This window comes from Pseudofrankia saprophytica (genome assembly GCF_000235425.2).
GTDB classification, from domain to species: domain Bacteria; phylum Actinomycetota; class Actinomycetes; order Frankiales; family Frankiaceae; genus Pseudofrankia; species Pseudofrankia saprophytica.
The window spans coordinates 1,983,264-2,040,065 of sequence record NZ_KI912266.1; the positions used below are offsets into that span (position 1 = coordinate 1,983,264).

Annotated in this window: 47 protein-coding genes, 5 pseudogenes and 1 other annotated feature (2 of these 53 running past the window's edge); of the genes and pseudogenes, 31 read left to right on the forward strand and 21 right to left on the reverse strand. The window is 70.0% G+C overall.

Features of this window, described 5'->3' with window-relative positions:
* A protein-coding gene (locus FRCN3DRAFT_RS0208300) for an AAA family ATPase (protein ID WP_007512249.1) crosses the window boundary here: on the forward strand, positions 1-388 show its 3' end. The gene continues 902 nt to the left of window position 1, outside the view; 388 of the gene's 1,290 nt are visible here — the last part of the coding sequence; its start codon lies beyond the left edge, outside the window; its stop codon occupies positions 386-388.
* Between the two features lie 97 nt (positions 389-485).
* Positions 486-2,399: a hypothetical protein gene (locus FRCN3DRAFT_RS52800; protein ID WP_007512247.1), complete on the forward strand. Its 1,914-nt coding sequence runs from the start codon at positions 486-488 to the stop codon at positions 2,397-2,399.
* A gap of 31 nt (positions 2,400-2,430) precedes the next feature.
* Here the strand turns inward: FRCN3DRAFT_RS52800 and FRCN3DRAFT_RS0208310 are convergent, their stop codons facing one another.
* Complete coding sequence (locus tag FRCN3DRAFT_RS0208310) at positions 2,431-3,690, reverse strand: IS110 family RNA-guided transposase (protein ID WP_007517014.1); 1,260 nt, start codon at positions 3,688-3,690, stop codon at positions 2,431-2,433.
* A gap of 369 nt (positions 3,691-4,059) precedes the next feature.
* On the opposite strand from FRCN3DRAFT_RS0208310, the gene FRCN3DRAFT_RS0208315 reads away from it, so the two are divergent.
* Both FRCN3DRAFT_RS0208315 and FRCN3DRAFT_RS0208320 read left to right on the forward strand, forming a co-directional pair.
* Positions 4,060-4,689, forward strand: a complete 630-nt coding sequence (locus tag FRCN3DRAFT_RS0208315) for a hypothetical protein (protein WP_007507568.1) — start codon at positions 4,060-4,062, stop codon at positions 4,687-4,689.
* A gap of 65 nt (positions 4,690-4,754) precedes the next feature.
* Positions 4,755-5,561, forward strand: a complete 807-nt coding sequence (locus tag FRCN3DRAFT_RS0208320; RefSeq protein ID WP_007507570.1) for a hypothetical protein — start codon at positions 4,755-4,757, stop codon at positions 5,559-5,561.
* A 123-nt stretch (positions 5,562-5,684) separates the two neighbouring features.
* On the opposite strand, the gene FRCN3DRAFT_RS43315 is transcribed toward FRCN3DRAFT_RS0208320, so the two are convergent.
* The 4 genes from FRCN3DRAFT_RS43315 to FRCN3DRAFT_RS53930 form a co-directional block, all read right to left on the reverse strand.
* The gene (locus FRCN3DRAFT_RS43315) at positions 5,685-6,059 is read right to left on the reverse strand and encodes a hypothetical protein (protein WP_007507571.1); all 375 of its coding nucleotides are present in this window, start codon (positions 6,057-6,059) and stop codon (positions 5,685-5,687) included.
* A 243-nt stretch (positions 6,060-6,302) separates the two neighbouring features.
* On the reverse strand, positions 6,303-7,232 hold the full coding sequence (locus tag FRCN3DRAFT_RS43320; protein WP_007507573.1) for a DNA-processing protein DprA: 930 nt from the start codon (positions 7,230-7,232) through the stop codon (positions 6,303-6,305).
* Positions 7,233-7,328: 96 nt separating this feature from the next.
* On the reverse strand, positions 7,329-7,835 hold the full coding sequence (locus FRCN3DRAFT_RS53925; RefSeq protein WP_007507575.1) for a DUF3846 domain-containing protein: 507 nt from the start codon (positions 7,833-7,835) through the stop codon (positions 7,329-7,331).
* Positions 7,832-8,194 carry a hypothetical protein gene (locus FRCN3DRAFT_RS53930; protein ID WP_007507577.1) on the reverse strand — a complete coding sequence of 121 codons (363 nt, stop codon included), beginning with the start codon at positions 8,192-8,194 and terminating at the stop codon, positions 7,832-7,834. The genes FRCN3DRAFT_RS53925 and FRCN3DRAFT_RS53930 overlap by 4 nt, the downstream gene beginning before the upstream one ends.
* A gap of 331 nt (positions 8,195-8,525) precedes the next feature.
* Between FRCN3DRAFT_RS53930 and FRCN3DRAFT_RS0208345 the strand changes: the two genes are divergently transcribed.
* From FRCN3DRAFT_RS0208345 to FRCN3DRAFT_RS0208355, 3 genes are all read left to right on the forward strand, one after another.
* On the forward strand, positions 8,526-9,566 hold the full coding sequence (locus FRCN3DRAFT_RS0208345; protein WP_007507579.1) for a winged helix-turn-helix domain-containing protein: 1,041 nt from the start codon (positions 8,526-8,528) through the stop codon (positions 9,564-9,566).
* A 113-nt stretch (positions 9,567-9,679) separates the two neighbouring features.
* On the forward strand, positions 9,680-9,925 hold the full coding sequence (locus FRCN3DRAFT_RS0208350; RefSeq protein WP_007507580.1) for a hypothetical protein: 246 nt from the start codon (positions 9,680-9,682) through the stop codon (positions 9,923-9,925).
* A gap of 78 nt (positions 9,926-10,003) precedes the next feature.
* The gene (locus FRCN3DRAFT_RS0208355; protein WP_007507582.1) at positions 10,004-10,942 is read left to right on the forward strand and encodes a helix-turn-helix domain-containing protein; all 939 of its coding nucleotides are present in this window, start codon (positions 10,004-10,006) and stop codon (positions 10,940-10,942) included.
* 47 nt (positions 10,943-10,989) lie between these two features.
* Here the strand turns inward: FRCN3DRAFT_RS0208355 and FRCN3DRAFT_RS0208360 are convergent, their stop codons facing one another.
* Positions 10,990-11,883, reverse strand: coding sequence for an IS982 family transposase (locus tag FRCN3DRAFT_RS0208360; protein ID WP_007507587.1), 894 nt, complete (start codon positions 11,881-11,883; stop codon positions 10,990-10,992).
* 163 nt (positions 11,884-12,046) lie between these two features.
* Here FRCN3DRAFT_RS0208360 and FRCN3DRAFT_RS0208365 point away from each other — a divergent pair, with 163 nt between their 5' ends.
* On the forward strand, positions 12,047-12,562 hold the full coding sequence (locus FRCN3DRAFT_RS0208365) for a transcriptional regulator (RefSeq protein ID WP_007507589.1): 516 nt from the start codon (positions 12,047-12,049) through the stop codon (positions 12,560-12,562).
* Between the two features lie 275 nt (positions 12,563-12,837).
* Positions 12,838-13,704, forward strand: coding sequence for an SAM-dependent methyltransferase (locus FRCN3DRAFT_RS0208370; protein WP_007507591.1), 867 nt, complete (start codon positions 12,838-12,840; stop codon positions 13,702-13,704).
* Between the two features lie 440 nt (positions 13,705-14,144).
* On the opposite strand, the gene FRCN3DRAFT_RS0208375 is transcribed toward FRCN3DRAFT_RS0208370, so the two are convergent.
* Entirely contained in the window at positions 14,145-15,296 is a 1,152-nt protein-coding gene (locus FRCN3DRAFT_RS0208375) for an AfsR/SARP family transcriptional regulator (protein ID WP_007507593.1), read from the reverse strand.
* A gap of 399 nt (positions 15,297-15,695) precedes the next feature.
* Here FRCN3DRAFT_RS0208375 and FRCN3DRAFT_RS49300 point away from each other — a divergent pair, with 399 nt between their 5' ends.
* The 3 genes and pseudogenes from FRCN3DRAFT_RS49300 to FRCN3DRAFT_RS0208395 form a co-directional block, all read left to right on the forward strand.
* Positions 15,696-16,253, forward strand: coding sequence for a hypothetical protein (locus FRCN3DRAFT_RS49300; RefSeq protein WP_007507595.1), 558 nt, complete (start codon positions 15,696-15,698; stop codon positions 16,251-16,253).
* A 60-nt stretch (positions 16,254-16,313) separates the two neighbouring features.
* Complete coding sequence (locus FRCN3DRAFT_RS43330) at positions 16,314-18,254, forward strand: WD40 repeat domain-containing serine/threonine protein kinase (RefSeq protein ID WP_269799852.1); 1,941 nt, start codon at positions 16,314-16,316, stop codon at positions 18,252-18,254.
* 313 nt (positions 18,255-18,567) lie between these two features.
* Positions 18,568-19,095, forward strand: a pseudogene (locus FRCN3DRAFT_RS0208395) (IS1634 family transposase); the annotation flags it as partial.
* Positions 19,096-19,151: 56 nt separating this feature from the next.
* Here FRCN3DRAFT_RS0208395 and FRCN3DRAFT_RS0208400 read toward each other — a convergent pair.
* Both FRCN3DRAFT_RS0208400 and FRCN3DRAFT_RS49305 read right to left on the reverse strand, forming a co-directional pair.
* On the reverse strand, positions 19,152-19,991 hold the full coding sequence (locus tag FRCN3DRAFT_RS0208400; protein WP_035924512.1) for an SAM-dependent methyltransferase: 840 nt from the start codon (positions 19,989-19,991) through the stop codon (positions 19,152-19,154).
* Positions 19,992-20,258: 267 nt separating this feature from the next.
* Positions 20,259-21,158, reverse strand: coding sequence for an ATP-binding protein (locus FRCN3DRAFT_RS49305; RefSeq protein ID WP_157845191.1), 900 nt, complete (start codon positions 21,156-21,158; stop codon positions 20,259-20,261).
* Between the two features lie 214 nt (positions 21,159-21,372).
* Here FRCN3DRAFT_RS49305 and FRCN3DRAFT_RS0208410 point away from each other — a divergent pair, with 214 nt between their 5' ends.
* On the forward strand, positions 21,373-22,029 hold the full coding sequence (locus tag FRCN3DRAFT_RS0208410) for an HAD family hydrolase (RefSeq protein ID WP_007507606.1): 657 nt from the start codon (positions 21,373-21,375) through the stop codon (positions 22,027-22,029).
* A 17-nt stretch (positions 22,030-22,046) separates the two neighbouring features.
* On the opposite strand, the gene FRCN3DRAFT_RS0208415 is transcribed toward FRCN3DRAFT_RS0208410, so the two are convergent.
* On the reverse strand, positions 22,047-23,402 hold the full coding sequence (locus FRCN3DRAFT_RS0208415) for a helix-turn-helix domain-containing protein (RefSeq protein WP_232793969.1): 1,356 nt from the start codon (positions 23,400-23,402) through the stop codon (positions 22,047-22,049).
* Positions 23,403-23,585: 183 nt separating this feature from the next.
* Here FRCN3DRAFT_RS0208415 and FRCN3DRAFT_RS57600 point away from each other — a divergent pair, with 183 nt between their 5' ends.
* The 8 genes from FRCN3DRAFT_RS57600 (at position 23,586) to FRCN3DRAFT_RS0208455 (ending at position 33,757) form a co-directional block, all read left to right on the forward strand.
* Positions 23,586-24,137, forward strand: a complete 552-nt coding sequence (locus FRCN3DRAFT_RS57600; RefSeq protein ID WP_425343336.1) for an NAD-dependent epimerase/dehydratase family protein — start codon at positions 23,586-23,588, stop codon at positions 24,135-24,137.
* 172 nt (positions 24,138-24,309) lie between these two features.
* Positions 24,310-25,644 (forward strand): methyltransferase, FxLD system, encoded by a 1,335-nt coding sequence (gene fxlM, locus FRCN3DRAFT_RS0208425; RefSeq protein WP_232793970.1) that lies wholly within the window; start codon positions 24,310-24,312, stop codon positions 25,642-25,644.
* 60 nt (positions 25,645-25,704) lie between these two features.
* On the forward strand, positions 25,705-25,905 hold the full coding sequence (locus tag FRCN3DRAFT_RS0208430) for an FxLD family lanthipeptide (protein ID WP_007507611.1): 201 nt from the start codon (positions 25,705-25,707) through the stop codon (positions 25,903-25,905).
* A gap of 94 nt (positions 25,906-25,999) precedes the next feature.
* Positions 26,000-29,149: a lantibiotic dehydratase gene (locus FRCN3DRAFT_RS43340; protein ID WP_007507613.1), complete on the forward strand. Its 3,150-nt coding sequence runs from the start codon at positions 26,000-26,002 to the stop codon at positions 29,147-29,149.
* Positions 29,150-29,193: 44 nt separating this feature from the next.
* Positions 29,194-30,324, forward strand: coding sequence for a lanthionine synthetase C family protein (locus FRCN3DRAFT_RS0208440; RefSeq protein WP_232793971.1), 1,131 nt, complete (start codon positions 29,194-29,196; stop codon positions 30,322-30,324).
* Entirely contained in the window at positions 30,306-31,286 is a 981-nt protein-coding gene (locus FRCN3DRAFT_RS0208445) for a thiopeptide-type bacteriocin biosynthesis protein (protein WP_007507616.1), read from the forward strand. The genes FRCN3DRAFT_RS0208440 and FRCN3DRAFT_RS0208445 overlap by 19 nt, the downstream gene beginning before the upstream one ends.
* Positions 31,283-32,410: a hypothetical protein gene (locus FRCN3DRAFT_RS49310; protein ID WP_007507618.1), complete on the forward strand. Its 1,128-nt coding sequence runs from the start codon at positions 31,283-31,285 to the stop codon at positions 32,408-32,410. The genes FRCN3DRAFT_RS0208445 and FRCN3DRAFT_RS49310 overlap by 4 nt, the downstream gene beginning before the upstream one ends.
* A gap of 36 nt (positions 32,411-32,446) precedes the next feature.
* Positions 32,447-33,757: an IS256 family transposase gene (locus FRCN3DRAFT_RS0208455; RefSeq protein WP_007507620.1), complete on the forward strand. Its 1,311-nt coding sequence runs from the start codon at positions 32,447-32,449 to the stop codon at positions 33,755-33,757.
* 286 nt (positions 33,758-34,043) lie between these two features.
* Here FRCN3DRAFT_RS0208455 and FRCN3DRAFT_RS0208460 read toward each other — a convergent pair whose 3' ends face one another.
* Positions 34,044-34,235, reverse strand: a complete 192-nt coding sequence (locus FRCN3DRAFT_RS0208460; RefSeq protein WP_063630227.1) for a helix-turn-helix transcriptional regulator — start codon at positions 34,233-34,235, stop codon at positions 34,044-34,046.
* Positions 34,236-34,370: 135 nt separating this feature from the next.
* Here FRCN3DRAFT_RS0208460 and FRCN3DRAFT_RS0208465 point away from each other — a divergent pair, with 135 nt between their 5' ends.
* On the forward strand, positions 34,371-34,859 hold the full coding sequence (locus FRCN3DRAFT_RS0208465; RefSeq protein WP_027140376.1) for a tetratricopeptide repeat protein: 489 nt from the start codon (positions 34,371-34,373) through the stop codon (positions 34,857-34,859).
* Positions 34,860-34,878: 19 nt separating this feature from the next.
* Here the strand turns inward: FRCN3DRAFT_RS0208465 and FRCN3DRAFT_RS53940 are convergent, their stop codons facing one another.
* From FRCN3DRAFT_RS53940 to FRCN3DRAFT_RS43350, 3 genes are all read right to left on the reverse strand, one after another.
* Positions 34,879-35,037, reverse strand: a complete 159-nt coding sequence (locus FRCN3DRAFT_RS53940; protein WP_157845193.1) for a hypothetical protein — start codon at positions 35,035-35,037, stop codon at positions 34,879-34,881.
* Positions 35,038-35,092: 55 nt separating this feature from the next.
* Positions 35,093-35,740 (reverse strand): class I SAM-dependent methyltransferase, encoded by a 648-nt coding sequence (locus FRCN3DRAFT_RS0208475; protein WP_007507628.1) that lies wholly within the window; start codon positions 35,738-35,740, stop codon positions 35,093-35,095.
* Between the two features lie 151 nt (positions 35,741-35,891).
* Complete coding sequence (locus FRCN3DRAFT_RS43350) at positions 35,892-36,662, reverse strand: NAD(P)-dependent oxidoreductase (protein WP_007507630.1); 771 nt, start codon at positions 36,660-36,662, stop codon at positions 35,892-35,894.
* 932 nt (positions 36,663-37,594) lie between these two features.
* Between FRCN3DRAFT_RS43350 and FRCN3DRAFT_RS55975 the strand changes: the two are divergent.
* From FRCN3DRAFT_RS55975 to FRCN3DRAFT_RS0208510, 5 genes and pseudogenes are all read left to right on the forward strand, one after another.
* Positions 37,595-37,932, forward strand: a pseudogene (locus FRCN3DRAFT_RS55975) (recombinase family protein); the annotation flags it as partial.
* An 18-nt stretch (positions 37,933-37,950) separates the two neighbouring features.
* Positions 37,951-38,151 carry a helix-turn-helix domain-containing protein gene (locus tag FRCN3DRAFT_RS55980; RefSeq protein ID WP_232794272.1) on the forward strand — a complete coding sequence of 67 codons (201 nt, stop codon included), beginning with the start codon at positions 37,951-37,953 and terminating at the stop codon, positions 38,149-38,151.
* 405 nt (positions 38,152-38,556) lie between these two features.
* Positions 38,557-39,809, forward strand: a pseudogene (locus tag FRCN3DRAFT_RS43360) (IS3 family transposase).
* Positions 38,832-38,960 (forward strand) — a sequence feature (AL1L pseudoknot). It overlaps the preceding pseudogene by 129 nt.
* A gap of 91 nt (positions 39,810-39,900) precedes the next feature.
* Positions 39,901-40,110 carry a WD40 repeat domain-containing protein gene (locus FRCN3DRAFT_RS0208505; protein ID WP_007507637.1) on the forward strand — a complete coding sequence of 70 codons (210 nt, stop codon included), beginning with the start codon at positions 39,901-39,903 and terminating at the stop codon, positions 40,108-40,110.
* A gap of 23 nt (positions 40,111-40,133) precedes the next feature.
* On the forward strand, positions 40,134-41,198 hold the full coding sequence (locus FRCN3DRAFT_RS0208510; RefSeq protein ID WP_035924516.1) for an integrase core domain-containing protein: 1,065 nt from the start codon (positions 40,134-40,136) through the stop codon (positions 41,196-41,198).
* A 20-nt stretch (positions 41,199-41,218) separates the two neighbouring features.
* Here the strand turns inward: FRCN3DRAFT_RS0208510 and FRCN3DRAFT_RS0208515 are convergent, their stop codons facing one another.
* On the reverse strand, positions 41,219-41,413 hold the full coding sequence (locus tag FRCN3DRAFT_RS0208515) for a hypothetical protein (protein ID WP_007507640.1): 195 nt from the start codon (positions 41,411-41,413) through the stop codon (positions 41,219-41,221).
* A 274-nt stretch (positions 41,414-41,687) separates the two neighbouring features.
* Between FRCN3DRAFT_RS0208515 and FRCN3DRAFT_RS0208520 the strand changes: the two genes are divergently transcribed.
* Positions 41,688-46,094: an NB-ARC domain-containing protein gene (locus tag FRCN3DRAFT_RS0208520; protein WP_007507642.1), complete on the forward strand. Its 4,407-nt coding sequence runs from the start codon at positions 41,688-41,690 to the stop codon at positions 46,092-46,094.
* Between the two features lie 192 nt (positions 46,095-46,286).
* Here the strand turns inward: FRCN3DRAFT_RS0208520 and FRCN3DRAFT_RS0208525 are convergent, their stop codons facing one another.
* From FRCN3DRAFT_RS0208525 to FRCN3DRAFT_RS0208535, 4 genes and pseudogenes are all read right to left on the reverse strand, one after another.
* Positions 46,287-46,826 carry an RICIN domain-containing protein gene (locus FRCN3DRAFT_RS0208525; RefSeq protein ID WP_007507643.1) on the reverse strand — a complete coding sequence of 180 codons (540 nt, stop codon included), beginning with the start codon at positions 46,824-46,826 and terminating at the stop codon, positions 46,287-46,289.
* 1,073 nt (positions 46,827-47,899) lie between these two features.
* Positions 47,900-49,516 (reverse strand): NACHT domain-containing protein, encoded by a 1,617-nt coding sequence (locus FRCN3DRAFT_RS55985; protein ID WP_232793972.1) that lies wholly within the window; start codon positions 49,514-49,516, stop codon positions 47,900-47,902.
* A gap of 435 nt (positions 49,517-49,951) precedes the next feature.
* A pseudogene (locus FRCN3DRAFT_RS57605) lies at positions 49,952-50,182 on the reverse strand (effector-associated domain EAD1-containing protein); the annotation flags it as partial.
* A gap of 227 nt (positions 50,183-50,409) precedes the next feature.
* Entirely contained in the window at positions 50,410-50,619 is a 210-nt protein-coding gene (locus tag FRCN3DRAFT_RS0208535) for a hypothetical protein (protein WP_007507647.1), read from the reverse strand.
* A gap of 240 nt (positions 50,620-50,859) precedes the next feature.
* Between FRCN3DRAFT_RS0208535 and FRCN3DRAFT_RS0208540 the strand changes: the two genes are divergently transcribed.
* The 3 genes from FRCN3DRAFT_RS0208540 to FRCN3DRAFT_RS43370 all read left to right on the forward strand — a co-directional run bounded on the left by FRCN3DRAFT_RS0208540 (position 50,860) and on the right by FRCN3DRAFT_RS43370 (position 56,229).
* Complete coding sequence (locus FRCN3DRAFT_RS0208540; RefSeq protein WP_007507648.1) at positions 50,860-51,495, forward strand: RNA polymerase sigma factor; 636 nt, start codon at positions 50,860-50,862, stop codon at positions 51,493-51,495.
* Positions 51,492-52,550 carry a Scr1 family TA system antitoxin-like transcriptional regulator gene (locus FRCN3DRAFT_RS0208545; RefSeq protein WP_007507651.1) on the forward strand — a complete coding sequence of 353 codons (1,059 nt, stop codon included), beginning with the start codon at positions 51,492-51,494 and terminating at the stop codon, positions 52,548-52,550. Before FRCN3DRAFT_RS0208540 ends, FRCN3DRAFT_RS0208545 begins: the two co-directional genes overlap by 4 nt.
* A gap of 268 nt (positions 52,551-52,818) precedes the next feature.
* The gene (locus FRCN3DRAFT_RS43370; RefSeq protein WP_007507652.1) at positions 52,819-56,229 is read left to right on the forward strand and encodes a WD40 repeat domain-containing serine/threonine protein kinase; all 3,411 of its coding nucleotides are present in this window, start codon (positions 52,819-52,821) and stop codon (positions 56,227-56,229) included.
* A 138-nt stretch (positions 56,230-56,367) separates the two neighbouring features.
* On the opposite strand, the pseudogene FRCN3DRAFT_RS52820 reads toward FRCN3DRAFT_RS43370, so the two are convergent.
* Positions 56,368-56,501, reverse strand: a pseudogene (locus FRCN3DRAFT_RS52820) (DDE-type integrase/transposase/recombinase); the annotation flags it as partial.
* Between the two features lie 51 nt (positions 56,502-56,552).
* On the reverse strand, positions 56,553-56,802 hold the 3' end of the coding sequence (locus tag FRCN3DRAFT_RS0208555; RefSeq protein ID WP_007507654.1) for an integrase core domain-containing protein. It continues 815 nt past the right edge of the window; the window shows 250 of its 1,065 coding nt (coding positions 816-1,065); its start codon lies beyond the right edge, outside the window; it ends in the stop codon at positions 56,553-56,555.

Genomic DNA, 56,802 nt, shown 5'->3' on the forward strand with positions numbered 1-56,802 from the left:
CACCGCCGCGCCGGGGTTCTACCTGTGCGGCGGCCACAACCCCGGTGTGCACGGGGCGGTGCTGACCGAAGCGTTGTCGTCGCGGTTCGCGGTGCAGATCAAAGTCACGTCCGACTACGACCTTGCCCGCGCCCTACGGATCAGCCCCCGTGCGGTCAACGTCGCCCGTGACCTTGCCCGGCGGCGGGAAGCCGGCGGCATCGGCTGGGCGCCGCAGCTACGGGAACTGATCGCGTTTCAGAAGGTCGCCGCCGCCCTGGGTGAGGACGTCGCCGCCGCGAACCTGATCGGACAGGCCCCGGATGAGGACCGCGACGTCGTCGCGGACGTGGTCAAGACGGTCTACCGCAAGTCGATCAACCCCCTCGCTCTCGGCCGCCAGCTTTAACCCCCTCCCTGCCGGCCCCGGGCCCGCCCGCCCGCACCGCCCCGGTGAAAGCCCGGGGCCGGCCCCACCCTTGATCCGATCTTGTTGGGAGCCCGTGATGACCCGTCTACACGACGACCCGACCGCCACCGGCATCGTCGAACTACCCGAAGACTGGCTGATCCTGTCCGCCCGCCTCACCGGCGCGCTGCCCGCCCTGACCGACCGCGACGATGTGATCGTCAACTGCGCCCCGGGCGCGGGCCGGGGTTCGCCCGCCTGCTACCTGCCCCACCTCGGGCTGATCGAAATCGACGCGACCCACCTTGACGGGCTGAGCCCGACCGGCCTGGACCCGATGCGGCCGGCCGACCGGGACCGCTACCCGGTGGTCTGGGGGCTGCTCGCGCACGAAACCAGCCACGCCGACCACACCCGCTGGCGGCCCCCGGCGGGCACCCCGGCCCCGGTCACCGAAGCGGCGCTGATCCTGGAAGAAGCCCGGATCGAAGCCGCCCACCTTGCCCGCCGGCCCACCAGCCGGCGCTGGATACGCACGGCCATCACCCAGCTCATCCTCGCCGACTTCACCCCACCCACCCCCGAACCAACCCCAGATCCGGAACCAACCCCAGATCCGGAACCAACCCCAGATCCGGAAGCAGCCCCGGGTCCGGAAGCAGCCCCCACCACCCCGCCAGACCCGCCAGACCCGCCAGACCCGACGGATCCGGCGGCTACCGCACCGGCCGCTGCCTATCCGGCGTTGGCGTGGGGGATGACGGCGGCCGACGCCGCGCGGGCCGCGACCCTTTTGCTGGCCCGGGTGGACGCGGGCGTCCTGGACGCCGACGAAACCGCGAAGGTGCACACGGCGGTCGCCGACATCCTGGGCGAGGAGAAGTTCACCGACCTGCAGACAGTGTGGCGCGAAGCGCTGAGGACCGGCGACGAGGACGCCGACACGATGGTCGCTCTCGGGCGCCGCTGGTGCGACATCGGCGGGATCAACCCCGACCCGCCCCCCGCCGCCCCCGGCGAAGCTACCGACGCCGGTCAGCCGGGCGAAGGGGCGGGGCCGCAAGGCGAACCGTCACCGTTGGCACGGGCGGTCAGCGAAGCGCTCGGCGCCGTGCGCGAAGCCGACCGCCGCGACGATGAGCCACCGGACAGGCCGTCTGGTGGCGACCGGGAAGCGGAAAGGACGACCCGCGCCGACGCCAAGCGCCACGCCGACAGGGCGTCAAAGGTCAGCGATGATCATCGGTTCGCGGACGGCTACACCAACCTCGCCGGCCGCCGGGCGCCCACCGCGCGCGAACAGACCGCCGCCCGCCAGCTGGCCCGTGCCCTTCGCACCGCCGCCCGGCGTGAACCGACCACCCGCACGGTCACGTCGGCGACGCCGCCCGGGCGGCTACGGATGCGCGCGGCGCTCGCCGCCGACGCGCAACGCGCCGCCGGGGCCGTCCCCACCGCCGAACCGTTCACCCGCACCTTGCGGCGGACCACCCCCAGCCCGCCGCTACGGGTCGGGATCGCCGCCGACGTGTCCCTCTCGATGCGGATGGCGGCCGGCCCGGTCGCGTCCGCCGCCTGGATCCTCGCCCGCGCCACCAGCCACCTACCCGACGCCCACAGCGCCACCGTCATCTTCGGCCAACACGTCCGCCCCCTTGCCCGCGCCGGCCGCGCCCCCACCCACGTGACCGAATTCCAGACCGAAGACCTGACCGAAGACTTCGTCGGCGCCGTCGACACCCTGGACACCACCCTGGGCCTGTCCCGCCGCGACGGCGCCCGCCTGCTCGTCGTCATATCCGACGGCATCTTCGCCGGGGACTACCAGCAGACAGTCGGCCGGGCCCGGATAGACCGACTGGCCGCCGCCGGCTGCGCCCTGCTGTGGCTCACCAACGCCGACCACCTGAGCCGCTGGATGAGCGGCCTGACCGCCTACCGGCTCACCGACCCGGCCGCCACCGCCGACGCCATCGGCCGCGCCGCCGTCACCGCCCTACGCACCGCCTGATTCGAAAACTCAGTGAGTCGGCCCCGTTTCGTCACCCAGGTGCCGGAACGGGGGCGGGCTGGAGGGTGACGTGGTAGCCGAGTTGGCCGAGCTGGTCGACGAGTCGGCGGGCGGTGCGGGCCTTGCCGCGGTCGTCGAGGCGGTTGATGAAGTGGTCGGGGCCGAGGTCCTGGTAGGGCAGGTCGGTGGTGAGCATGTGCCAGACGGAGATGAGAACGGAGTGGCCGACAGCGACCAGTGCTCGTTTCTTGCCGCGGCGGGCGGCGATCCGCCGGTAACGGGCCGCGAGGTAGGTCCCCTTCGTGCGGCCGGCCGAGACGGCGACCTGGCCGAGGGCGGCCTTGAGCCAGGGGTCGCCGTGGCGGGTCGGCCCGTTGCGGGCGGTGGCTCCGGACTGGTTGTTGCCCGGGCACATCCCTGCCCAGGACGCCAGCGCGGCGGCCGAGGGGAACCGGGCCGGGTCGGCGCCGATCTCGGCGAGGATGACCTGCGCGGTGCGCCGGCTCGCGCCGGGCACGGTCTCGATCAGGTCGAGCTGGCGGCGAAAGGGACGGACCTGTTCGTCGATCTGGGCATCGAGGCGTGCCTCGGTGGCGCGGCAGGCATCGATCCGGTCGAGCATCGTGCGGGCGATGAACGCGTGATGCTCGTTGAAGTTGCCACTGAGCGCGTCGGCGAGGATGGTCCGCTTGCGGCGCATGGAGCCCAGCGCGAGCTCGGCCAGCACCTGGCCGTCGCGTTCACCGGCGATCAGCGCCTCGAGCATCGCGCGGGCGGAGACCCCGAGCAGGTCGGAGACGACCAGGGACAGCTTGACTCCGGCATCCTCAAGGAGCTTCTCGAGCCGCTGGGCTTCCCGGGTCCGCTCCCGGACGATCTCGGTGCGATAGCGGGTCAGGTCCCGCAGCTGACGGATCGGCTCCGGGGGCACGAACGAGGGACGGACCAGGCCGTGCTCGACGAGCCGGCAGATCCACTCGGAGTCCAGCACGTCGGTCTTACGCCCGGGGACGGACTTCATGTGCCGGGCATTGAGCAGCCAGCACTCCAGGTCGTGTTCGAGCAGGTAGAACACCGGCTTCCAGTAGGAGCCGGTCGCCTCCATCCCGACCACCGTGACCCGTTCGGCGAGCAGCCAGTCCCGCATCACCAGTAGATCCCGGGTCATCGTCGAGAACGTCCGGACCTCGCTCTTCCTACGTCGGCCCGCCCCCGGCAGCCGGACGCAGACCTTCACGTCGCCCTTGCTGATGTCGATGCCCGCGCACCGCTCATGCACCACGTCGTCCACGTGGCACCTCCCGCCTGGTCCCGACCGGGGCGGACCGCCCGGCGGGGATCTACCAGGTCAAGAGTCTGATTCACGTGCTCGAGGCAACAGTTCCGGGTGCCTGTCGATCAGATCCCCAGCGTCCTACTAACCCACGGGCTCCGGAACGCGCCAAGGCGGCACGACGTCAGCCAGACGATCCACAGACAGTTTTCACCCGATCAGGGTGCGCCGTCAGGCGCACGGGCTACTAACCCCCACAGGACCCGCCTGCCCGGCCACCACGGGCCGGGCAGGCGGGCCCACGGGACCCCACCCCGCCCATATGTCTGCGCTGCAGCGGCGCGTCGTCGCCCTGCGCCGATCACACCCCTTGAAAGGAAGGCCACCATGACATCCGAGCCTTACGTCCCGCCCGTCGTAGGCGAGACGGTCAGCCGCTTCACGGTCGTGCGTTACCGCGACGGTCAGCCAGACGGTGGCAAGGGCGGACTGGGCTGCGTCGTCGACGCGGTCGGAGAGGCCCGCCGCCCCTTCGACAAGGTCGTCGAGCTGCTGGAGCTGACCGACGGCCAACTGTCCGCCACGCACGTGTCCGCCGCGATCACGATCGATGATTTCGTGCCGGTGCTCTGGCTGGAACTCGCCTACCTCCCGCCACCATCCGACACCCCCGGCCGGTCCACCCCGCTCTACAAGGACGTCCTCGACCGGGGCGGCGCCTACACCGCCAACTACACCGACAGCGACCACCCCGACGTCGGGCCGCACCGCGACATCCTGCTCCCGAACGCCGCGTTCGCCGTCGAACTCGCCTTCGACCACCTCGTACAGCGGCTCGCCGGGCTGCGCGGCGCCGGCGCCCGGGCCGGCCACCGGTGGCAGCTGACCGCCACCGTCGGCCTGCATGAGCACACCGTCGCCCGGCTGCTGTGCCGCTACCAGCCACCCCCGCTCGACACCGTGCCCGCCACCGATCCCGCCTTCCGCACCGCGCTCGCTCTGTCCACCAACACCTGACCCCGAATCCCGCCTCCGGGCGGCGGCACAGGCCACCGCCCGGGCGCGCAGAAGGAGAAATCGCGATGAGGCTCGACCAGCTGGCGATTCGCCACGGTGATCATGTCGCCGGGCGGGCCGTCGAGTACCTGCCGCTCGACGACACCGTCACGATCGCTTGGCCCGACGGTCCGACCATCTACCCCACGGCCGCCCTGCGCGGTGTAGACCGGCAGGCGAGGCTCGTGCCGTACGGCGACGGTCCCCGCTTCGACGTCGCCGAGGGCCGGTGGGCCGTCTACTACCACGACGACGGGCCGCACCGTCGGTCCTACCGTTGCCACAGCGGGGTGCACTGGACCGCCTACCGGGCCGGGGACGCCGCGACCGCCTGGCAGATCTGGAACGACCGCGACAAGATCAGCAAGATTGTGCGGGACGTCGGTCGACGGATCACCGCGCTCGTCGTCCGCTACTACAACGACTACGCCGCCGTCCTCGACTTCCGCACCGGCGACGGCTTCCTCGGCGCGTTTACCTACCCCGCCGGCAGCCGCCACCAGGTGGCCGAGCCGCGCCATCGCTACCCGGCGGCGACCGTGCCCGAGGGCACCCGGCTGCCGCTGGCCGCGCTTCCCGCCGGGGCGGTGATCGACGCGACCGACGCCGCTGGCGCCGCCGACCGACGTCACCGGACCCTGCTGGTGCTCGACCGGCGCGGCCCGCGCACCGTCCGTCCCGGCAGGCCGACGCCGACGGTCACCCTCGCCGTGGTCGGCATGGCCGATGGCCAGCGCTGCGACCCCGCCGACGAGGTCATCGTCGACGACGGCGGCACCTACCGGATGGACCACTGGCCCCACACCCTGCCTGACCCTTTCCCAACCAGCTAAGACACCCCGATCCGGCTGGCCTTGGCGGCGCAGCTCGACACCAGAGAAGAACAGGGGCGGGCCCCGACGGGAGACTTCCCGTCGGGGCCCGCCCCTGTCTTGTGCGGAGAAAAGCCGCGGCGATCAGCAGGCGGCTACCGAGGCCCCGGCGCGCGGCGCGCCTGGACCTGGCATCTCATCCGGGCTCGGTGCCGGGACGTGATGGTCCTGGGTAGGCGCCGGCCTGGCGGGGACCGGCGTGCCGGCCGGTGCCGCTGCGCCGGTCGGGTTACGGCGGAAGACCAGGACCGGTTCGACGTCCCCGTAGTGCTCCTCGAAGAACAGGTCGTTGGCGAGCCAGAGCAGCGCTTCGATGAGGTCGATGCGGTTGGCGCCTGGGCGGACCGTCACCTCCACCGCGTCCAGACCGGCGGGGCGGACGGTGACTCGCTTGCGGTCGTCGAGGGGAAGGTGGGGGACGGGCTGCGGGTCGGGGGTGTCGGGCGAGACGATGCCCATGGGGCTTCTCTCCTTGGCTGTTGCAAGGGGTAGGGGTCTCTACGCCCCGGCGCGGGTGCTGTGAACACCCGCGCCGGGGCGGCCTGCTCCCGCCTGGGAAAAGACCCGGAGGCGCAGGCCGTGCCGGGGACGGCGGCTACCGCTGCTCGCGTCCCCACGCTGCGGGCATGGGCCGAGAACAAGGCTCGGCGGGTGCCCCCGCGTGGGGTGGTCCGCGTATCCAGAGCCTGGCCGCGCCGGTGGTCATCGGCGTGGGCTTTCCCGATCGCCGGGCGGGGCGAGCGGCCGGGGTCCGGGAGACGGTGCGGTGACGGACGCGGGGGTGGGAGCGGTGTCGAGTTCGGTGCAGATGTGCTCGACGCAGGTGACGAGGCGGGCCGTCTTGTTGGTGCGCAGGAGTTCGTGGCAGCCGCCGCTCACGCCGCTGGTGACCGGGCCGGGGACGACCATCACCGGGCGGCCCAGCGCGGTGGCGGCGCTGGTCGCCGCGAGTGACTTCCCGCCTCGGGCGGTCTCGACGAGGACGACGCCGCTGGCCAGGCCGGCGATGAGGCGGTGGCGGGCGGCGAGGCGGCGGCGGGACAGCGGCTGGCCGGGGACTGATGCCGTAACGACGACGCCACGCTCGCCCACGGTGTCCAGCAGGGCTCGGTGTCGGTGTAGCTCGTCGGTCGAGGCCAGCACCACCACCGCTGGGGCGACGCGGGCGGCGGCGGTCAGTGCGGCGGTGTCGATCCCGTGCGCGGCAGCGGCGATCACGGTGCGGCCTCGGTCGGCAAGTCCGCCACCCAGCTCGCCGGCCACGTGCAGGCCGTAGCCGCTCGCCACCCGGGAACCGACGACGGCGACCGCGCCCGGCGCGGTCACGGTGGCGAGGTGCGCCGGGCCGCGTGCCCACAGCGCCAGCACCGCGCCGGCGCGAAGCTCGCCGTCGACGTCGAGGCCTGAAAGGCCCGTCGGCCACTCGTCATCGCCGGGGCAGATCGGCCGCCATCCCGCTTCCTGCGCGATCCGCAGGGCATCGGCCGGGTCCGGGGCTGGGTGGCGGGCGGTGTAGCCGTGCCACGCGGCGACCGGCCCGGCGGCCCGGATCGCCCGGTAGGCATCGGGCGTGCATGGCCCGACCGTGAGAGCCAGCCCCACCCGGGCCAGCCGCTCCTCGGACGTCGACATGGACAGACCACCTCCGCACAGGGATAAGAGACGAAGAAGGAAGAACAAATCTCGGGGCAACGTCGCGGACAGCCAGGCGAGTGCGCAGGCTGTGGATCAGGAGTTCCGTGGCGGGCTTTCCTGGCCGAGCCGGGTGAGGCGGACCGTCCGGTTGGGGGCGCGCCGCGCCATCCTGGCGACCAGTGCGAGCCCGAAGAAAGGTTCTCCGATCACGAGGGACATCGGAATCCAGGCCCCGGTGCGCTTCACCTGCTGTTCGATCTGGAAACGGGCCGGCCCGGCGCACAGGTCCCGAAGCCAGACCGGTGCCGAGGTTGTGGACCCGGTCCGGCTCGCCGGCCCGACCACGACCGCGTCTCCACACAGAACCGCCTCGGTGAAGTCCGGATCCAGCGACGCGGCCAGCAGCAGCACCCGGGGATTCATCGGCAGCCCGTTGATCAGCCCTTCGTCGTTGACGAACAGAAAGACCTCGTCGTCCACATAGACCAGCTCGAAATTCCCGCCGACGAGCCGCTGGAAGCCGACCGGACTGTCGGCGTCGAGGCTTTCGACTCGGGCCGGCGTGGCCGGATCCGCCGGGATCACCACAACCTCGATCACCAGGCCACCTCCGCCCCCGCCGACGAGTCCGACAGGTCGGCAGCGTCCGGCACTGTGGGTGTGGTGGCTCGGGGGTGGTCGACGACGTGGCGCAGCAGGGGCAGCGGGTTGTCGAGCGAGAGCATCAACATCCAGTCCGCGACCTGGATCGACGGCACCCCGCCAGCGGGCGAGTCCTTGAACTGGATGACAGTGAGAACGTGCCCGATCTCGATCTCGAGGTCGCCACGCACGAAGCGCGGCCGCTCTCCCGACGGGTGGCGTCGGAACCCGGACTCGTGGAGAAACCCGACGACCGCGGCGATCGACCGGACCGGTGTCGAGGCGGCACCCGCCGGGCCGTGGTGATGGCAGGCCATCCGAAACTCCTCACAGAAAAATAGGAAACGGAAAAGAATCGACCCGCATCCAGCCGGCATCGCGGGCGGAGACGCGGAAATCCCGATCGGTGTTCGATGTGTGTGCCGTGGGCGCGTGGGAATGGTCGATCGACCGGACCATAACTTGATCAGAACGTGCACAGCAATCCCACCGCGAAAAGAGTCATGAAACCCGCCGATCGCGAACCGTCGGGAAAGGTTTTCCAAAGATATTTCTTGGCTGCAGACGGGTTAGCGAGGTACTGCTGAAAACGGCCCCAAATCCGGGGTGCATTCATCCCGCGCCGCATGCGTGAAGGGAACAATCCCCATGGCCGACCACGACGCCACCCCCGCGCCCGCCGCCGCCGTGCCCGATGACCTGGCCGACATCCTGGAGATCCTCACGACCGCCGACGGGCCGCTGACCGTCAGGCAGCTAGCCACCCAGGCCGGGGTGTCGCGGGCGACCGCGTCCACGTCCCTGGACCGCCTCGCCAAGATCGGCAGGGCTGGCAAGGCCGGACTGGACGCCACCGGGCCCGGCCGCCCCGCCGCCCGCTGGGCCGCCATCACGCCCGGCACCCCGGCCGGCGCCGACCCCGCCGACCCCGCTGCTGACGCTACCGGCGACCCGGACGGCGCCACCGCGCCCGCCACGACCCCCGACCCGACCGACCCGGACACCGCACCCGATGAGGCCGCGCCGGGCGACACCGCCGCACCGGACGGCTCGGACGACACGACCTCCGACGAGCCGCTCGCCGACACCGACAGCGAGCCTGCGCTGGGCACGGCGGCCCCGCAGCCACCCGCCAGCCCGGACGCCGACGCGCAGCCCGACATGGCAACCGAGGCTGAGCCCGACAGGGCTGAGCCGGGCCTTCCCAGCAGCGCGGACCCGGACGAGGCGGCCGGCGAGCAGAGCCCGCCCCCGACCGGCGACGTCACCGTGGCGGGCATACCTGTGCAGGGCCCGGTGGCGGTGTGTGCGGCGTTGACGTGCCCGCTGGCGGCCTGCCCGATCCGCACCGGCACCGGCGCCGCCCCCGCCGCGCCCCGTTCCCGGGCGCGGGCCGCCCAGCCCCCGGCCACCGGGCCGGCCGAGCAGCGCGTCAACGGCAACGGCTCCGCCCGGATGCGGCCGGGCCAGCTGGCCGGACAGGTCCTGGATTACCTACGCGCCAACGATGACGTCGCGTTCACCCCCGGTGAGATCGCCCGCGAACTTGTCCGGTCCTCGGGCGCGGTCGCCAACGCCCTAGCCAGCCTCGCCGGCCACGGCGCCGTCACCCAGGTCTCCGACAAGCCCCGCCGCTACCAGCACCTCGATGGCGCCGCGAACACCACCGCCCCCGCCGCTACCGCCTAAATGCATCCCCGCGCGGCGGCGCGCCGGGCCGGGCGGGCGGCACCACCCGTGCCGCCCGCCCGGCTGCTCGGGCCGCCGCCTGCCTGCCCGCACCCGGTGAAGGAAGCCCTGTGATGCCGCTGTTCGACCACGGCGCCCACGCCGCAACCCTGACCACCACCACCCACGCCGACAGCAAGATCACAATCCGGCCCGACACCGGCGACGCCGGAGACGCCGGACCGGTGATCCTGCTGCGGCTCGACGCGACGTGGACGCACACCGTCGCCGCGACCTACCTCGACCCCGACGAGGCCCGCCAGCTCGCCGCCGCCCTCACCCGCGCCGCCGACCACCCACCCACCACCCAGGCTGGCTGATCCTCTCCCGCCGCGCGCCCGCCACAACGCCGGCCGAGCCACCTACGAGCAGCCACATTTCCAGGAGATCAGCCGCCCATGCGCACTCCCGAAACCCCAGGCCGCCGGCCACGGACCCCGACCCCCCGACCGCTCGCCATGATCCCCACCGATATCCAGGTCGGGATCCGCCCCGTCCAGGAGACCCCGGCCAACGGGGACGGCAGCCCACGGCTGCGACCTGGCCAGCTCGCCGGACAGGTTCTTGAACTGTTGCGTGCCCGCCCTACCGCGGCCTTCTCGGTCGCCGACGTCGCCCGCGAGATTGTTCGCTCGACCGGCGCAGTCGGCCCCGCCCTTGACCGCCTCACCAAGGCCGGCGCGGTCCATCTCGTCTGTCCTCGCCCCCGGCTCTACCAATGCGCCCCACACCCCGTGGAACCGCCGCCCGACGGCACACATCCGCACGACCAGCCAACTGTGGACGTCCCCAACAACCCGACTCGCCGGCCCCTGATGCTTCGCCCGCTCGCCATAATCCCCACCGGCACCCAGGTCGGGATCCGCCCCGTCCAGGAGACCCCGGCCAACGGGGACGGCAGCCCACGGCTGCGACCTGGCCAGCTCCCCGCACAGATTCTCGAGCTGTTGCGCGCCCACCCCCACACGGTCGTCTCCGCGCCCGACGTCGCACGGGAACTCCGTCGCTCCATCGGCGCCGTCACTACCGCCCTCGACCGCCTCACCACCATCGGCCTGGTCCGCCTCGTCAGCCCTCGGCCCCGCCTTTACCAACTCCGCCAGCACCCTGCCGAACCCGCCACCGCTGCGGCCCACGGCAGCACACCGGCGGCGCCCATGTCGCTCGACGACGAGCCCGCCACCCTCTCTCAAACCGACATCACGATCAACGTGCGCGTCCAGACCGACGGCCACGGCTTCGTCGTCCTCCTGCGCCTCGACCCCGACGAGGCCCGCCAGCTCGGCGGCGCCCTTACCCGCGCCGCCGACCACGCGCCCACCACCCCGGCCGGCTGATCCGTTTCCCGCGCACCCGGGCCTAGACGAGTAATTCCGATCTCTGGTCAGTGGTCGTAGGCGATCAGGGAGCGGGTGACGGGCGCGGCGGTCTTGTTGTTGTGCCAGATCGCCGCGGCCATCGCCAGTAGGCGCTGGGCGACGCGGACCGCGACGCCCTCGAAGGTCCGCCCGCCGTGTTGTTCCAGGTCGAGTTGGCCCTTGAGGGTGTCGTTGACCGACTCGATGAGCTGGCGGACCTTCTTGAGCATCGGCTCGCCGTTGCGCGCCGTCTCGTCCTTGCGGTGCGGACGGAGCAGGTCGATGCGCTGCTCGGACAGTGCCGCCTCGAGGTCGTTCGAGGCGAACCCCTTGTCCGCGATCAGCAGGATCCGGTCTCGTTCGGCGATCAGGGCGGCGTCGTGGTCGAGCATCGCGGCGAGCACCTCCCGTTCGCCGATCTTCGGGTTGGCCAGTGCCCACAGGACGGGCATGCCGGTCGGGGTGCAGACCAGGTAGAGCTTGAGGCCCCAGTAGAACCGGGAGTGCGACGCGCAGTAGCCGTAGCCGGCCCAGCCGGCCATCTCGGAGCGCTTCACGGTCGGCCGGGACATCCCGCACGGGACGGGGGTGGCGTCGGTGATCCAGTGGTTGTCGAACCAGAAGTCGCTGTCGACCGCGACCGCCCTGATCGCCTCCTTGACCAGCGGCAGCGCCGTCTTCAGACGCCGGTTGTAGCCGGACTGGCCCGGCAGATACGGGAACATCCCGGTCAGATGCCTGCGGGCGTAGCGCAGCCAGCGGGCCTCGGAGTGGTGGCCGAGCAGGGCCTGGGCGACCGCGAGGCAGACGAGTTCGGAGTCGCTCAGCGTGGGTGGCCGTCCGGTCCGTCGTCTCCCTCCGATCCGGTCGTCGATCTTCACATAGAGTGCGGTCAGGAGGGTTTCCAGGTCTTGCGTCACAACTCGATCTTGGAAACCCTCTCTCCATGCCCGACCACCGGTCACCCAGACTTCGGACTTACTCGTCTAGCCCGAAATCCCCGGTCAGCCCGGGAAGGGCGCTGCGACCGCCGTTCCCGGGCGCTCATCCCCGTCCCCGCTCACCCATCCGCACGGAGGAACCATGTCCACGACCAGCGAGAACCACGCGTTCGCCCGCGAGGTAGGCATCCGACTACGCACCATCCGCACCCAGCAGGGCTACTCCCTCCAGAAGGTAGAGGCCCTATCCCACGGCCGGTGGAAGGTCCCGGCGGTCGGCTCCTACGAACGCGGCGACCGCATGATCAGCGTCCAGGCTCTCGCCGGGCTCGCCGCGTTCTACGGCGTCACCGTCCGCGACCTGCTGCCCGGCGGACGGCCCGGCCCGCTGCCACCGCGCACCGCCCGCCTCGTGCTCAACTTGCCCGCGCTGGCCCGCGTGCCCGGCGAGGACGCCGGGCCGCTGCGTCGCTGGGTCGCCGAGATCCAACGGGAACGCGGCGACTACGCCGGCCGCGTCCTCTCCATCCGCCACGACGACCTACGCACCCTCGCCACCCTCTACGACCGCACCCCCGACCAGCTGATCGACACACTCCGCCGGTGGAACGCCCTCGACCCCATGGGCGACGTCGGGAACCCCGCCGACACCGCCTGATCCCCACGCCGTAGCGGCGTGATCAGGACGGCACCGATAGCACGACCGCGCCCTCCCAGCGTCCACGCTGGGAGGGCGCACGGCCTGCCACAGCGAATCCGGGAAAACGGGTCGGCGCGCCCCCGTTCCGACGGCGGTCTCCGCATCCGACCGTCGGCCGTTGCCCGGCGGGCGTTGTGGCCGTGGCCGGATGCGCAGCGCACCGCCTTGAAGACGGTGCGTCTCCGACGGATAGGGTGAATTGCACCGATCGTCGGCCACGCGGAGGGGGCGTCGTGACGGAGACGGACGACTCACAAACCAGCGACGCCGGCTGGGACTGGACGAGCTCCACCGAGGATGCCGTGCGGGTGGATCTGCAGACCGATCGGCCGCACTCGGCCCGGATGTATGACTACTACCTGGGCGGTAAGGACAACTTCCCGGCCGACCGGGAGGCTGCGGCGCAGGCGCTGGCCGAGTTCCCGCACGGGCGGACGACCGCTCAGCAGAACCGGGCGTTCATGCACCGGGCGATCCGCTACCTCGTCGACGAGGTCGGCATCCGCCAGTTCCTCGACATCGGCACCAGCATTCCCACCAGCCCCAACCTGCACGAGGTCGCCCAGCAGGTCGCCCCGGACGCCCGGGTCGTGTACGCGGACAACGATCCGATCGTGCTCATCCATGCCCGTGCGCTGCTGACCGGCACGCCGGCTGGGCGCACTGCCTATCTGGCCGCGGACCTGCGTGACGTCGAGGCGATCCTCACGTCGGCCGAGCTGCGCGACACCATCGACCTGACCCGGCCGGTCGCGGTGTCGCTCGTCGCGATCCTGCACTTCTTCCCGGACGCCGACGACCCGTACGGCATCGTGCAGCGGCTGCTCGACGCGCTGCCGTCGGGCAGCCATGTGGTGATCAGCCATGTCACCGGCGACTACGCGCCCGAGACCTGGACCCAGTTGATCGAGACCTATCGCAGTCGGGGAATCCCCGCGCAGGCCCGCGGCCGCGGCGAGATTGCCCGGTTCTTCGAGGGTCTCGACCTGGTCGAGCCCGGGATACAGGTCGCGCACCGGTGGCGGCCCGACGGCGCCGTCCCGGCGGGTCTGACCGACGCTGAGGTCAGCGTCTACGGCGGCGTTGGCCAAAAGAAATGACCTAGCTCGCCCTACGAAGCACGGCGCGTGGCGCGGCGCAACGGGTGGTCGGTTCGCCGCTTGCGCGACGGGGCAGGTACAAGCGCGACCGCTGCGGCCAGCCCGGCGTGCGGTGCGTCGTCGGACACCTAGTGCTCGACAGGCCTGCCGAGGGTGGAACAGGCCCGGGCAGGGTCGCGCCGCTGATCGCGGGAACCGCGACAACGGTGCCGGTGGCGGGCGTCTGCCACCGGCACCGCGCTGGCGGGAAATGCGGTCGGTCCCGGGTCGACGTCGGCGGGGGGATCGCCTCGGTGTGTGTCACCGAGCCATCGCGCGGCCATTTGCCACATGCCCCGGCGGGCAACCGGCGCGCGCCGGGGCGTACTGCGTCGGCGCTTGGCGTCCGCCGAAGAGGAGGCGTTGTTGCCGGCGAGAAGCCGGCCAACCCCGCCCTCGCGTCAGCCTGGGCGCGGGCGACGCAGCAGCCGGGCAAGCAGCTGTTGAGCCTCCGGGGTGGGGTCGACGCCGAGGTCGAGATGATCGAGGGCGTCGACGAGGCGTTGGAAGGTGCGCCGCACAGCGTCGGGCCGGCCGCGGGCGGCGTGGATACGCATGGCGTGGACATAGAGGTCCTCGACCTGGGGCGCGAGCGCGATGGCCCGGTCGAGGTGGACGAGGGCGTGGTCGGGGTGGTCGTCGGCGTGGAGATCGGCGAGGTCGACGAGCACGGTCAGGGCGCGGTGTTCGAGGTCGGCGGCGGGGGCGGCGGACCATTCGTAGGCGGCGTCGCCGAACGGCCGGGCGGTGATGAGGGTGGCGGCAGCGGTGAGGGCGGTGATCCGGTCGGCGTCGGTGCGGACGCGGCCGGTGTGGGCGAGGGCACGGTCGAAGTCCCATAGGTCGACGGCGACGTGGGTCGGGTCGAGGCGGTAGCCGGTTTTCTTGTCGCCGGCGAGGTAGAGGGTGCCCGGCTCGCCGGTGGCGGCGCGCAGGGTGGAGCGCAGTTTCGCGATGTCCTGGTAGACGGCGTTGCGAGCGCGGGTCGGGTCGCGGTCGGGCAGGAGGTCTGCGGCGAGCTGGTCGCCGGGCACGCCGTCGGTGTGCAGAGCGAGGTAGGCGGCGATTTCGAGGCTGCGGGCGGACAGCCCGGCGCTGTGGGGCCGGCCGTCGAGGGTGAGCGCGGGCCTGCCGAACACGGTGAACCGCACCCGCGCTGTCCCTGGCGCCGGAGCCGGGGGCGGATCGTGCCGGGCAGACTCGACCGGCGGGACCGGGTCTGAGCGGGGCGGTGGCGCTTCGGGTGCGGGGCCGGGTGGGGCGCCTGGGATGCCGGCGGGGTCGGGGTGGAGATCTTGGACGAGGGTCAGCTCCAGCAGGTCGGCGGCCTGCTGGGGCGTGACCCGTAGCCACGGCGTGCCGGCGTCGGCGGGTGGGCTGGTCTGGCGGCTGTCGAGGTCGAGGGTGATCGCGTCGGGGGGCGGGCCGAGGGTGGACGGGTGCAGGCCGAGGCGGGCGCCGTCGCGGCCGAATGCGGCGACCTTGAGCAGGCCGAAACCGAGCGACCAGCAGATGATCGGCGACCACGGCGAGCGGTAGTAGTAACGGCGCATAAGGACTCCCGCCGATGCGGAGAAAGTTTTGACCCGGCAATTCCCGGGGATCGCGTTTGCACTACCGAGTCTTCGCCGCCGCCGCTATCCGCGCCGTTCTCAGACTGTCAAATCGCCAAGGCCAATTCCGGCGCGATCCTGGCGCGATCCCGGCGCCGAGGCGGCGCCAACCCGGCGGCGCCAACCCGGCACGAATCCGGCATGAACCCGGCGCCGATCCGGCGCCCGGCCGCGCGGATCGGGCTTCCAGCTGCGTCCTGTGCCGCCTCGACGCCCAGCCGGCGGACGGCGCACAACGGCGCCACAAGCCCCAGAAAATCGGCTGTCGTATCTGTTTGATGGCGAGCAGTGTCCGAAGGGTGCCCATCCGCGCACAGCCCGATCACGGAGGAGGGAACCATGCGTCGCCCCGACACCGCTGGACCGGCTGATCTCGTCGACCAGCTCGACGCGCTGGTGCGCGGACTGCTCGCGCACGGGGTGTCGCACCCGGCCGATCTCGTGGCCTCCGCCGACGGCCGCGCGCTGACCGACCTGGTCTTCCCGGCCGGCAGCAGGGCAGGCAGCGCGCATGACCGGGCGATCCGGACGCACCGGCTGATCGTCGCGGCGGTCGCCGCGCTCGGCCGGCCCGCCGCGCCCGCGCTCGAAGCCCTCCTCGACCTGCACCCGGCAGCCCGGCCCGCCAGTCGCCGCCCGATGCTCACCCGGACCGAACGGCGCGAGCAGGCCGGCACGTACTACCGGGTCGCGGGCGACACCATCCGCCGCCACCACGAACCCCGGCTTACCCGGATGCTGGCGCTGGAGCTGTACCAGCGGGCCCGGCTCGGCGACCTGACCACGCACGGCACGCCCGAGCACAGCCACCCCCGCCAGGCACCGCCCCCGCCCGACCGCTACCGACCCACCACGGCGACGCCCAACAGTCACCAGCCGCCCCGCGCACGCGGGTAGCGGGGGCCGAGCCAGGTGACGCCACCCGGCAACCCCGGGCGCGTCGGCCCGTATACGGTCGTGCGCCGCCTCGGTGCCGGGGGCATGGGAACCGTCTACCTCGCGCGGAACCCCGACGGCCATCCGGTCGCGGTCAAGGTCATTCACCACGCCCCGCGCGGCGCGGCGTTCCGCGTCCGGCTCGCGCGGGAAGTCGACTACGCCCGCCGGGTCCCGCGTTTCTACACGGCCGCGATTCTCGATGCCGACCTCGACGCCGAGCCGCCCTACCTGGTGACCGACTACATTCCCGGACCGACTCTCGCCAGCGCTGTCCGCACCGACGGGCGTCTTTCCGCGCTGGAGGTTCTCGGGCTCGCGGTCAACGTTGCCGCCGCCCTCACAGCGATTCACGGGGTCGGACTCATTCACCGTGACCTGAAACCAGGAAACGTGATCCTCTCACCGACCGGCGCGCGGGTGATTGATTTCGGCGTGTCCCGGGCGATCGACCCGGAACTGACTCTGATCACCGATCCGGGTCCTATCGGGACCCTGCCATTTATGGCGCCCGAACAGGTCACCGGCGGCGAGCCCACACCGGCCCTCGACGTCTTCGCGTGGGGCGGCCTTGTCATCTACGCCGCGACCGGTCGTTACCCGTTCGGCCGGCCACACAACGTCGCACGCCTGATCCAGGCCATCATCCGAAAGGCGCCTGACACGGCGGGGATCGACCCGCCGCTCGCGGCCCTCATCCACACCGCGATGGCCAAAGACCCCGGCCAACGTCCGACCGCCGCCGAGCTGTACCAGGAGCTGATCACACTTCCCGCTGGCGCCACGCCCCGAACCCGACGCAGCACCGACACCGATGCCGATGTGCCAACGACGTCAGAGCAGACGACGCAGACCCCCGCGCGCAACCTCGACCCGCCAACCCAGCAGCCACCGCGGCGCCCTCGCCTACGCGCACCCCGCATCCTCGCGGCGGCCACAGCCGCCGTCTTGGCGGCGACCCTTGCCATCACCCTGACCGTGATCCACCACACGCCCCCGGCACATACAGGCGGCCCGGCGGCGGCCACGACACGACCAGCGGCGCCCACCACGCCAACCCCCACGTCCCCACCGCTGGCCACGCTGCACACCACCGGTGCGGCCCGGACGGTCCGCTACGCCCCCGGCGGCGCGGTCCTGCTCATCACGAGTGACACCGCCAAACCCCGGCTAATCGACCTCACCGACCCGACCCACCCTCGCACCCTGGCCGACCTCGACACCCCACCCGCCACCGCCGCAGCGTTCTCCCCCGACGGCCAGACCCTCGCGACCGCTGACCCCGAGGCCATCCACCTGTGGGACGTCACAGATCCATCGAATCCCGCCTCGCTCTCGACCATCACGAGCGACGAGATTCGACACCTCGCGGTCGGCGCCGATGGCACCCTCGCAGGCGGCAATACCGCCGGTGTCGTTCACTTCTGGGACATCACCGACCGCGCCGACCCGGAACACATCGGAGAAATCCAAACAGAAGCCGGCCCGATCGTCGGACTCGCCTACACCCCCGGAAACACCACTCCCATTCTCGCGACCGCCCTTGCCGCCCAATTACGAGACACCACGCAGGCGGCGCTTATAGGCGCTATTCCGGCCGTCTCCGGCGGAATCATCGGCATCGCCGTGAGCCCCGACGGGAAAAAGCTCGCCACCGCCGAACGAGACAGCTCAATACATCTGTGGAACATCGAAGACCCGACGCGCGTCACCGAAATCAGCCGCACCCTCGGACCAGGCCGAGCCGCCGCGTTCACGTCCGACAATCGGACGCTCGCCGTCGCAGCCACCGACCACACCGTCCACATCATCGACCTCAGTAACCCCGCCGCACCCCGAAACGTCATCACCTTCAGCGGCAACCGGAACGACCTCACCGCCATCGACACCAGCCCCGACGGGCAAACCCTCACCACCGCATCCCAAGACGGCACGGTCACCATCTGGCCCGGATCGCCATAGCTATCCACTCGCCAATACCAGCAACTACCAGCGACAGAGCGCAGCACTACAGCTTCCTCGGCCTGCCCCTGACCACCCGGGCGAACAGCATCACGGCGTCCCACCGGCCTTCGGAGCGATGCCAGCCGCGATGCTTCCACCGGCGGTCCGAGCCTGTGTGGGCGAACCAGACCCGGACCGTCGCCAACCAGCGACCTGCTTCGCGCCTGTCTCTCTCGTCGCCACAACCCTGGCCGGAACGAAGCCTTCGGCATGATCACGCGGCAGCCCTCCAGCGGTGTGGGCGTCGGAGCGGACGGCGGTCGCCGGCCCGCGGGTGGTTGGGACCGCGTCGCGGGTGCTCTACGAGACACTGGCCGGGGTTTTCGCGTCACTGGGGTTCGACGCGCTGGGCGACGAGGTGTTCCGGGATCTGGTGATCGCCCGGCTGGTCGAGCCGACGTCGATCCTCGACACCGGCCGGGTGCTGGTCGATCTCGGCGTCACGCCGGCGAGCGAGAAGACGATGCGCCGCACGCTGCTGCGCGCGCAGCGCGATGGCCACCGCGACCGGCTCGCCGGGCTGTGTTTCACCCACGCCCAGGCCAGCGGTGATGTCTCGTTGTGTCTCTACGACGTGACCACGCTCTACTTCGAGGCGGAGAACGAGGACGACCTGCGGAAGGTCGGCTATTCGAAGGAACGCCGCGTCGACCCGCAGATCGTCGTCGGCCTGCTCGTCGACCGGTATGGCTTCCCGCTCGAGATCGGCTGCTACGCGGGCAACAAGGCCGAGACCGCGACGATCCTGCCGATCGTCCGCCAGTTCAAGGCGCGTCACGGCCTGGAGAACCTGGTGGGTGATGAATGGTCACGTGTCCTCTCCAGCAGGGAGCGCGGTCATATCAGCGCGCAGGATCAGCGGTCGAGGTGGCGGCGTGCTACGGCTGCGTAGCAGGACACGTCGGCGTCGGTCAGCTCGCTGTCTGGTGCGTCATTGTCGGGTTGCCAGCGGTGCGCGACGGTGAGCCCGGGCGGGGCCAGGTCGAGGCCGGTGAAGAAGCGTTCGACTTCGGCCAGGCTGCGTGCTCGGACGGAGATGCCACGGGCCTGGTAGACGGCCGCGGCCTTGTCGGCCTGCTCGGGGGCGAAGTCGGCGGTGGCGTGCGTGAGGACCAGGTGGCTGCCGTCGGGCAGCGCGTCGAGCAGCGTCTGAACGATGCCGTAGGGGTCGTCGGCGTCGGGGATGAAATGCAGGATCGCGTTCAGGGACAAGGCGACCGGGAGGGACAGATCGAAGGTGTCACGTACCTCGGCGGAGCCGAGGATCTTCTCCGGGTCGCGTAGGTCGGCGTCCAGGTAAGCGGTGGCGCCTTCTGGCCGGCTGGTCAGCAAAGCGCGGGCGTGCACCAGAACGAGCGGATCGTTGTCGACGTAGACGATCCGGGCGTCGGGAGCGATCGACTGTGCGATCTCGTGCAGGTTCGGCGAGGTCGGGATCCCGGTGCCGATATCCAGGAACTGGCGGATCCTCCCCATGGTGGCGAGATACCTGACCGCACGGCCCAGGAACGCCCGATTGCACCTGGCCACTGTCCGCGCCTGGGGAAAGTCACGCAGGACCGCCTCGGCGGCCTCCTGATCGGCGGGATAGCTGTTCTTACCGTCCAGGTAGTAGTCATACATACGGGCCGAATGCGGCCGGTTCATGTACAGCTCCGTGCCCGATGCTTGGGACGGTGAATCGCTCGTGGTCATGGTCCTGCTAGTCCTTTACGTGATTACAAGGGGCGACGATGAAGGCGGTCAAGGGCTCGGTTTTGACTCACCGGGAAGGGTGGTGAGTGGCGGGACTGTGTTTGGGCGCGCGAAAGGTGCCCTCTCCTCACGGGAAGATCAAACTGCGGCGGTGGCAGGGATGTGCCGGCCTCGACCTGACGGTTTTGGGAACGGTTGCCGGTGATCAACGCCAAAGACCGGCGGCCAGGCTCAGGTAGCGCGATGCGGAGGCCCGCGGTGCGACGATCACGGTCGCGATTTCGTCCGGACGGGAGCGGACGCGCTGCGGCGCTCCGACAGGGCACAGCCCGTGCGCGGGCTTACCCCGGTGAGAAGGCCGTCGCGGATCCGTCGTAGCAGGACCAGGTCATGGACAGCCGGAGCGTCACCGACCGCGAGAGCCGTCGGCGCCCGGCGAGGCAGAGACCGCGACTCGTCACCGCGGCCGGCCTCGGGCCTGTCATGGTCCAACGCGGCCCAGACAATCTTGCCTGGCCCTGTCGCAGTCGGATAGGAGCCCCAGGTGGCCAGCGCGTCGACGAGGTGGAGTCCGTGTCCGGACTCGGCCAGCGGGTCGGGCATGGAGCGGGCGGGCATGGCGGGCGCGGTGTCGAAGACCTCGATCACAAGTCGGCGGTCAGTGTCGGTGAGCCGAACGGCGATCCAATGGGAGAGCGGGTCCGGCGTGTTGGTGTTCGTGGAGGCGGTGACCGCATTGGCGACAAGCTCGCTGATCACGAGCTGCGCGTCGTCCAGAAGCGAGAGCAGCCGCCATCCCGACAGCGTCGCGTGTGTCTGCCAACGGGCGACGGCAGGTGCGGCCGGGGTGGAGGCCAGCCATCGCACGATCGAGCGATTCGCTTCCACCTTGTCACGCACCGTCAACTGCCGCGGCATGCCGGCGGGCAGGGCCTTTGCCGCTGCGCTGGTAGTTGACAGCTCTGGCGTGCGAGGGGATCCGGAGGACAGCCGATTCGGGTCGCGACCTCCGGAAGATTCGAAGCAGGTCATGGAGGCCACTCCGGCGCGAGGGAGGGGGCAAGTCGATACCGCTTGGCTTGGCGAAGGTGGTCCCGAGTCCATGGGCGCCTCGCCGTCAGTGCTGTCGCTTGGCGTGCCACCGTTCATGCTCGACGTGTCCACCACGCACCCCTGGTCGCTGTGGCCCGCATCGGCTGTCGCCGGCAGGGCCCGGCGCACGATCCCCGCCGGCCTGATCAGGAAACCCGGCCACCAGCACGGGCGGTACCCTCCACAGCCCGTCCAATGGCAACCAGCCGATGACGGAAGGTAGCCACGTCCGATAGCCTCATGCTGGGGGTTTGCATCATCCGCAGTCTGACCAGTCGGGAGGGCCCGCGTGCCGATCAGATCGGTGTTCTTCGACGTAGGTGAGACGATCGTGGATGAGTCCCGGGAGTACGGGACGTGGGCGGACTGGCTAGAAGTGCCTCGGCACACGTTTTCCGCGGTGTTCGGCGCCGTGATCGCCCGCGGGCTGGATTACCGGGAGGTATTCCAGGTGTTCCGGGCCGGATTTGACCTCGGGGCGGAGCGGGAGTGGCGCGCGGCGGCCGGTCAGCCGGAGTCGTTCGGCGAGGAGAACCTGTACGCCGATGCGCGGCCGTGCCTGGCAGCGCTACGCGCAGAGGGTCTGCTGGTCGGCCTGGCGGGGAACCAGACCGCCCGCGCCGAGGCCATCCTGCGGGCATTGGATCTCCCCGTTGACGTGATCGGCACGTCGGACGGCTGGGGTGTGGAGAAGCCATCGGCGGAGTTTTTTCACCGCGTCGTCGTCGAAGCGGGTTGCCCGGCCGGTGAGGTGCTCTACGTCGGTGACCGGCTCGACAATGACATCCGCCCCGCGCAGGCCGTTGGCATGGCGACCGCTCTCATCCGTCGGGGCCCGTGGGGCTACATCCTTGAGGATCCTGCAGTCGCCGACCGCTGCCTGTTTCGCCTCGACTCTCTGACCGACCTATCAGATCTGGTGCGCAAACGCAACGAGGCGAACTGACACTCTGTAGATGGAGGTCAGGATGCTGGTGACAGTGCTCTGATCTGCCCGTCGATGTTTTGACCGTGCTTGCTGTCTCCCAGCATTGGCCGGATCGCGCGTACGCGGTCCATCCCGGTCGCGTACCAGTCGGTGGCGAGCGTCTCGATCGCTTGACCAAGGTAGTCAGCGACGCGGTCGCCATCCCGGCCGTGTGCTCCGGCAAGATCGGCGAGGATGACGCTGCGCTGTTTGCTTCCCCGCGTGCCGAGCTGGTCCGCCGCCGCGGCCAGTCGGCGGGCAGCTTCCGGATGATCGCCCGTTGTGAGGGCGGCGTAGCCGGCGAAGGAATCAAGACGGGCCGCGTCGTAGAAGTCGAACCACGTGAGATCGCCGGCATCGTCGGGCAGCGAGGCTTCGGCGAGGTCGATCTGGTGGCGGCTGGTTGTCGCGGCGCCGTTTCTGGCTTCGATCTCGGAGGACACGCAGTGCAGCCAGGACCGGACGATGGGGTGGACGCCGTGCCAGCAGTGCTGCAGCGCGGCGGTGATCAGGTTCCGCGCACTGTCAGGGTCCTGGCTGAAGGCGGGGACGAAGGCCATGTGGCCGAGGACTGTGGCGGCGAGTGCGTGGTCGCCGGCCTCCTTGCTGGCTGTGAGGGCGACCTCGTAGCAGCGTGTGGCGATGGCAGGCTGGCCGAGGTCAAAGAAGGCGAGGCGTCCGGCGAGCAGCGCCGACTGGACCAGCCCGGCGGCAAGAGCAGCGCGCTGCGTGCCGCTAGCGCCGCGCAAGAGTGCGACGCCCAGGTGGGTGTGCGCGAAGGAGGCTTCGAATAGCGGACGCGGAGGACTGTTCCAGTACAGTTCTCGTTGACCGTTCGCGATTTCCGTGTAGGTCTCGGGGTCCACCTGGAAAGATCTAGTCTGCGAGTCGTCCTCGGCCGACGTTGCGGACAGCAACGGGCTCAGCAGCGGTAGCGCTCCTGCTCCAAGTAGTGCGCGAAGGACGGCCGCGCGGTCCCAGTTCGCGTCACCAATCGCGCCAGACTGCATGCCGTCTGTCCTCCCCGTAGCGACGTCAGGGCGCATCTTTAGCTCGGCTGGCGTGAGCAGGCCGAGCTCGCTCGCGGGCTTTTCGAACACGGTCACCAGGTGTTTGCGGTAACGCGGCTCGGGGTGTCGCTCGCCGGTCTCCCATCGCCTGACCGTATTGGCGGACAGGCCGGTGTACGTCTCGCCGGCGTGGTCCATCTCCATGCCGACGCGGCGGGCGACCTCGTCGTGTGACCAGCCATGTTGGAGTCGTTCCCAGGCCAGATTCCGGTTCGGGGGATGACGATTACTCGCCACGCCGCACCTCCAACGTCTTGTCGGGCAGGTGTCGTCGACCAGCATGAGGCTATCGGACGTGGCTACCTTCCGTCATCGGCTGGTTGCCATTGGACGGGCTGTGGAGGGTACCGCCCGCGCTGGTGGCCGGGTTTCCTGATCAGGCCGGCGGGGATCGTGCGCCGGGCCCTGCCGGCGACAGCCGATGCGGGCCACAGCGACCAGGGATGCGTGGTGGACACGTCGAGCATGAACGGTGGCACGCCAAGCGACAGCACTGACGGCGATCAGCAGGCTTCCGGCCCGCTGGGCCTGCGGCGGCAGTCCGATGAACCGGGCGATGGCCACCGGCGCGGGCGGCTTCATTGGATCCCATCTCGTCGAGAACCTGGTTGCCCGAGAAGTCACGACCGTCGCCGTCGGCTGCCGGTGCAGGGTTCCGACGCTCTCCCCGACGAGAACCTCGCGCCTGTAAGGGACGACCCGCAGTGCGTCCTCGTCAGTGCCGACCTGGCCCAGGACGGCCTGGATGATGCCGTCGTCGGGTGCGACATCGTCTTCCACCTGGCGACCCGACCAGGCGTTCGGCAGTCCTGGAGGGACGAGTTCGACGACTACACGCGGCCCAATGTGGTAGGCACGCGCCGTCGGCTTAACGCGTGCGTCCGGCGCGGTGTGCGCCGCCTCGTCCTCCAGCGTCCACGGTCCCCATCGCGCGACCGAGCCGGGAGTCGGACCCTACCTGTCCGACAACCACTGCAGACATACTGCGGACAGGGCTGGCCTTCCACGCAACCCTGAGTGTCGGGATGATCTGGCCGATGGTGTAAATCTCGGCGAACGCTACAGGCGAGGGCAGCTATATGTGGAGCCGGGCGCCCAGCACTCTTTCGTCCGAGTTTAGATCTTCTGCCGGTCTCGTGTAGAAATCCTGGCGCCCGCGACTTTATGTTGCAGGTCGATAGTCGACTCCGTGTCGAACAAAATATTAAGATCACACGTTGCATCACTTTTGCAGAACGGAGGACTGATGGGTCAGGTGCTTGATGTGGCCGAAGAGGCCGGCCAGGCTCGCGCCGCGATGGTGGAGAAGATGATCGCGGATGGAGACATCCGTTCGTCGGAAGTGGAGGCGGCGTTTCGCCGGGTGTCGCGGGAAGCTTTCATGCCGTCCGAGACGTCGCTGCTCGCGGCGTACAACGCGGCGGATTCGGTGACCACGAAACGTGACGCGGCTGGAGTGATTATTTCCTCCGTGTCGGCGCCTTTTATTCAGGCGCGGATGTTGGAGCAGGCCGAGCTGCGTCCGGGGATGCGTGTTCTGGAGGTGGGTTCCGGGGGCTGTAACGCGGCCCTGATCGCCGAGGTTGTCGGCCGTCATGGCCGGGTGGTCAGTGTGGACATCGATCCGGAGATCGTGGCGAACGCGCGGGAGCTGCTTGCCACAGCGGGTTATGGCGATCGGGTGCGGGTGCTGGTCGGCGACGCCGACCATGGCGTGCCTGGTGAAGAGCCGTTTGACGCCGTGGTGATCACGGTGGGGGCGTGGGACGTGTCGCCGGCGTTGGTGGAGCAGCTGACCGCGGCGGGCCGGCTGGTGGTGCCGCTGCGGATGAACGGGATCACCCGGTCGATCGGTTTCCGTCGTGCCCCGGGCCATCTGGTCAGTACGTCGGCGGAGGTGTGTGGGTTCGTCCCGGCGCAGGGCGTCGGCGGCCACGCCGATCGAACCTTCCACCTTCCTGCGCCGTCGGGCGGGTCGGTCACAGCGCGGTTCGAGACGGGCGTGCCTGCGGAGCCGTCCCGGTTGGACGGGGTGCTCGCGGCGGGTCGCTCGCAGGCGTGGTCGGGCGTCCTGGGTAGGAGGGGGACGTCGTTCGCGGATCTGACGTTGTGGTTCGCCTGCTATCTGCCGGGTTTCTGCCGGGTCGGTGTCGAGGACAAGGCGGCACTCGTCGGTGACGGGGTGCAGATGTTCCCGTATGGAGCGGCGGTCGGGGACTCGCTTGCTGTGCAGATCGTTCGGCTCGCCGGCCCGGAGGTGGCCCGCCCGGTGGGTGAGGGTGCCCGGCCGGGGGACTCGGAGTTCGGTGCCTGCGGTTTCGGTCCGCACGCAGGCGAGGCTGCCGCGGCGATGGTCGAGGCGACGCGGGCCTGGGACCGGACGGGCCGGGCCGCTCCTCGGTTCTCGCTATGGCCCGCAGGCACGGACTGGGCGTTGCTGCCGGCCGGCGCGGCGGTGTTGACGAAGACTCATCAGCTCGTCGCCATCGAGTGGCCCGGCGGTATGGAGCCGGGCCCGTCCTGAAGCGTGCGCGGACCTGACGGCCACGCGCGGATCACACCCGTATCTCCGACAGGAGGACCCATGACCCCCACCGACACCGTCCACACCGCCAGCGCACCCACCAGCTCGGCGCCTGCCGAGCTCGACGAGTTCGAGTTGGACCTGCAGGTGATCGAGTCGCTCGTGCCCGGTGCGCCCATGGCCGACTGCGACACCAGCGACGGCTGCGGCTCGACCTGTGCGACGACGGCCTGCATCAGCAACGCGAACGACCCGTTCTAGGAGCCGCTCGCCGCCGGCCCGCCCGAACGACCAGGCGGGCCGGTGGCCGGCCACAGGTTCTGCCCGTAGGCGGTTGAAAGGAGTGGCCGACACCATGCCTGCCTCGTACACGCCGGCGGAGCCGGTATTGGTCCGACTGTCGACCGCGCCGGTCGGCCTGGATCTGCCGCACGGCGTCGGCATCCTCGACGACGCGGACGTCGACGGCAAGACCTGGCTGGCCGGGGTGTGGGCGCGACCCGACGTCTGTGCAGCAGTGGCGCTAGCGAGTCCCGCTCTTGCCGATCGGGTCGAACAGCTGGTGGGCCGCGAGGGCGCTGGCACGCAGGAGATACGGCGAGCTGTACTGGCGACCTGCTTCTACCTGGCGCGGTGGGCGCGCCGGGTGACGCCGTTCGGTCTGTTCGCCGGAGTCGCCTCGGTCAAGGTCGGTGACCGGGCCACGGTGGCGGCCGGGACACCGCGCGTCGCGGTACGAGCGGACGCGGCCTGGCTGCACAGCCTGGTAGCACGGTTGGAAGCCGACCCGAACGTGCGTGACGGGCTCACCGTGGTCGCGAACTCCCTCGGGGTGGTGCGCGATGGCAGGTTCGTGGTCCCGCAATGGCCCGTGCCGGTGGGCCTCAACCGGCGTGCGGAGGCTCCGGTCACGGAGATATCGGTGCGCTGCTCGCAACCGTTGGCCGCGACGCTCGCGGCGACGCACCTCCCACGGCGGTTCACCGACCTGCGCGCCGACCTCCAGATCGCGTTCCCGTCGGCCCGCGCGGCCACCATCCGCACGCTGCTCGACAGGCTCGTCGATCAGGGCGTGCTCCTGACGAACCTTCACCCGCCCGCGAGTGCCGTCGACGGACTCGCGCACGTCATCGATGTGCTGCGGGCGGTCATGGCCAGTGCCCCGGCACGCGCAGATCTGTCGGCGCCGGCGCAGGTTCTGGCCCGTTTGGAGGAGATCGCCGGCGAGTTGGCGGCAGCCAACCACGACGCGTCCACCGACGCCGAGCAGGCGACGGCGCGGCGCGCCCGCATCGCCGAGGTCATGCATGCGCTCGCCCCCGCAGGGGTGGGCGAGCCGATGACTGCGGGCGGCGTGCTGGCGGTCGACGTCCGCGCCGACATGGAGATCACGCTGCCGGCCAGCGTGCTGCAGGAGGCCGCGGCAGCGGTGGAGACGCTGGTACGGGTAGGGACACGGCCGTTCGGACAGATGGCGTGGCTGGAGTACCACTCCCGATTCCTCGCGCGCTACGGGCCGGGTGCCCTCGTCCCCGTCGGAGAGCTGCTCGCTGACTCAGGGCTTGGCTATCCGACCGGTTTCCCGGCCGCGCCGCGGGCCCGGCCGGTGTGGCGAATGCTGACCGAACGCGACGCCCGCCTGCTGACGCTGCTGCAGCGCGCGGCGCTGGAAAGCGCTGCCGAGATCGAGCTGACCGACCGGGTGGTCGAGGCGCTGACCGTGGCCACCGAGGGCGAGGAGATCGTGGGTCCGGGGCGGGTCGAGTTCGGGTTCGCGCTGCACGCGGCCTCAGCCAAGGCGATCGACCGGGGCCGCTTCCAGCTGTGGGCGACAGCAACTCCGCGGGCGCAGACGAGCATGGCGGGCCGCTTCGCCTATCTGCTCGACGAGACCGACCGGGCCAGCCTGGCGGCCTCGTTCGGCGCCGGGCGAGACGGGGCGGTTGCGGTGCAGCTGTCGTTCCCACCGCGGTACACCCACAACGGCAACGTGACCGGCGTGCCACGGCTGCTGGACGAGGTGCTCTCCCTCGGCGAACACCCCGACCCACGCGACACCCTCACGCTCGAGGACCTGGCGGTCACCGCCGACGCGGACCAGCTCTACCTGATGCGCCGGGCCACCGGGGAGCAGGTACTGCCGCGGATCCTGCACGCGCTCGACCTGCGGGGCCGCACCCCCAGACTCGCGCGTTTCCTCGCGGAGGTCGGGCAGAGCCGGTGTGCGTTCTACGGCCCGTTCGACTTCGGCGCCGCCCGCGCTCTGCCGCACACCCCCCGCATCCGCTACCGGCGCACCGTGCTCGTCCCGGCCCGCTGGCTCGTGACCGAACCATCTCTGCGCCGCCGAACCACTGCGGCAGTGTGGGACGAGGCGCTGGCCGGCTGGCGGAAACGATGGTCAGTCCCAGAACAGGTCGTGCTCTGTGAGGACGACCAACGCCTGCCGCTCGATCTAAGCCAGCCGCTGGACCGGGACCTGCTGCGCGCCCGGCTGAACCGCGCCGACCCGGCCACCCGGATCGAGCTGTGGGAACAAGGCGCCGCGGACAGGGACGGCTGGCTTGGCCGGCCCGCCGAGTTCACCGTGCCGATGGTGCGCACCGTCCCGATGTCGCGGCGGCCTCCGGTCGCGACCGCCGCCCCAGCGCCGGCCGGCCAGCCGGGCGACGCGTCGGTGGTACACGCGCAGCTGCACGGCAACCCCGCCCGATTCGCCGAGATCCTCACCGGCCACGCCACCGTGCTACTGACAGCCCTGCAGACCACCGGCCAGATCAGCCGATGGTGGGCAGGCCGGCAGCTGGATTTGATACGCCCGGAGACCGACCAGCACCTCGATCTCTATCTGCGCGTGCCCGAACAGGGCGCCTACGGCCCACTTGCCGCCCGCCTCGCCGCGTTCGCCCGCGACCTCCAGGCCCGGGGCATGCTCGCCGGAATCGCCCTGGTCGGCTACCAGCCGCAGCCGGGACGCTATGGCACCGGAGCCGCATTGGAGGCCGCCGAGGCGGTCTTCGCGGCCGACACCGCTGCCGCGATCGCCCAACTCGCCGGTGCTGCACCCAGCGCTGTTCCTGCGCAGGCGCTTGCCGCGGCGTCGCTGGCCCGACTCGCGTTCGCGTTCGCCCCCGACCCGACGACCGGAGCCCACCGACTCCTAGCCCTGCCCCATCCACCGACAGGCCCCCTGGACCGGGCCTTACGCGACCACACACTGCGCCTCACCGACCAGCCTGCCCCCGCCACCGTCGCCGCGGCATGGAACGCCCGGGACAACGCGCTCACCCGCTACTACCGGATACTCGCCGAGCAGCGGGAGCCCGCGACCGTGCTGCGGTCGTTGCTGCACGACCATCACGTGCGCGCTGTCGGCATCGACAAGGCCCTCGAAGCCACCAGCCTGCGCCTCGCCCAAGCCGCCGCCCGCCGCTACCTCGCCCTGCACCCAGCCACCACAGCCCGCGAGCCGCGGCTACCCGTGCCAGCGAACGCCGGCCCATGACCACCCGGTCAGTGACCACGCCGCCTGGACCGAGGCGGACGGTGGTGGCCCAGTCGCTGGCCTCCGGCGCCGCGGGCGCAGCGCTCCTCTCGATCGAAGAGGCCCTGCACGACGAAGCGGGCTGGCCGGTAGCGCAGGCCGCGATCCGCCTGGCTACTCACGAGCCCCTCGACCTCGGCCCCCACGCCGGGCTCTTCCGCGGCGTGCCAGCGATCGGCCTGCTGCTCCACGCCGCCCAAGCAGACGGACAGCCTCGCTATGAGCGGGCGGTGGCCCACCTCGACCGGCACATCGAGTCACTCACGCTGCGCCGCGTATCCGCTGCGACCCAAAGCGCCGACCAAGGGCAGGTCGCGTTCCAGGACTTCGACATCTTCACCGGACTGACCGGCCTGGGGGCATACCTGCTCCGCTACCAGCCGGGCAGCGACGTGCTCGGCCGGGCACTGACCTACCTGACCCACCTGGCCGAACCCCGCCGCGACCCGGACGGCACCTGGACACCCGGCTGGTGGGTCAGCCACGACCCCGACACAACCGTGAAAACCCCAGGCGGCCACGCCAACCTCGGCATGGCTCACGGCGCCGCAGGCATCCTCGCCCTACTCGCCCTCGCCACCGCGCACGGCGTCCAGGTCGACGGCCAGCGCGACGCCCTCATCCAGATCTTGACCGAGTATGACCGGTGGCTCCAAGACGACCCCGCCGGCCCGTGGTGGCCACAATGGATCACCCGCGCAGACCTACGAGCCGGCCGGTCGTCCCAGCGCGCCGCGGGCCGCGCGTCCTGGTGCTACGGCGTACCCGGCGTCGCCCGGGCCCACCAGCTCGCCGCGATCGCCACCGCCGACCCGGCCCGCCAGCAGGCCGCCGAAGCCGTCCTCGCCGCGCACCTGACCGACGAACGGCTCGCCGGGCTCGCCGGACCGGGTCTGTGTCACGGGCCGGCCGGCACCTACCAGACGGTGTGGCGCGCCGCCGCCGACGCCCCCGCCCTCGCAGCCCGGCTCCCCGCGCTCGCGCGGCACCTGGCCCGCCACCATGCCTGCGACCCGGGCCCGCCAACCGCCACCGGCGGGCTGCTCACCGGCCACGCCGGCGACCGACTCGCCGCCACGACCGCACGCCACGGCACCACCCGCTCGGGATGGGACCTATGCCTACTGATCAACTAGCCGCTCTCGTCACCGACCCGCTCACCAGGGCCGTCGACGCCGTCCTCGCCGGCACCCCCGCATCCCTCGCCGCCCTCAAAACCGGCGTGGACCCCGACATGCTCACAGACGCCGTCGCGACCTACCAAGCTGCCGGCCGCACCGCCCTACACCGCCACGCTGAGAACGGCTGGTACCAGGTGAACATCCAGTTCACGGACCCGGCCGGTGCGGAGATGGTCGTCGCCGGCCGGGTCGGCCCTGCGCTCGACCAGCTCCGCATCACTGGGGCTGTTCTCGGCTGGTGGTTCCTGCGTAAACCGCCCGGCTGGCGCATCCGCCTGCAAGCCGCACCCGGCGTCGACCCGGCGACCGTGGTCCGTCCGCTTCTCGACGATCTGGTGGCGGCCGACGTGGCGGCATGGCGGCCGGCCGTCTACGAGCCTGAGATCGCCGCGTTCGGCGGCACGACGGCGATGGACACCGTGCACGAGCTGTTCTGCGCCGACAGCCACGGCGTCCTGGCCTACCTGCGCCAGCCGACACCCGGCCTCGGCCGGGCAGCGGTATCGCTGCTGCTGTGCGGCACCCTGCTGACCGCCGCCGGCCTCGACACCTTCGAACGCGGCGACGTGTTCGACCGCATCACCCAGCTTCGCCCCCCACCCCGGGCCGCCGGCAGCGAACCAGCAGAACTCCACGGCCGCCTCCGAGGACTGATCGCGGGCCCTGACCAGGCACGCGATCCACTGTTCGCGCCCGCCGGGCCGCTCGCCCACGCCACCGGATGGCGCACCGCGTTCCACACCGCTGGCCACACCCTCGCCACCGCCGCCACGACCGGCACGCTCGGACGAGGCCTACGCGCCGTCCTCACCCACATCATGATCTTCCACTGGAATCGAGTCGGCCTCGCTGCTACCGATCAAGCAACCCTTGCTCACGCTGCCCGCCGCGCCTTGCTGCCCGACCTGCCCCGATGAGCATCCTCGCGACCGCCGCCCGCCACTTTCCGTTGGTGCCCCAGGGCCGGCCCACCTGCCCGCCGCTGGCGGACCGGATCGCCTACCTCACCGACCAAGCCCACCAGACCCAGCGGCAGCCGACCCTCAACCGCGCCGGCCACGTGATCAACCTGGCCGCGCTCACCGCCGCCGACTGCGGCCTGCCCGATCTCGCCCGCCAGCTCTGCTGGCAGCTCATCGGCCCGTTTCTTCACCTCACCCGACCTCTGACCGGGGACGAGGCCACCTACCTCCTCGAGCCCGTCCGTAACCTCGCCCGCCTCGCCCGCCGCGCCGGCGACGCCGCACAGGCACTCACCCGACTCGACGCCCTCGCCGACGCGGTGAACAACCACACCGACCTGATCGTCGACGGCCAGCGACTCCCGCTCGCCACCATCGAAGCCACTGCCGAGCAGCGGCAACGGCTACGCCGCTGGGCCTGGACGATCCGCCTCACCGACGCGATCCCCACCCTCACCACCCAAGGCCGCTGGGTCGACGCCTACACCTACGCCCACACCCACCGCGGCATCGGCCTACGTCTACGAGAAGGACGCCAAACCCAAATCCTCGCCCACGCCACGGCCGGTGACCTCGGCACCGCCACCAGCCTGCTCGACACCTCGACGCTCACCAGCCCCTGGGAGACCTGCACCGCCACCTGCCTACGCGCCTACCTCCACCCCGCCACGCCGGAGATGATCGCTGCGCTCACCGGCGCAGAACACGCCCTCGACACCCTCGCCGCCGACACCCCGCACACCTACCGCATACACCTCGGCCTGGCGACCCTCGACCTCACTGCGCTCCACCAACCCACCAAAGCCCGCCACCTCGCCACCCGACTCACCAGCACCGCCATCCAGACCGCCGACGCCTACGCCGCCCGCCTCCTTCTCGCTCGCTGCCCCCACGACGCGCGACCCACACCCCAACAAGCCACAGCACTATGCGACCTCGTCGAGGCCGCCGGCCTCGACCTCGGCGCCCTCCCTCCCGCCTACCTAGATGCCCTGCTCACCGCAACCCGCGCCGCCCACACCACCCTCACCCAGATACTCGACCGGGCCTGTAAGAACAACGGTGTAACTCCCCTGTGACACTCTGTGCATCTGTGCAGGTAGAGGAGACACCAGATGACCGACACGATGGCTGACACGGCGGCTGGGGCGATCCCGGTCAGACCGGTGGATGGCGATGGGGCGCCGGCGGGCGTGGTCGTGGACGAGGCGCTCGCGCAGAGCCTCGTGGAGAAGGCCCGGGTTGAGGGGCTGTCGCTGACGGGGCCGGGCGGGCTGCTGGGCACCCTGACGAAGATGGTCCTGGAGAAGGCCCTCGCCGCCGAGCTGAGCTCGCATCTGGGCTACGAGGCCCACGACCCGGCCGGCCGTGACGGCGGGAACTCCCGTAACGGCACTCGAACGAAGACCGTGGTCACCGAGATCGGACCGGTCGAGATCGACGTGCCCCGTGACCGTGACGGCACCTTCACCCCGACGATCGTCGCCAAGCGCCAACGCCGCCTCGGCGGGGTCGAGGACCTCGTCGTCTCGCTGGTCGCGAAGGGACTGACGACCGGCGAGGTCCAGGCGCATCTCGCCGAGATCTACGGCACCACCGTGTCGCGCCAGCAGGTCTCGGACATCACCGACAGGGTCATCGAGGGCATGGAGGCCTGGCGCGCCCGCCCCCTGGACGCCGTCTACGCCGTCGTGTTCATCGACGCCATCATGGTGAAGATCCGCGACGGGCAGGTCGCGAACCGGCCGATCTACGCCGCGATCGGCGTCACCGCCGACGGCGAACGCGACATCCTCGGCCTCTGGGCCGGCACCGGCGGCGAAGGCGCCAAACACTGGCAGCTTGTCCTGACCGACCTGAAGAACCGCGGCGTCGCCGACGTCCTCATCCTCGTCTGCGACGGCCTGACCGGCCTACCCGACGCCGTCGCCCAGGTTTGGCCCGACACCATCGTCCAGACCTGCATCGTGCACCTGCTCCGCAACTCGTTCAGATATGCGTCCAAGAGGGACTGGCCCGCACTCGCCCGCGACCTCAAGCCCGTCTACACCGCCCCGACCGAGGCGGCCGCGCTCGACCGGTTCGCCGACTTCTCCGCGATCTGGGAGAAGAAATACCCCGCGATCATCCGGCTCTGGGAGAACGCCTGGGCCGAGTTCGTCCCGTTCCTGCGCTTCGACGCCGAGATCCGGACCGTCATCGCCACGACCAACGCGATCGAGTCGCTGAACTCCCGGTTCCGCCGCTCCGTCAAGGCCCGCGGCCACTTCCCCAACGAACAGGCCGCACTCAAGCACCTCTACCTCACCGTGACCAGCCTCGACCCCACCGGACGCGGCCGGGCAAAGTGGATGATCCGCTGGAAGGCACCGCTGAACGCCTTCGACCTCGCGTTCGACGGGCGCCTCACCGCCGGCCGAAAGTAGCAACTCAATAACAATCCGTTACACCGTTAACTTGACAGTCCCACTCGACCGGCCCCACCGGCCATCGGGCGCGACAGGTTCGCCGCAGAACGAGTAACCATGAGCCCTGTCGTGCCGCCGGATAGAGGCCCTTCTACGGACCGTGACCGCCGATATTGCGGACGGCGTGCGGCGGCTAGAACGAGCCGCCCGGTCTGGTCGCAGCAGCTGCGGCAGATCGATCCTGGAAGCCATCACCGCGCCGCTGGGAAACCTGACGACAGTTGGCGGGGTTCTCAGCGCCGTGCTACGTCGGCGTAGCGGCTCTGGCCGGGCGGCAGGCGATGATCCACTGGTCTACCTCAGCCTTGTGCCAGACGCGGCCGCCGGTCACAGCGACCGGCGGCGGGAAGCCGGGCCTGCGGGTGAGCTGGTAGCAGCGGGTACGAGACAGGCAAAGGCGTTTCATGAGGTAGCCAATGCTCACGAGCTCGCTCATGACACAGCACGCTACCTGCCGGGTCATGCAGTGTCAACTCATACAGTGCTGGGTCAGACAGATGATGTGCGGTCGGATGAGTGGCGGGTTCATTCCGGCTGGCATGGTCGATTCGTCTGGCCGGCCTTGAGGTGGGTGCCGGACTCGGATCATGACCGTCACGCCGCCGGATTCGCTGTCGCGGCGGGGGACGTGGCCGGGGCGGCCAGCGCGTACGAGGCGCTGCTCGCCGACTGCCTGCGGGTCCTGGGCGCCGACGACCCGCGCACCCTGACCACTCGGGGCAACCTGGCCTCCTGGCGAGGACGCGCGGGGGACGTGGCCGGGGCGGTCGCTACGTTCGAGGCGCTGCTGGCTGACCGGCTGCGGGTGCTCGGCCCCGACCACCCGGACACCCTGGCCACCCGGAACAGCCTGGCCACCTGGCAAGGACGCGCGGGGGATGCGGCCAAAGGCGGCCGCGCGATTCGCGCTGGCCACCGACCCTCGGTGTGGATCACTCTACTGAGTAATGGTCTGTTATCCGGTAAGTCGCCGGACGTAAAGACAATCTGCGGTGATCCGGGCAGGCTCGTGGGAGGCGTGTCCAGGCGGTCGTCAGCCGGTCGTGTCGGTTGGCTTTGATTAAGCCAACCGACACCGCTCACCGGTTCGCGAGCCGACGCTGCAGCTCCACATGCCGGAACTGGTACGCCGCTCCGGCCTGGCGCAGCACGCCGCGGTTCTCGTGGGCGTCGGCCAGGAACGCCATCAGGTCGCGGGGAAGCCGGCCACGCGCGGCAAGCCAAGCCCGGGTCAGCACGAACATCCTCCACGGCGTTTCAAGGAGCCCGACCACGAACCCGCCTCCGAGCCCTCTAGGGCTTGCGGGCAAGGATCTGGATACCCGTCGACTCGTGCCCGTTCATGGTGGCAACCGTTATCTGGTGGGTGCGGACCGTTTCGAACCCGGCGAGCAGGGTGGAAAGCCACGCGCGGGAGTGATGGCGGCAGACCGCGCCGTCGCTCGTTTCGAACACACCGTAGCTGCCGCCATGGTGGTCGGCGTAGCGGCCATAGCGGCGGCGGTTGCGTTCGTCGTCCTGCAACAGATAGTCGCTGATGTAAAGGACTCCGCCTGTCCTGAGCAGGCGGTGCAGCTCAGTGATCAACCGGTGTTGCGCGGCGTCGCCTGGAACGCAGGTCAGCACGGCGAAGAGCAGGACCGCGTCGAAGCCGGCGTCGGGGAAAGGCGCGAGCGGTGGCGTATCCAGGACGGCAAAGCGCGTGACGGGGTGCGTGCCGCGCGCTCGTTCGATCATTTCTGGCGAGGTGTCGGCGCCGGTGAGGTTGTCGAAGCCGTGCTGTTCGAGCTCCGCCAGGACGCGGCCGTAGCCGCATCCGTAGTCGAGGATCGCGGCGTGCCTGCTGATCCCGTCGAGCCAGCGCGGATCGAGCGGGTGGGTGAACGTCTTCGTGGCCGCGGCGGCATCCCAGTAGGGAACCTGGCTGTCGAGGTCGGACATGGCGGGGCTGCTCCCTGGAGGTGTGGCCTTAGCCGATGGCGGTGAGCTCGGGTCCTGGTCTGGGTCGCATTCCTGGTGATCCGGGGTCGGGCGTTCGCGGAAGGCGATGGGTGTGTCATAGCTGGGCGGCGGGTTGGGTGGTACCGCCCGGTCAGGAGCTGGCCGGGCGGGGCCAGCGGCCGAACTGTTGGGCGGCGGCGTCGCCGAAGCCGGCTGGTTCTCCCGCCTCGGCGAACGTGCGGGCAATCTGGCGCATCTCCTCCTCCCAACGCCACCCCTTGTGGGCTGCCGCGTCGAGCGCGGCGGCGTGGCGGGTGCCGAGCTCGGGCTGGGAGCGGGCCCACTCCGCCGCTAGCGCTTCGTCGACCCCGTAGTGCTTCGCGACGCCGCGGGCGCTGATCAGGAGAGCCGTGGTGATTTTGGTCCACGCCGCGTAGGTCATCTTCAGTGCCGACGCGGCCGTGTGATCGCCGTAAAGCACAACGGCTTCGACGCGGGTGTCGCGGAAGAGCGCGGCCACCTCCTCGGCTCGGTCCCCGGACAGGAACAGGCGGGTGGTCCCGGGTCGCTCCGGTGGCGGCCCGATGATCCCGCCGTCGACGTAGGCGGCTCCGTGGGCGTGGACCACCGCGGCGACCTCGGAGGCGGTGCCCGGGCTGATCGCGTTGGCGTCCACGTACAACCCGGAGAAGCCGGCAACCGTCCGGGCGGTCTCCACCGCGGCGGCGGGCGGGCAGATGGACAGGACGACGTCGCGGTCGCGCAGGTCGACTGATGCGCGCATCCCGGCGGCGTCCGCGCGACGGCGCGTGCTCTCGCTTCGTTCGGCGCGCAGCCAGGTCACGTCGTGGCCGGAGTCGACGATCGCCCGGCCCACCGCCGCGCCCATCTGCCCCGGGTGAAGAATCGCGATGCGGCTCATCAGAGCATCATCCGTCGTCGGTCACCGCCCGTGCGCCCGCCATCAGGCTGGCACTCAGTGCGCGAGCGGTGCGGACGAGTGCGCGAAGCTCGCGCGATAGGCGCTAGGGGACACGCCGATTCGCCTGACGAAATGCTGGCGGAGTGACTCGGCCGAACCCAGGCTGGCTTCTCCAGGTTCCTCTGGCCCCACCTTCCGACGAGACGTGGCTCCACCCTCCTTGATCGGGAAGTGAGTTCCGACGAGATCTGGCCCCACCCGTGCCGTGCCAGGGCTGGGGCAGAGTTCCCCGGCCTCCTCGTAGCTGCTGATCAGGTCCTCGACGAAGGCGCAGGTCCAGGTGGAGCGCCCGCAGCGAAGCGAGGACGAACGACCTGGACCTGCGGCGAGCGAGGACCGCACTCGCCAGCGAGGAGGGCTCCGGGTGGGGCCAGATCTCGTCGGAGATCAAGGCTGGCTACGTCGGTGAGAACGAGCACCGAATGTCGATGACGCCGAGCACCAGTCGATCTTGGGTGCGCGGTCGAGATGTCGGTGGGTTCAAGCACCAGTCTCGACGAGCCGAGCCAACGTTCCGCTGGAGCTGGCTCGGCGGCGGGCGCACGGAGCGCCTCTGCTACGGGCAAAGGCGCGCCAAGGAGAGGCCCGAGCGGCTTGACGTCGTAGGCCGCGGCGGTCGTGGCGCTCGATCTCATCGACACGGCAACGCCGCCGGCATCCCGTGGTGCTCAACTTCGGCTACCGACGATGCTCGGTGCCGTCGACAGAACCACGGAGCAACCTGACCTACTGGCAGGCGGGAGCCGCAGTGTCCGGTATCGAACGTTCGTGACACACGAAGATCTGAAGCGTGTCGCCGCAGGTCGGCCGTGTAACGCGAGCCGTGTACGCGTCTATGTCACGCACACCCCCGTTCACGTTACGATCCGATCATGCGCGTCGGCTATGGACGGGTCTCCACCCGCGGCCAGCACCCCGATGCCCAACATGACGCTCTCCAGTCCGCCGGCTGCGACGAGATCTTCATCGACAAGGCCTCTGCAAGCTCGCCCGCCGTCCTGAGCTCGACAAAGCGCTGCTGAGCGCCAACCGGGCCGGCGACCAGCTCGTCGTCACCAAGCTCGACCGGCTCGGCCGCTCCCTGGAGCACCTCCTCGAACTGTCCGCCGATCTGCATGCCCGCGGCGTCCAATTGGTCGTGCTTGACCAGGGCATCGATACCTCCGCCGCGATTGGCCGGATGTTCTTCCAGATCCTCGGCGCGATCGCCCAGTTCGAGCACGCGCTGATGTCCGAGCGAACGAGGGACGGCCTCGCGGCCGCCCGCGGCCGTACCGGCGGGCAGAAGCCCAAGCTCGGCCCCCGCCAGGTGCAGCTGGCACGGGAGATGTACGACTCCGGCGACTACACCGTCCAGCAGATCGCCGACGAGTTCGGCGTCACCCGCCCCACCATCTACCGACATCTCACCGCCGCGTCGGCCACGTAGTTACTGGTGAGTCGCATTTCCTCTGGTGCGATGTCCTTAACGGCAGCCCGACGCCCCGCTCGTTTTCGATCTTCAGTCGATCGTCGTAACCGCGGTGCGCCTGATGTCCGGGAAGTGGGCCCTCCCGGACATCAGAAGCATGCTGGCCATGGGCGGCCGTGTCCTCGCGTGGCGGCCCTACGCACAGTTCCGAGACATCCGCTCGCCACGGATCTGACTTGCCATTGGAGTCGGGGTCATCGCGGCACACTTGGCCGCATGCCTGCCCGCGTCGTCCCGTCGCACCGACCACCGTTTTGGGGCCATGCCGAGATGGCCTGGGCGGTGGCGGTGACGCCGGATGGTCGGCAGATTGTCCCGCTCCGGGTTTGATGGAGGCAGTCAAACCGGGAGGAAGCGGACGACATGGCGGCGCCGAGGAAGTACCCCGACGAGCTGCGGGAGCGGGCGGTCCGGATGGTGCTGGACGCGAGGGCCAGCGGCGGTGGGACGGGCGCGTGCGCGAGGGTTGGCCAGCAGCTCGGGATCAACCGGGAGACCCTGCGTACCTGGGTGGCCCAGGCCGAGATCGATGAGGGCACCAGGGCCGGCGTGCCGACCGACGTCGCGGCGCGCCTGGCCGAGCTGGAGCGGGAGAACCGGGAGTTGCGGCGGGCGAACGAGATTTTGAAGTCGGCGTCGGCTTTCTTCGCGGCGGAGCTCGACCGCCCGCGCCGGTAGTCGTCGACTATGTCGATAGGCACAAGGAGCGGTTCGGGGTCGAGCCGATCTGTGCCGTGCTCAAGGATGCCGGTATCCAGATCGCCCCGAGCACCTACTACGCCTCGAAGAAACGGTTGCCGTCGCGACGGGCGGCTACCGATGCCGAGACCTTGAAGGAGATAGAACGGATACACGCCGATAACTACGGCGTCTACGGCGTGCGGAAAGTTTACGCGCAGCTGGCCCGTGAGGGCGGGGTCGGCGGTCGACACATCGCGCGCTGCACGGTGGCTCGTCTCATGCGCCAGACTGGCCTGCGGGGCGTGTCGCGGCTGCGGGCGCCGCGGACGACGGTGCGGGCCAAGGGGCCGGACACCCGTCCTGACCTGGTGAGACGCAAGTTCACCACGGCGGCGCCGAACAGCTTGTGGGTCGCTGACATCACCTACATCCGCACGTTCTCCGGCTGGGTGTACGCGGCGTTCGTCCTCGACGTCTTCTCCCGAAGAATCGTCGGCTGGCAGCTTTCCAGGAACCTCTACAAGGAGTTGGCGATCGACGCGCTGAACATGGCGGTCTGGACCCGCCGGCGCGTCGGCGCCGACCTGGCGAAGCTCATTCACCATTCCGACAGGGGCTCGCAGTATATCTCGATCAAGTACACCGAGACGCTCGGCGAGGTCGAGGCGGTCGCCTCGGTCGGTTCCGCCGGTGATTCCTACGACAACGCGATGGCCGAGGCGTTCAACTCGCTGTTCAAGGCCGAACTGATCCGTAACAAGGGACCGTGGACCGGCCACTCCGATCTCGAGGTCGCGGTCGCGGAGTACATCGACTGGTACAACCACCGCCGGCTACACGGCGAGATCGGCCTGGTCCCACCCACCGAGCACGAGGCCGCCTGGGCGGCCAACCAGACACACCAGTCAGACGCCCGGCAGCCCGCCGGCGCGTGACAACTCAGCCTCCACCAAACCCGGCGCTTGACAGATCATCTCCGGCGGTGGCGGTGGCGGTGGCGGTGGCGGTGGCGGTGGCGATGGCACGGTGCGGGTGTGGGACCGCGAGTCCGGCGACGCCCAGGCGGTCCTGACCGGGGACACCGAAACGGTCTTCGCGGTGGCGGTGACGCCGGATGGTCGGCAGATCATCTCCGGCGGCGACGACGGTGCGGTGCGGGTGTGGGACCGCGAGTCCGGCGACGTGTACCGTGCCAGAACTCGATGTCAGGCCGCTGACCTGCGGGTTCGCCACTAGGCGCCGCGGGCATGATCGCTGCCATGGGGCTGCGGTTGGTGTACTTGGTCATGGTGCGGGTGATCGGCTGGCTCGTGCTGCTCAGCTGCGGCGATGCGGCGCGGACAGCGGAGTTGCTGGTGTTGCGCCAAGAGGTGGCGGTGCTGCGTCGTCAGGTCGGGCGGCCCCGGTTCACCTGGCCCGATCGGGCGCTCCTGGCCGCGATGGGCCGGCTGTTACCCCGGGAGGTCCAATCACGCCGGATGGTCACCCCGGCAACGCTGCTGGCCTGGCACCGCCACCTGGTCCGCCGACGATGGACCTACCCGCGCCGGGCCGGCCGCCCACCGATCGGCGACGAGCTGCGGGAGTTGGTGATCCACCTGGCCCGCGACAACCCGGCCTGGGGCCATCGCCGCGTCCAGGGGGAGCTACTCGGCCTGGGATATCGGATCGGCGCGGGCACGGTCCGTCAAATCCTCGCCGGCGCGGGTCTCGGCCCCGCGCCCCGCCGCCAGGCCGACACCAGCTGGCGCACCTTCCTGCAGACCCAGGCCGCCGGCCTGCTAGCGACCGACTTCTTCCACCTCGACACCATCGCGCTACGCCGGCTCTACGCCCTGTTCGTCATGGAGATCCAGACCCGTCGCGTCCACATCCTCGGCGTCACCACCCACCCGACCGCGGCCTGGGTCACCCAACAAGCACGCCAGCTGGCCATGGACCTCGACGGATGCCTCGGCCGGTTCCGGTTCCTGATCCGCGACCGGGATACGAAATACCCCCAGGCTTTCGACGACGTGTTCGCCGCCGAAGGCGTCCAAGTCGTGCGCACTCCCCCGCGGACACCACAGGCGAACTGCTACGCGGAACGGTTCATCCGCTCCGTCCGCCAAGAATGCACCGACAAGATCCTCCTCTACGGCGAACGCCACACCACCGCCGTGCTTGAGGAGTACGCCCGCCACTTCAACGATCATCGACCCCACCAAGGACGCGGCCAGCGCCCACCGAACCACGACCCGGCGACCGTCACGCCCCTCGACGGCCCGATCCGCCGCCGCAAGGTCCTCACGGGCGTGATCAACGAATACCACCGCGCCGCTTGATCGACGAACGAAACCGCAGGTCACGCCCCCGAATCGAGCTCTGGCACGCTACAGGTCGAGGCCGGGGCCGGCTGCTGCCCGTCCTGGCTCAGGACGAGGGTCGCGGCGACGCTGTGTGGGGTGTCCTCGGTGGGTAGCCGGCGCAGGTCCCACCAGCCCGCCCGCACGGCGATCCGCAGCGCACTGCCCTGAAGATGATCCTGCGCCGAGGCCATTACCTACGACGCTGCGCACCGCGGCCGCCCTGGCCGTCATCGCGGCTGACATCGTCCCTGTCATCGGTCCCGCGGCGGGGATGAACGATGTTGCGCTGCTGGGCAGCGGGGATGAAGCGCGCCCGTGACCATAGCGCCAGGCTCCGTTGACGACGCTGGTACGCCAGCCCGTCAAGCAGAAATTGATCTTGAACCTGTGTTGAGGACGCGCTCCGGGTGCCTGATCGGGTGGGGATGATGTCTGTCGGGTGGTCTGGTCGGACGGGGGCAGACGGTGGGCGACGAGTTGGAGCTGTCGGATCTGGAGATCGCCGAGTTCGCGCGGGTCTACAGCCAGCGGTTGGCCGCGGAGCAGGTGTTGGAAGCGGCGGGCTTGGAGCGCGGCAGGCAGCCGGGGTGGAACGCGAGTAGCGCGGTCGAGTTCTGGTCTGCGGTGGCGCGGCTACTCGCGAACGGGGCAGCGCCCGCAGGCCTACGCCGGCTGAGGGTTTTGGCGCACGAACAGTTCCCCGGGAACGAAACGTTCGCGACTGGTGCCCGTGCGGTGGCGCGGCGGGAGCGTGTGCCGATCTCGTGGGAGACGGTCCGGGCGGCGTGGCCGCTTCCGAGCCCGCTCGTTGAGCGCCCGGCGCTCGTCGAGGCGGTTGCCGACGAGCTGACGATGACCGGGGCGGGTCCGGTTGGTCTGGTCGGGATGGGCGGAGCGGGCAAATCCACGACCGCCCGCGCGGTTCTGCACGACCCGCGGATCGGCGCCTCGTTCCCCGACGGTGCGCTGTGGGTGCAGGTGAACCCGGACGCGGATGTGGCTGCGGTCCAGACCCGGGTCGTGGCCGCGTTCGGTGACCCCCGCCCGGTTCTCGACCCCAGCGAGGGCCGCGACCGGATACGCGGGCTGCTGGCCGGAGCGATCTGCCTGATCGTGCTCGACGATGTGTGGGAACAGGCGGTGGTCGAGGCTTTCCCCCGGCTGGCTGGCGTCCGGCTGCTCGTGACATCCCGTAGCGGGCATGTGCTGCCGATGGGGGCGTCGGTCCTTCAGGTCGGTCTGGTCGACGACGCCGCGGCCCAGGCGCTGCTCGCCGCCTACGCCCGCAGACCTGTTCCGCATGGGCTTGCCGCGCGCCGGGTGCTCGACCGGTGCGGCGGACTCGCGGTCGCGCTGGCGATCTCCGGTGGTCTCGTGCGGGACCAGTGGGACTGGGACGAGATCGCGGATGCCTTCGATCAGGCCGATCTGCATGACCTGAGAGCGCGGTTCTCGGAGTATCCCTACCCGTCGCTGCTCACAGTGATCACCGCTGGTCTGCGGCTGCTCCCCGACGGCGCCGCGGCACGGCTCGCTGAACTGGCCGTGTTCAAGGGCCACGGGCCGGTTCCGGTCGCTGTCGTGCTGGACCTGTGGGCCGCTACCGGCGCCGTCGATGGTCGGGCAGGACGTGGCGTCCTACGACACCTCGACGGCGCGTCACTGCTGCGTCTCGACCTGGACACCCAGACCGTCACCGCGCACGACCTGGTCTTCGACTTCGCCCGAGGCAGCCTCTCCGCTGACCGGTTCGCCGCGCTGCACGGGCTGATCGCGCACCGGTTCCTCGACCGGTGGGGCGGCCTGGACACCGCGCTCGGGCGGCTCCCACCCGCACACCGGCGCGGCGCGGTCGACCGCTACGCGCTCACCTGGACCATTGACCACCTCCTTCGCGCCGACCAGCCCGACGCGGTCGACGCCCTGCTCACCGCTGAACGACACACCCCGGATGGTCGTGCCGAGAGTGTCTGGTACACGGCCCACGAAGACCAGGCCACCACCGCTGACTACCTCACCGCCGTGCACGCCGCCCGCGACCACACACAAGCCGCCGACTCCGCGACCGTGCTCGCCCGCCACGCCCTCTACGCCCTCCTCCTCGGATCCATCACCAGCCTCGCCGCCAACATCCCCCCGCCCCTGCTGGCCCGGCTCGTGACCACCGGACTCCTGCCGCCGGCCCGCGCCATCACCTACGCCCAGACAATCCCCATACCTACCGACCGAACCGAAGCACTCACCACCCTCGCCCCACACCTCACACCGACGCAGAGCACAGCGGTCCTACGCCAGGCGCTCGGGGGCGCGGTCGCCATCGAGGGGCCGTATGACCGGGCGGAGACGTTGACGAGGCTCGCGCCTCTTCTGCCTGCTGACCAGCGTGCGGCGGTCCTGGGCCAGGCACTGAGCGCCGCCGCCGCCGTCGACTCGCTGTCCGGCCGGGCGAAGTTGTTGATTGGGCTTGCACCTCTTCTGCCTGCTGATCAGCGGGCGGCGGTCCTGTCCCAGGCGCTTGAGGCCGCAACCACGATCAAGGAGCCGCACGACCGGGCGCCGGCATTGAGGAGGCTCGCGCCGCACCTTCCGGCCGACCTCCACAGCCGGGCGCTCAGCGCCGCCACCGCTATCGACCCCCCGTATCTCCGAGTGGTGGCGTTGATCGGGCTTGCGCCCTATCTCGCTGCCGACCAGCGGGCTGCCATGCTTGCCCAGGCCCTGGATGCCGCGGCGACCATCGAGCAGCCCTATGACCGGGTTGTGGCATTGACGTGGCTGACGGCAGGCATACCCGCGGGCCTCCTCGGTCAGGCTCTGGTTGCCGCGACCGCCATCGCAGAGCCGTTCATCCGGGTAGCGGCGTTGATCAGGTTGGCGCCAGCTCTGCCTGCCGACCTCCTTGGCCAGGCCTTTCGCGCCGTGGCGGCCATCGACAACCCGTTCGCCCGTGCGCAGGCGTTGACCAGACTCGCGCCTCTTGTCTCTGGCGAACAGCACACAGCGGTTCTCCGCCAGGCGCTGGGCGCTACGGCGGCCATCGACGAGGTGTATAGCCAGGCGGACGCGCTGACCGAGCTCGCGCCGCTCCTCCCGCCCGATCTCCTCGGCGAGGCATTGCACGTCGCGACGACGATCGACCAGCCATACTTCCGGGCGCAGGCATTGGCCGGGCTCGCGCCGCGCCTACCCCAGGACCTCCTTGGCAGGGCATTTCGCGCCGCTATCACCATCGATGAGCCGTCTACCCGCGTGGAGGTGCTGGTTGGGCTCGTACCGCATCTCCCCGGCGACCAGCGCGCGGCGGTCCTGAATCAGGCGCTCGGCGCGGTGACCTCGGTTGCCCAGCCGTTCAGCCGGATGGAGGAGTTGATCTGGCTCGTACCGCATCTCCCCGGCGACCGGCGCGCGGCGGTTCTGAATCAGGCGCTCAGCACGGCGACCTCCGTTGCCCGGCCGGACAGCCGGGTGAAGGTGCTGGCCGACCTAGCGATGCACCTTCCCGTCGAGCGGCGCGCAGCGGTTCTCAGCGAGGCACTGAGCGTCGCGACCACCATCGTCTATCCGTCCGACCGAGTGGCAGCGTTGCTCGGGCTCGCGCCGCATCTCCCCGCCGATCTCCTCGATCAGGCGCTCAGAGTCGCGACCACGATCGACGATCCGGGCAATCGGGCGGCCGCCCTGATCGGTTTCGCGCCGCGTCTCCGCGACGATCTCCTCGATCAGGCGCTCAGCCTCGTGACCGCAATCGACGATCCGGGCACCCGGGCAGCCGCGCTGACAAAGTTCGCGCCGCACCTTTCCGCCGAGCAGCGCACGGCGGTCCTGTCCCACGCGCTCGGCGCGGTGACTACGATCGACCAGCCGAACTACCGGGCGTCAGCGTTGGCCGAACTCGCGCCGCACCTCCCCGCTGACCTCCTCCACGAGGCACTGAGCGTCGCGACCGCCATCGGCCACCCGTACAACCGGGCGACGGCGTTAACCGCGCTCGCTCCCCGTCTGCCGGCCGACCTGCGTACAGCGGTCCTCAGCCAGGCGCTGAGCGCCGCGACTACGGTTGACCACCCGGCTGTTCGGGCGGAGGCGTTGAGGGGGCTCGCTCCGCATCTCACCGCAGACCTCCTGGGCCAGGCGCTCGCCACCGCGACCTCCATCGACGAGGCGGAGGCCCAGGTCGCTGCGATGACCAGCCTCGCGCCATACCTACCCACGGACCTCCTCGGCGCGGCGCTCGTCGCCGCGACCACCATCAAGGAGCCGGGATTCCGGGCGCAGGCGTTGGCTGGGCTCGCGCCACACCTCCCTCCCGACCTCCTCGGCCAGGCGCTGCGCACTGCGACCGCCCTGGCCGAGCCGGACGCCCGGGTCGTTGCGTTGACCAGGCTCGCTTCGCATCTACCAGCCGACCAGCGCACAGCGGTCGTCGGCCAGGCCTTGCAGACCGCGACCACCCTTGAGGACCCGCACATCCGGGCGCAGGCGTTGACCGAGCTCGCGCCACACCTACCCGCCCACCTCCTCGGCCAAGCGCTGAGCGTCGCGGCCACTATCGAGCAGCCAGACGCCCGAGCGTTCGCCTTGACTGAACTCGCGCCGCTCCTGTCCGTCGACCTCCCTGGCCAGGCGCTGCGCTCCCTGACCGCCATCGACCAGCCAAACGACCGGCTGAGCGCGTTGACCACGCTCGCGCCGCATCTATCCGCCAGCCAACGCACCGCAGCCTTTCGCGAGGCGTTGGCACTGGCCTCGCTCGTCGACCGCAGAGCGGTGACGCAGGTTCTGGCGGTACTGCTCTCGCTGGAGGCGGGACCTACAACGGTAAGCACCGCGATCGCATCCGCACACGCGCGTGTTCTCCGATGGTGGCCGTAGCTGCGATTCGGGCGGGTCCAGGGCTATGTGGACAAGGCGCCGGTAATGGTCCGGTTGGCACGGAGCTGGACACGTCGCGACGCAGAGCTCTGATCCCGCCACTGTGCGGCACTACCCGGGTAGGGTACCCGACGTGGTCCCTCTGTCCGTCCAGGCAAATGACAGGTCGGATGGGTCAGAGATGAATCGTCGTCAGGTCAGTGGTAGGCGGGCGATGATCCATTGCTGCCAGGGGTCCCAGTGCGTTGTCGGCCATAGGTGTGGGTCGCTGAGGTTCTCGGCGTGCTGGCCGGCGTCCAAGGCGTACCCGGAGGTGGCGTTCTGGATGGCGAAGGCTACGCCGTCGTCGGTGTTCTTGATCCTCCACTGTCTGGACCAGCCGGGCTTGACGGTGTCGTGGAGCCAGGTCTCGCCCCACTCGTGGCCTTCGGCCATCGCTGTGAGGTAGAGGCCGCTGGACTCGCTGATGATCTCGATGGTGCCGCCGCCGGTTCCGTGCAGGCGCCACTGTTGCCACGGTGCCGCGTGCGGCTGCCACAGGCAGGTATGGCCTCCTGGTTTCGCGTCGGGATGCGCGTCGAGGGCGAGCCCGGTATCACGATTGATGATCAGGCAGGGTCCTCGGTAAAGAGGGTTCCGGGTAAACCTGCCTTTCAGTGCGGACAGGTCGTCTTGTGTCAGTTCAATCTTGACGACCCCGAAATTCAGCGTGACTGTCGATTTCATGGCCATGGCCGGCCCCCTCCGTTCCCACGGCCTCGACAGTAGCGGGCACGACGTCGCCGGCGTCATCGGCTCCATGTGATCGTCAACGGTGGTCGTGAGCTGCGGCGATGTCCCCGGTGATGTCCGGCTGGACGCGCTTCTGGCCGGGCCGTGGGTCGCGATGTGGTTCGGGATGGCTGTGGCGGTGGTGGTGGTTCGGACCGTGCGGTGGCATGACGTATTCGTGTGGGCCGGTGGACCGGCCGGTGTTTGTTCCGCGGTCGGTGGTGCTGCGGCGGTGGCAGGCCGAATGAGATCGGTGGTCGGCCAGCGGTGAAGCCGCCGCGGGTCCGGCTCGCTGGTCGTGTGACCCGCTGCTCGCGCCGCATACCCGGTCGACTGTCGCGTTGTTGGATGCCTGCGGCCGGGATCTTGCGGTGCCGGTGGCGGACGCGGACGCGGTCCTGGTCGCGGCCCACACTGCACGACCTGCAGCTACTGGTGCGCCCCGAAACCGTCCTGCGCTGGCACCGCGACTGATCGCCCGCCGTCACGCCGCCGCATCCCGTCGCAAGCAGCGCGGCCGGCCCCCGCACCGTGGCCTCGATCCGCGACTCCCTACCCGACACGTCGCCCACTTCCCGAGGTCATCGGTTATAGGGCGTCGCCTCCTCCGACAGACATTTCGCGGTGCTGCCGGGCCAGGCAGGGTCTCTCCAGTTCCCGCCGTCACTCTCTGAACGTTCCGCGCCCCATACCCCGAGGAGTCCCTCACGGCTGTAATCCAGGATCTACACCGCTTCCATGGCCTTCGCCGTGATTTCCGCGGCTCGGCACTCCCTCTTCCCGCCAAAGCGGGCCCATAACGAGGCGGCAGGCTTCGCTTCATGCTACGGACCGTCCAGTCGCTCCCCCTATTGGGCTTTTGACACTGGGCTTCGACCCGGCCAGTTACCCGACCAAGCCGCCAGTCTGCTACCGGGCCTCCTAGCAGCTACCCGGACCGGACTCACACCGGCAAGCGACGACGAGCTTACGACTAGCGGATCAGCCGCTACACGGCGTCACCTCCGGTCTGCTGGACACACGAAAGTGCTGGGCTAGCGTTCGGCGAGGCGACGTTGTAGGTCGAGGTGACGGAACTGGTAGACCGCGCCGACCTGGCGGAGCACTCCGCGGTTCTGGTGGGCGTCGGCGAGGAAGGCCATCAGGTTGGGTGGTAGCTGGCGGTGCGCAAGCATGTAGGCACGCGCGACGGTGAACCGCCCCCAGGCGGTCTTCAGGATCCCGCCGACGGTTCCTCCGACGATGCCAATCGTGATGCCTGTTGCCAGACCTGGTCCGGGTCCGAATGCCAGCCGGAGGGCGATGCCGACGGCCAGGCCGCCGATAGTCGCGTACGTCAGTGCGAACGAGAGGAACGCTGTGCGGTCCCCGGCGATGGTCGGCCCTGGGCCGGGGGCGGTCTCAAGTTCCACCGGTTTCGGCTGGAAGCCGAGCATGAGCGCGATGATCAGACCTACGGCGGCCCCGAAGGCGATCGTGGCTGCAGGGTCGAGTGGTGTGTCAGTGCAGATGTCGAGTAGCAGCAGGATGCCAGCGCCGGGTAGAAACCCGCCCGCGAGGCCACCTACGAACCGAGCTGGGCGTAGGCGAGTCTGGGTGGGCCGGTCGATGGGGCGTCGACGCACGGTCTCGGCCATCCGCGCTCCGCTGGGCGCGGCCACCAGAAACCCGATGACGCCGTGAATGATGCCTTCCGCAATTCCGATCGTGAGTCCGGCAATGAGGCCGACGAAGGTCGCGATCCCGAGGGTGAACGCGCGTCGGGGGACCGCGTCGGGTAGGCGCCACCAGGCGAGGTCGGGCTGGCCGTCGAGATCCCGCTGGAGGTGGCGGGCGAGAAAGGTCAGCCAGCGTTCTGCATCGGCTGCGTTCCAGTGGGGCTGGCGCTCGGGGTCGGGATGATCGCGGTAGGCGGCGGTGATGAACGCGTCGAACAAGTGGTGCTCGATGGATGTCACTGTGGGGAACAGACTGGAATCGAGTAGTTCGCTGGGGGAGCGACCGGCCGCGATGTCCGGCTCGCCTGGGCTAGGGTTGTAGACGGCCCGGGCCAGCCCGGCCATCAGCGGAGTTGCCAGAGCCCGGCCCACCGGTGACGCGGGCTTAGCGGTGAGGGCGGCCACTATCGGTGCCCAGTTTTTTTCAGCGGAAGGCCCGCTGGCGGCGTCGCGCAGATAGGTCGCTACGTCTTCGGGGGCGAGAGGGCACAGCTGAATACCGGCGGCGCCGATCAGTCGCACTTCGGCGCCCCGCGTGGGGTGTGAGGCTCGCCGGTATGCCCTGGTCCGGCACGTCAGGACAAGTTGCTGTCCCGCCTGCAGGGCGCTGTTGATCTTACTGATCGCCTGCCCGCGGACCGCGTCGGGGATCTCGTCGAGCCCGTCGAGGAGGAGCACAAGCATGCCGGTGTCGAGGAGCATCTGCGCGCGCGTGCGTTTTCTGGCGTCATCGTCGGCACGCTCTGCGAGAGCCGGATAGTCGGTAGCGAGTCGGTTTGCCAGCCAGATGTCGAGGCGTTGCCGGGTCGGGTTCCAGGAAGCCAGGGGAAGCAGCACCGGAACCGGTCCGCCCGCCGGGCGGCGGGCGAGCAGGTCCAGGAGTAGCCGGACCAACAGCATCGTCTTGCCAGATCCCGGCTCGCCAAGCACCACCAGTCGGTGCGTTGGTACACGGGTCAGGATGTTGGCCAGACCGCCGTCGCTGCCCGCCAGCTCCTTCGGCCCGGTCGCCCAGCCTCGCGTGGCTGGGCGACCCGGAACGGAAGGCCACCCAGCCCCGGCGGTCGCCAGCCGAACCAATGACCGCCAAGGCTGCATCAGCGAAGGGTTTACCGGTTCCCAGGACACCGATAGCGGGGCCGGATCGTTGAGCCGCCGGAACCGGGCCTCCGCGGCCCATTGAGTTCCGACCGCGACCGCGAGCCCGTCTGCGACCCGCTCGGCAGGCGCACGGTCTGCCTCGGAAGCTGCCTGCTCCCAACCGGAGGTGCGAACTCGACGCCGAGGCGGCGTCCACGCGGCCGGTCTCGTCGCTGTCGCGTCGGCGGTCAGGACGGTGGCCGACACGTCGCCGCCGAACGCCGGGTTGTATGGGTACAACTCGCGAGCGGCAGCCAATAGCTGTTCCCGTCCGTCGTCCTGTACTCCGGAGCGCAGTTCCTGGGAGACAGAAGCCCAGAACAGCAACGGCGTCGACGCGTCGAATGGGACATGGCTAGCCGGGAACCCGGCTCGGTCCAACACGAGATGCGCAGAGTCTCGGTCTCGGAAGATGGCCGCGAACGCGCCCACCTCCGCGACCGTCAGGCCGTCATCCACCCGGCACCCCCGCGCCCGAGTCCACCTGCTGCACGGCGTGCCCGTGACCAGTGGACAGATCCTCCCACCCTTCCCCGCTGTTGGCCTGGCCGGCTCGCCTGTGTACGGCCAGAGAGGGTTGGTGGTCCTGTTGCTGGCGGGCTGGGCGCCAGCTGTCGCAACGGGCGCAGAGAGATTCGGTCCTCGCTGCCCGGCGCTGCCGCCGGGCAGCTCCCGGTTTCGGCTTGTCAGACTCCGCGCCCGGGGTCTGGTTCGTCGGGTTTAGACGGATGAGCGGTGACGGCGCGGGCGAGCGCGTCGAGGAGCGCGAGGGCGGCGCCACCCCACGCGGTGGTGAACAGGTCCGTGGCGCTGACGAGGCCGATTTCGACGGAAGCGGCGCCAGCGCCGGCGATCCCGGCGAGCGCGGCGGCCAGCTGGTGGGGGGTGGCAGTCATGCGTTGCGTCCCTTCTGCAGGTGTCTGTCGGCCTCTCATAGGGGCGATGGCAGGCTGTCCTCACGCTGGCGGTGTGTCGGCCATTTCTGCGGTGCTCTGTGTGAGATCGGGTGTCGCGGCGGCCTACAACCTCGCGTCGGAACCATCACGAGGGACGAGGCTTATGGATGCGTGGCGGAGCGGCCCGGCTCGCGGCGGGCGGCTGTGACGCGCCCCCCAGAATCGACCGTGGGGGACGCTGTGCTGTACGCGCGGCTGGTTGAGGTCGGGTTCGCCGGACCGGACTTTGACGTCGTGGCTGACGCCCTGGTCCGCTACGCCTATCCGGTGCTCTGTTCCTGGCTGGCCAGCGGCCACATTGTGGAGCAGTGTGCGCGGAGGGGCGTTCGCGGTCTGAGCCGGCTCGGCTCCGGGACGATGGTTCTGACTCGCCACGATGTCGAGGACCTGGTTCAGGAAACGTTACGGCGGGCCTTGGAACGCTTCGTCGTCGACGGACGCACCGGCCGGGGCTGGTCGCCCGATGGTGGCGCGGTGCTGACCAGCTACTTCGTCGGGAGCTGCATCCTGCGTTTCGGCGGTGTGTATAAGGCGTGGGAACGCGACCAGCGGCAGGTCCGGCCATTCCCGGACTCCCACCTGCTGGACCGAGGGTCGACCGTCCTTGACGACCCGGCAGATCTCGTGATCCTGCGGGAGAAGATCGCCGAGAAGTTGCCGCCAGACCGACGACGACGCACCGAGATTCTTCTCCATCACGCGGGCTACAGCGACGGCGAGATCGCGCGGATTCTGGGAGATGGCACCACTGCTGGCGCGGTCGCGAACCGCCGATACCGCTACCGTAAAAGCCTGGGAGGAGGACAGCAGCCGTGACCGATCCCGACGACACCGCCATCCACCAGCTGCTTGCCGGCTCCTCGCTCGGCGATGACATCAGCCGCCGTCTGCGGGATCGCTCCCCGGACACTCTCCTGAAGACCCTCCGCGCAGACAGCCGCTCACCCAAGGACGCGAACGCGCCGGACGTGACACCAAGGTCGACGGGCAACATGGTGACGGCCCGTACACCAAGGTCGACGGGCAACATCGTGACGGTCCGTCGCATGCTGCTGGGCGCTCAACTGCGCAGGCTCCGCGAGGCGGCCGGCGCCACCCGCGGGGCGGCAGCCCATCACCTCCGAAGCTCGGAGGCGAAGATCAGCCGTCTTGAGCAGGGGCGTGTCCCGCTCAGGCAGCGTGACGTTGAAGCTCTGTTGAACTTTTATGGTGTGACCGGGGATGCCGAACAGGCATCCTTCCTGTCGATGGTCCACGACGCCGACCAGCAGGGCTGGTGGCAGAGCAACTCCGACTATCTGCCCGACTGGTTCCAGCCGTACCCCGGGCTGGAAGAGTCCGCGTCCTTGATCCGGTCGTACGAGGTCCATTACATTCCAACATTCCTCCAGACGGAGGACTACGCCCGGGCGCAAATCACCCAAAACGGCCGAGGTAAGTCACGCGGGGTGATCGAGGACCGGGTCGCCATGCGCATGAATCGACAGCGGGTCCTCGCGAGACCAGACGGACCCCGGCTGTGGGTAGTCCTTGACGAGATTGCGCTACGCCGCCCGGTCGGCAGCGCTAAGATCATGAGGAGTCAAATCAGATATCTCATCGATCTGATGAATACCCCGACGCTGACCCTCCAGATCATGCCCTATGACCTCGGTGGCCACGCGGCTGAAGGCGGACAGTTCAGTATTCTGCGGTTCCCTGAGGCGGTCCTACCCGATGTGGTCTACCTGGAGTTCTTCGGTGGCGGCACCTACCTGGACCAGCGCGGCGACGTCGACCACTACATGCAAGCCTGGGACCGGCTGTGCATCGACAGCACAGCCCCATCCCACGCGGTCGACGTACTGACAAAGATCATGACCTTGTTCTGACACGCCCATGGGCGGCGCGCTCACCGGGCAGCGCCCGGCGGACTCCGGCGAGGTCCGCTACGCCGGCCGCGACCGCCGAAGCGCAGGGCCATCTCGCCGCGCCTCCAGCGATGCTGAAGAGGTAGCCGAGCGTCGCCGACAACGTCGCCACCTCGGCTTCGCGTCGCGAACACCTGGGGCGATAGCTGAGTCCTTCCGCGCACGTGAGCGTGCCGATCGCGGCGTTAAGCTGTTCGCAGTTCTCGGGGGGAGAAGGTGTCGTGACGACGTGCGGCACGACGTGAGTTCGATGTGGCGGCCGCTGGATGAGCGGGATCCGGAGCAGGTCGGTCCCTATCGGCTGCTCGGGCGGGCTGGCGTGGGCGGGATGGGTGTCGTCTACGTCGCGGAGACCGCGGAGGGCCGTCGGGTCGCCGTCAAGGTGATCAGGGACGAATGGGCGCGCGACCAGGAGTTCCGCGCTCGTTTCCGCCGCGAGATCGCTGTTGTCCGCAGGGTGGACGGCTTCTGCACGGCGCCGGTGATCGATGCGGATGCTGACTCTCCCAGGCCCTATCTGGTCACAGAGTTCGTGCGCGGGCCGAGCCTGTCCCAGATGATCAAAGAGGACGGTCCGCTGGCTCCGGCCGCGCTCAAGCAGGTGGCGGTCGCGGTGGCGACGGCGTTGGTTGCCATTCACCGGGTCGGGGTCGTGCACCGCGATCTGAAACCGTCCAACGTGCTGATGTCGCCGGTCGGCCCAAAGGTGATTGATTTTGGGATCGCCCGGGCATTGGATGCGGTGACGGGTGCGACCAGCCAGTTCATCGGCCAGCTTGGCACCCCGGGATTCATGGCACCGGAGCAGGCGTCCCTGGACGAGGTCACCGCCGCGGCCGACGTGTTCGCCTGGGGCGCGATGGTCGTCTTCGCCGGGACCGGTCGGCAGCCTTTCGGTGCGGGGCCGGTCCATGTCCTTACCCATCGGGTCGTGCACGAGCCACCCCGACTGGACGGCCTCGACCCGAGCCTCCTTCCCCTGGTTCAGGCCGCGATGGCGAAGGACCCGGCGCTGCGGCCCTCAGCCCAGGATCTCCTGGCGCGTCTCCTCGCGGCGGAGCCGGCGGAGGTCAATAAGGAATCCGGCGCGTTCGGCCAACTCACCGCCGCAGGCATGAACGGCACGCACGCACCCGCCTCCGCGCCAGCCGTTGAAGCGAAACCCACGAGCCACCCGTCCGTGTCCGCGTCGGCCGCCACGGTCGACTCCACCCCCACGGCGGACGGTGCCATGGATGAGGCGGCTAGGGCGACGCTCACCGGACGGACGGTCCTTGCAGGCCCGGCGTTCATCGCTCTCGAGGCCGTCCCAGACGGCGAACGGTCAGGCCCCCCGCGCCGTGGGGCCATGCGCTGGGCGCGGTCTCGGACGCGTCTGCTGGTGGTGACTGTGGTGGCGACAGCAGCCATCACCCTCGCCGTCGTGCTCGCCGTCGCCCCATGGTCCCGCGGGACAGGCCAGGCAGCCGGATCGACGGCGCAGCAGCAGCTCGCCGCCTCGTCACGCCGGTTGGCCGACCTGGCGCTGACGACGTTCGAGACCGATCGCGGGCTCGGCAGGCGGCTCGCGGCGGCGGCCTACCGCATCGCCCCCACGCCCGAGGCGCGTACCGCCCTGACCATGACCGTCTACGATTCCGCGAACACCCAGATCTTCGAGACGATGCCAGACAGCAACGTCACCTTTTCCGCGGACGGTGCGCTGGCCGCGACGTCGAGCTGGAGAACCCGCGAGGTGAAGGTCTGGACCGTGTCCGCGGACGGCGTGCGGGAGATCGCGACGCTGCCCAGTCTGGACACGGTGGACGACGTCGCGTTCTCACCGGACCGGAGAATGCTGGCGGTCGCGAACCAATACTCGGCGATCCAGGTCTGGGATATCTCGTCTGTCAGCAGCCCCACGCTCACAACAACGATTCCCCAGCTCGGTACCCTCTTCGGCGTCACCTTCACCCACGACAGCGCATTCGTGGCGACGATCGGATACAGCGACGGCACGATCGCCGCGCTCTGGGACGCGCATACCGGACGGCGGGTGAGCACGTTCACCATCCGCGGGGCGGATCCGGACAGGAACTACTGGTCGTCGGCTCTTGTCCTCTCGCGCCATGGCGCCATGGCCGCGGTCCAGCCGGCAGACGGCGGCCTCGAGCTCTGGACCATCCCGGGCGACGCGCCCGCGACGCGACGCGCCGTCTTGCCGGAGGCGCTGGGTTTTCTCGGTGCACCCGACGGCGTGGACTTCTCTCCTGACGAGCGGGTTCTGGCCACGGCGAGTGGACGGCGCGACGTCCGGCTATGGGATATTGGTCGGCCCGATAGTCCCACTCCGCTCGGAGCTCTTACCGGCCACACCGACTCCGTTGTCGCCGTCAAGTTCTCGCCCGACGGCAGAACACTCGCGACCAGCGCCCGTGACCGCACGGTGCGCATCTGGGACGTTGCCGACCCCCGGGCGCCCCGGCTCCTGTCGGTACTGACCGGGAACACCGACGTAGTTTTCGACCTGGCGTTCTCCGACGACGGTCGGACTCTCACCACCGCGACCAGCTTCACCGGCGTGATCAGGCGGTGGGATCTCACCGCGCCACGCAGCCCCGTGCAGGTGTCCACCCTCGCAGGTCACCAGAGCTGGGTCAGGTCCGCGACGTTCTCACCGCACAGCGGGCTGCTGGCCAGCGCCAGCAACGACGGGACCGTCCGTCTCTGGGATGCCGCCCACCCGGGCCAGCCCGGACGGACCTTGAGAATCGCGGCCTCCGGCGTCGGGGCACTGGACGCCGCGTTCTCGCCGGACGGCGCGTTACTCGCCACGGCGGCCGGCGACGGCACCGCACGACTGTGGGAACTCGCCCCTGCCGGCACCGGGAGCGGCGGTACCCCACGCGCGCGTGGGGCACTCGACGGCCACACCAAGCGCATCTGGGCTGTGGCATTCTCCCCAGACGGCCGCACGGTGGCCACAGCCAGCGATGACGACACGGCCCGGCTCTGGGATGTCTCCAACCCGGACCGCCCTCGGCCGATCGCTGTGCTCACTGGGCACACCCAAGGCGTCCGCGACGTGGAGTTCTCACCGGACGGCCGCACGCTCGCCACGGTCAGCGACGACCACACCGCTCGGCTCTGGGACGTCGCGAACGTCGCCCATCCCACCATGCGCGCAACCCTGACCGGTCACACCAGCCATGTCCTCGGTGTCGCCTTCTCCCCGGACGGCCGCACATTGGCGACTACCAGCGAGGACACAACCGTCCGGCTCTGGAACATCGGCACGTCCGCACCGACTCTGACCAGGATCCTCACAGGCCACGTCGGCCGCGTGTGGGGCGTTATGTTCTCGCCGGATGGGCAGGCCCTGGCCACGGCGAGCGGTGATGACACAGTCCGCTTCTGGGACCTGCGGCATCCGGGCAGGTCGGCCATTCTCGTAGGCCACACCAAGGGTGTGCTGGGCGCCGCCTTCTCACCCGACGGCAACTATCTGGCGACGACCAGCGACGACTACGCCGTCCGACTGTGGGACCTGAACCCGGCAGACGCCTTACGGCGCCTCTGCACACAGCCGGGCAGCGGCCTGTCCCCACAGGAGTGGCAACGCTTCGTCCCGGACCTCGAATACCATCCCCTCTGCCCGTGAGGCACATTCCACCTCTACCTACCCGGACGGCCCCGGACCTGACCTCGACATCTGTCAGCCCGCGGGAGTCGCGGAGGCGCCTGTTTCGTTCGGAGGGTCGGGGCGTGCGGTGGGCCGGGCGGGCTTGAGGGTCAGACCGCCGCGGCGAATGTTCTGGACGAGCGCGTGTCCACTGCTGATCGTCTGGGCGGAGCGCGGCCGTTTCAGCCCCGCATGGGCCGGAGCCTGGCCTTGGGTCTGCTGTGGTCGGACTCGATCCGGTTGTTGTCCTGTAGCGTGCCAGAACTCGATCCGGGGGCGTGGCCTGCGGTTTTGCAGCTCCGTCAGGCGGCACGGTGGTACTCGCTGATCACGCCTCCGAGGACCTTGCGGCGGTGGATCGGGCCGTTGAATGGGGTGACGGTGGCTGGGTCGTGGTTCGGTGGTCGCTGGTCTCGCCCTTGATGAGGGCGATGATCGTTGTAATGGCGGGTGTACTCGTCGAGCACCGTGGTCGCGTGGCGCTCGCCGTAGAGGAGGATCTTGTCGGTGCATTCCTGGCGGACGGTGCGGATGAACCGTTCGGCGTGGCAG

Coding starts and splice junctions, on each gene's coding strand:
- FRCN3DRAFT_RS0208510 (WP_035924516.1), top strand. CDS start 40,134: ATGGGGCTGCGGTTGGTGTACTTGGTCATGGTGCGGGTGATCGGCTGG.
- FRCN3DRAFT_RS55980 (WP_232794272.1), top strand. CDS start 37,951: ATGTCCGAGCGAACGAGGGACGGCCTCGCGGCCGCCCGCGGCCGTACC.
- FRCN3DRAFT_RS43320 (WP_007507573.1), bottom strand. CDS start 7,232: ATGTCGACGTCCGAGGAGCGGCTGGCCCGGGTGGGGCTGGCTCTCACG.
- FRCN3DRAFT_RS43315 (WP_007507571.1), bottom strand. CDS start 6,059: ATGGGCATCGTCTCGCCCGACACCCCCGACCCGCAGCCCGTCCCCCAC.
- FRCN3DRAFT_RS43350 (WP_007507630.1), bottom strand. CDS start 36,662: ATGAGCCGCATCGCGATTCTTCACCCGGGGCAGATGGGCGCGGCGGTG.
- FRCN3DRAFT_RS0208320 (WP_007507570.1), top strand. CDS start 4,755: ATGAGGCTCGACCAGCTGGCGATTCGCCACGGTGATCATGTCGCCGGG.
- FRCN3DRAFT_RS52800 (WP_007512247.1), top strand. CDS start 486: ATGACCCGTCTACACGACGACCCGACCGCCACCGGCATCGTCGAACTA.
- FRCN3DRAFT_RS0208535 (WP_007507647.1), bottom strand. CDS start 50,619: ATGACTGCCACCCCCCACCAGCTGGCCGCCGCGCTCGCCGGGATCGCC.
- FRCN3DRAFT_RS49300 (WP_007507595.1), top strand. CDS start 15,696: ATGCGTCGCCCCGACACCGCTGGACCGGCTGATCTCGTCGACCAGCTC.
- FRCN3DRAFT_RS0208460 (WP_063630227.1), bottom strand. CDS start 34,235: ATGAGCGAGCTCGTGAGCATTGGCTACCTCATGAAACGCCTTTGCCTG.
- FRCN3DRAFT_RS0208400 (WP_035924512.1), bottom strand. CDS start 19,991: ATGACCACGAGCGATTCACCGTCCCAAGCATCGGGCACGGAGCTGTAC.
- FRCN3DRAFT_RS0208355 (WP_007507582.1), top strand. CDS start 10,004: ATGCGCACTCCCGAAACCCCAGGCCGCCGGCCACGGACCCCGACCCCC.
- FRCN3DRAFT_RS0208445 (WP_007507616.1), top strand. CDS start 30,306: ATGCCTACTGATCAACTAGCCGCTCTCGTCACCGACCCGCTCACCAGG.
- FRCN3DRAFT_RS43340 (WP_007507613.1), top strand. CDS start 26,000: ATGCCTGCCTCGTACACGCCGGCGGAGCCGGTATTGGTCCGACTGTCG.
- FRCN3DRAFT_RS0208365 (WP_007507589.1), top strand. CDS start 12,047: ATGTCCACGACCAGCGAGAACCACGCGTTCGCCCGCGAGGTAGGCATC.
- FRCN3DRAFT_RS0208415 (WP_232793969.1), bottom strand. CDS start 23,402: ATGCTGGTCGACGACACCTGCCCGACAAGACGTTGGAGGTGCGGCGTG.
- FRCN3DRAFT_RS0208525 (WP_007507643.1), bottom strand. CDS start 46,826: ATGGCCATGAAATCGACAGTCACGCTGAATTTCGGGGTCGTCAAGATT.
- FRCN3DRAFT_RS49310 (WP_007507618.1), top strand. CDS start 31,283: ATGAGCATCCTCGCGACCGCCGCCCGCCACTTTCCGTTGGTGCCCCAG.
- FRCN3DRAFT_RS0208350 (WP_007507580.1), top strand. CDS start 9,680: ATGCCGCTGTTCGACCACGGCGCCCACGCCGCAACCCTGACCACCACC.
- FRCN3DRAFT_RS0208475 (WP_007507628.1), bottom strand. CDS start 35,740: ATGTCCGACCTCGACAGCCAGGTTCCCTACTGGGATGCCGCCGCGGCC.
- FRCN3DRAFT_RS0208345 (WP_007507579.1), top strand. CDS start 8,526: ATGGCCGACCACGACGCCACCCCCGCGCCCGCCGCCGCCGTGCCCGAT.
- FRCN3DRAFT_RS53930 (WP_007507577.1), bottom strand. CDS start 8,194: ATGGCCTGCCATCACCACGGCCCGGCGGGTGCCGCCTCGACACCGGTC.
- FRCN3DRAFT_RS0208375 (WP_007507593.1), bottom strand. CDS start 15,296: ATGCGCCGTTACTACTACCGCTCGCCGTGGTCGCCGATCATCTGCTGG.
- FRCN3DRAFT_RS57600 (WP_425343336.1), top strand. CDS start 23,586: ATGAACGGTGGCACGCCAAGCGACAGCACTGACGGCGATCAGCAGGCT.
- FRCN3DRAFT_RS0208430 (WP_007507611.1), top strand. CDS start 25,705: ATGACCCCCACCGACACCGTCCACACCGCCAGCGCACCCACCAGCTCG.
- FRCN3DRAFT_RS0208515 (WP_007507640.1), bottom strand. CDS start 41,413: ATGGCCTCGGCGCAGGATCATCTTCAGGGCAGTGCGCTGCGGATCGCC.
- FRCN3DRAFT_RS0208455 (WP_007507620.1), top strand. CDS start 32,447: ATGACCGACACGATGGCTGACACGGCGGCTGGGGCGATCCCGGTCAGA.
- FRCN3DRAFT_RS0208315 (WP_007507568.1), top strand. CDS start 4,060: ATGACATCCGAGCCTTACGTCCCGCCCGTCGTAGGCGAGACGGTCAGC.